The 55,334-nt window shown below is 63.2% G+C and carries 58 protein-coding genes (2 of these 58 cut by a window edge); 9 read left to right on the top strand and 49 right to left on the bottom strand.

What is annotated here, in order from left to right:
- Positions 1-1,194: the 5' portion of a DegQ family serine endoprotease gene (locus AC0L3J_RS20455; protein ID WP_027567482.1), read on the bottom strand. It extends 213 nt beyond the left edge of the window; the window shows 1,194 of its 1,407 coding nt (coding positions 1-1,194); it begins with the start codon at positions 1,192-1,194; its stop codon lies off the left edge, out of view.
- A gap of 312 nt (positions 1,195-1,506) precedes the next feature.
- Here AC0L3J_RS20455 and AC0L3J_RS20450 point away from each other — a divergent pair, with 312 nt between their 5' ends.
- Both AC0L3J_RS20450 and AC0L3J_RS20445 read left to right on the top strand, forming a co-directional pair.
- The gene (locus AC0L3J_RS20450; protein WP_473348182.1) at positions 1,507-3,120 is read left to right on the top strand and encodes an OprO/OprP family phosphate-selective porin; all 1,614 of its coding nucleotides are present in this window, start codon (positions 1,507-1,509) and stop codon (positions 3,118-3,120) included.
- Between the two features lie 80 nt (positions 3,121-3,200).
- Positions 3,201-4,214: a zinc-binding alcohol dehydrogenase family protein gene (locus AC0L3J_RS20445; protein ID WP_473348181.1), complete on the top strand. Its 1,014-nt coding sequence runs from the start codon at positions 3,201-3,203 to the stop codon at positions 4,212-4,214.
- 3 nt (positions 4,215-4,217) lie between these two features.
- Here AC0L3J_RS20445 and AC0L3J_RS20440 read toward each other — a convergent pair whose 3' ends face one another.
- The 35 genes from AC0L3J_RS20440 to rpsL all read right to left on the bottom strand — a co-directional run bounded on the left by AC0L3J_RS20440 (position 4,218) and on the right by rpsL (position 27,045).
- Positions 4,218-5,546, bottom strand: coding sequence for a chloride channel protein (locus AC0L3J_RS20440; protein WP_473348227.1), 1,329 nt, complete (start codon positions 5,544-5,546; stop codon positions 4,218-4,220).
- Positions 5,547-5,602: 56 nt separating this feature from the next.
- Positions 5,603-5,899: a DUF1330 domain-containing protein gene (locus AC0L3J_RS20435; RefSeq protein WP_473348180.1), complete on the bottom strand. Its 297-nt coding sequence runs from the start codon at positions 5,897-5,899 to the stop codon at positions 5,603-5,605.
- 9 nt (positions 5,900-5,908) lie between these two features.
- Positions 5,909-6,697, bottom strand: a complete 789-nt coding sequence (locus tag AC0L3J_RS20430; RefSeq protein ID WP_473348179.1) for an SDR family NAD(P)-dependent oxidoreductase — start codon at positions 6,695-6,697, stop codon at positions 5,909-5,911.
- An 80-nt stretch (positions 6,698-6,777) separates the two neighbouring features.
- Positions 6,778-7,617 (bottom strand): c-type cytochrome, encoded by an 840-nt coding sequence (locus AC0L3J_RS20425; protein WP_473348178.1) that lies wholly within the window; start codon positions 7,615-7,617, stop codon positions 6,778-6,780.
- Between the two features lie 119 nt (positions 7,618-7,736).
- Positions 7,737-8,153, bottom strand: a complete 417-nt coding sequence (gene rplQ / locus AC0L3J_RS20420; protein ID WP_456769435.1) for a 50S ribosomal protein L17 — start codon at positions 8,151-8,153, stop codon at positions 7,737-7,739.
- Between the two features lie 120 nt (positions 8,154-8,273).
- On the bottom strand, positions 8,274-9,305 hold the full coding sequence (locus tag AC0L3J_RS20415; RefSeq protein ID WP_007603046.1) for a DNA-directed RNA polymerase subunit alpha: 1,032 nt from the start codon (positions 9,303-9,305) through the stop codon (positions 8,274-8,276).
- A gap of 109 nt (positions 9,306-9,414) precedes the next feature.
- Positions 9,415-9,804: a 30S ribosomal protein S11 gene (rpsK, locus tag AC0L3J_RS20410; RefSeq protein WP_007603045.1), complete on the bottom strand. Its 390-nt coding sequence runs from the start codon at positions 9,802-9,804 to the stop codon at positions 9,415-9,417.
- A 121-nt stretch (positions 9,805-9,925) separates the two neighbouring features.
- Positions 9,926-10,294, bottom strand: a complete 369-nt coding sequence (gene rpsM / locus AC0L3J_RS20405; protein WP_007611599.1) for a 30S ribosomal protein S13 — start codon at positions 10,292-10,294, stop codon at positions 9,926-9,928.
- 187 nt (positions 10,295-10,481) lie between these two features.
- Positions 10,482-11,387, bottom strand: coding sequence for an adenylate kinase (locus AC0L3J_RS20400; RefSeq protein WP_473348177.1), 906 nt, complete (start codon positions 11,385-11,387; stop codon positions 10,482-10,484).
- A 274-nt stretch (positions 11,388-11,661) separates the two neighbouring features.
- Positions 11,662-12,993, bottom strand: a complete 1,332-nt coding sequence (secY, locus tag AC0L3J_RS20395) for a preprotein translocase subunit SecY (protein WP_027518585.1) — start codon at positions 12,991-12,993, stop codon at positions 11,662-11,664.
- Between the two features lie 152 nt (positions 12,994-13,145).
- The gene (gene rplO / locus AC0L3J_RS20390) at positions 13,146-13,631 is read right to left on the bottom strand and encodes a 50S ribosomal protein L15 (protein WP_007611602.1); all 486 of its coding nucleotides are present in this window, start codon (positions 13,629-13,631) and stop codon (positions 13,146-13,148) included.
- Between the two features lie 73 nt (positions 13,632-13,704).
- Positions 13,705-13,911, bottom strand: coding sequence for a 50S ribosomal protein L30 (gene rpmD, locus AC0L3J_RS20385; RefSeq protein ID WP_007603038.1), 207 nt, complete (start codon positions 13,909-13,911; stop codon positions 13,705-13,707).
- Between the two features lie 25 nt (positions 13,912-13,936).
- Positions 13,937-14,524 carry a 30S ribosomal protein S5 gene (rpsE, locus tag AC0L3J_RS20380; RefSeq protein ID WP_007603037.1) on the bottom strand — a complete coding sequence of 196 codons (588 nt, stop codon included), beginning with the start codon at positions 14,522-14,524 and terminating at the stop codon, positions 13,937-13,939.
- Between the two features lie 47 nt (positions 14,525-14,571).
- Complete coding sequence (rplR, locus tag AC0L3J_RS20375) at positions 14,572-14,934, bottom strand: 50S ribosomal protein L18 (protein WP_007603036.1); 363 nt, start codon at positions 14,932-14,934, stop codon at positions 14,572-14,574.
- 11 nt (positions 14,935-14,945) lie between these two features.
- The gene (gene rplF / locus AC0L3J_RS20370; RefSeq protein WP_007603035.1) at positions 14,946-15,479 is read right to left on the bottom strand and encodes a 50S ribosomal protein L6; all 534 of its coding nucleotides are present in this window, start codon (positions 15,477-15,479) and stop codon (positions 14,946-14,948) included.
- Between the two features lie 16 nt (positions 15,480-15,495).
- Positions 15,496-15,894 (bottom strand): 30S ribosomal protein S8, encoded by a 399-nt coding sequence (gene rpsH / locus AC0L3J_RS20365; protein ID WP_007603034.1) that lies wholly within the window; start codon positions 15,892-15,894, stop codon positions 15,496-15,498.
- A 14-nt stretch (positions 15,895-15,908) separates the two neighbouring features.
- Positions 15,909-16,214, bottom strand: a complete 306-nt coding sequence (gene rpsN, locus AC0L3J_RS20360; protein WP_456769434.1) for a 30S ribosomal protein S14 — start codon at positions 16,212-16,214, stop codon at positions 15,909-15,911.
- Positions 16,215-16,260: 46 nt separating this feature from the next.
- Positions 16,261-16,818, bottom strand: coding sequence for a 50S ribosomal protein L5 (rplE, locus tag AC0L3J_RS20355; protein WP_007611607.1), 558 nt, complete (start codon positions 16,816-16,818; stop codon positions 16,261-16,263).
- Positions 16,811-17,125 (bottom strand): 50S ribosomal protein L24, encoded by a 315-nt coding sequence (gene rplX, locus AC0L3J_RS20350; protein ID WP_007603031.1) that lies wholly within the window; start codon positions 17,123-17,125, stop codon positions 16,811-16,813. The genes rplE and rplX overlap by 8 nt, the downstream gene beginning before the upstream one ends.
- Positions 17,125-17,493 carry a 50S ribosomal protein L14 gene (gene rplN / locus AC0L3J_RS20345; RefSeq protein WP_007603030.1) on the bottom strand — a complete coding sequence of 123 codons (369 nt, stop codon included), beginning with the start codon at positions 17,491-17,493 and terminating at the stop codon, positions 17,125-17,127. The genes rplX and rplN overlap by 1 nt, the downstream gene beginning before the upstream one ends.
- An 83-nt stretch (positions 17,494-17,576) precedes the next feature.
- Positions 17,577-17,825, bottom strand: coding sequence for a 30S ribosomal protein S17 (gene rpsQ, locus AC0L3J_RS20340; RefSeq protein WP_279662106.1), 249 nt, complete (start codon positions 17,823-17,825; stop codon positions 17,577-17,579).
- Between the two features lie 13 nt (positions 17,826-17,838).
- A complete protein-coding gene (gene rpmC, locus AC0L3J_RS20335) occupies positions 17,839-18,045 on the bottom strand; it encodes a 50S ribosomal protein L29 (RefSeq protein ID WP_007603026.1) in 207 nt (68 codons plus the stop codon).
- A gap of 5 nt (positions 18,046-18,050) precedes the next feature.
- Positions 18,051-18,464, bottom strand: coding sequence for a 50S ribosomal protein L16 (gene rplP / locus AC0L3J_RS20330; RefSeq protein ID WP_007603024.1), 414 nt, complete (start codon positions 18,462-18,464; stop codon positions 18,051-18,053).
- 32 nt (positions 18,465-18,496) lie between these two features.
- Entirely contained in the window at positions 18,497-19,222 is a 726-nt protein-coding gene (rpsC, locus tag AC0L3J_RS20325; protein WP_007603023.1) for a 30S ribosomal protein S3, read from the bottom strand.
- An 18-nt stretch (positions 19,223-19,240) separates the two neighbouring features.
- Positions 19,241-19,627 (bottom strand): 50S ribosomal protein L22, encoded by a 387-nt coding sequence (rplV, locus tag AC0L3J_RS20320; protein WP_007603022.1) that lies wholly within the window; start codon positions 19,625-19,627, stop codon positions 19,241-19,243.
- Positions 19,628-19,637: 10 nt separating this feature from the next.
- The gene (gene rpsS / locus AC0L3J_RS20315; RefSeq protein ID WP_007603021.1) at positions 19,638-19,916 is read right to left on the bottom strand and encodes a 30S ribosomal protein S19; all 279 of its coding nucleotides are present in this window, start codon (positions 19,914-19,916) and stop codon (positions 19,638-19,640) included.
- Between the two features lie 12 nt (positions 19,917-19,928).
- Complete coding sequence (rplB, locus tag AC0L3J_RS20310) at positions 19,929-20,762, bottom strand: 50S ribosomal protein L2 (RefSeq protein WP_007603020.1); 834 nt, start codon at positions 20,760-20,762, stop codon at positions 19,929-19,931.
- 12 nt (positions 20,763-20,774) lie between these two features.
- Positions 20,775-21,077, bottom strand: a complete 303-nt coding sequence (locus AC0L3J_RS20305; RefSeq protein WP_007603019.1) for a 50S ribosomal protein L23 — start codon at positions 21,075-21,077, stop codon at positions 20,775-20,777.
- On the bottom strand, positions 21,074-21,694 hold the full coding sequence (rplD, locus tag AC0L3J_RS20300; protein ID WP_007603018.1) for a 50S ribosomal protein L4: 621 nt from the start codon (positions 21,692-21,694) through the stop codon (positions 21,074-21,076). Before rplD ends, AC0L3J_RS20305 begins: the two co-directional genes overlap by 4 nt.
- Before the next feature lies 1 nt (position 21,695).
- Positions 21,696-22,409: a 50S ribosomal protein L3 gene (gene rplC / locus AC0L3J_RS20295; protein ID WP_007603016.1), complete on the bottom strand. Its 714-nt coding sequence runs from the start codon at positions 22,407-22,409 to the stop codon at positions 21,696-21,698.
- Between the two features lie 53 nt (positions 22,410-22,462).
- Positions 22,463-22,771: a 30S ribosomal protein S10 gene (gene rpsJ, locus AC0L3J_RS20290; protein ID WP_002712302.1), complete on the bottom strand. Its 309-nt coding sequence runs from the start codon at positions 22,769-22,771 to the stop codon at positions 22,463-22,465.
- Between the two features lie 82 nt (positions 22,772-22,853).
- Positions 22,854-24,044, bottom strand: a complete 1,191-nt coding sequence (gene tuf / locus AC0L3J_RS20285) for an elongation factor Tu (protein ID WP_018456453.1) — start codon at positions 24,042-24,044, stop codon at positions 22,854-22,856.
- A gap of 40 nt (positions 24,045-24,084) precedes the next feature.
- The gene (gene fusA, locus AC0L3J_RS20280; protein WP_027518591.1) at positions 24,085-26,157 is read right to left on the bottom strand and encodes an elongation factor G; all 2,073 of its coding nucleotides are present in this window, start codon (positions 26,155-26,157) and stop codon (positions 24,085-24,087) included.
- 30 nt (positions 26,158-26,187) lie between these two features.
- Positions 26,188-26,658 carry a 30S ribosomal protein S7 gene (rpsG, locus tag AC0L3J_RS20275; protein ID WP_007603009.1) on the bottom strand — a complete coding sequence of 157 codons (471 nt, stop codon included), beginning with the start codon at positions 26,656-26,658 and terminating at the stop codon, positions 26,188-26,190.
- Between the two features lie 15 nt (positions 26,659-26,673).
- Positions 26,674-27,045, bottom strand: coding sequence for a 30S ribosomal protein S12 (gene rpsL / locus AC0L3J_RS20270; protein WP_007603006.1), 372 nt, complete (start codon positions 27,043-27,045; stop codon positions 26,674-26,676).
- A gap of 700 nt (positions 27,046-27,745) precedes the next feature.
- Here rpsL and AC0L3J_RS20265 point away from each other — a divergent pair.
- A complete protein-coding gene (locus AC0L3J_RS20265; protein WP_473348226.1) occupies positions 27,746-28,921 on the top strand; it encodes an FAD-dependent oxidoreductase in 1,176 nt (391 codons plus the stop codon).
- Here the strand turns inward: AC0L3J_RS20265 and AC0L3J_RS20260 are convergent.
- The 13 genes from AC0L3J_RS20260 to AC0L3J_RS20200 form a co-directional block, all read right to left on the bottom strand.
- Complete coding sequence (locus AC0L3J_RS20260; protein WP_473348176.1) at positions 28,852-30,870, bottom strand: ABC transporter ATP-binding protein; 2,019 nt, start codon at positions 30,868-30,870, stop codon at positions 28,852-28,854. The two genes, AC0L3J_RS20265 and AC0L3J_RS20260, sit on opposite strands and share 70 nt — an antisense overlap.
- Before the next feature lie 132 nt (positions 30,871-31,002).
- Entirely contained in the window at positions 31,003-33,063 is a 2,061-nt protein-coding gene (locus AC0L3J_RS20255) for an FAD-dependent oxidoreductase (protein WP_473348175.1), read from the bottom strand.
- A 191-nt stretch (positions 33,064-33,254) separates the two neighbouring features.
- Entirely contained in the window at positions 33,255-37,451 is a 4,197-nt protein-coding gene (gene rpoC / locus AC0L3J_RS20250) for a DNA-directed RNA polymerase subunit beta' (RefSeq protein ID WP_456769430.1), read from the bottom strand.
- A gap of 128 nt (positions 37,452-37,579) precedes the next feature.
- A complete protein-coding gene (gene rpoB / locus AC0L3J_RS20245) occupies positions 37,580-41,695 on the bottom strand; it encodes a DNA-directed RNA polymerase subunit beta (protein ID WP_007602996.1) in 4,116 nt (1,371 codons plus the stop codon).
- Positions 41,696-42,177: 482 nt separating this feature from the next.
- Positions 42,178-42,555, bottom strand: coding sequence for a 50S ribosomal protein L7/L12 (gene rplL, locus AC0L3J_RS20240; RefSeq protein ID WP_007602994.1), 378 nt, complete (start codon positions 42,553-42,555; stop codon positions 42,178-42,180).
- Between the two features lie 54 nt (positions 42,556-42,609).
- Complete coding sequence (gene rplJ, locus AC0L3J_RS20235) at positions 42,610-43,128, bottom strand: 50S ribosomal protein L10 (RefSeq protein WP_027518597.1); 519 nt, start codon at positions 43,126-43,128, stop codon at positions 42,610-42,612.
- Between the two features lie 577 nt (positions 43,129-43,705).
- Complete coding sequence (locus AC0L3J_RS20230; protein ID WP_473348174.1) at positions 43,706-44,653, bottom strand: 2-hydroxyacid dehydrogenase; 948 nt, start codon at positions 44,651-44,653, stop codon at positions 43,706-43,708.
- A 90-nt stretch (positions 44,654-44,743) separates the two neighbouring features.
- A complete protein-coding gene (gene rplA, locus AC0L3J_RS20225) occupies positions 44,744-45,436 on the bottom strand; it encodes a 50S ribosomal protein L1 (RefSeq protein ID WP_007602988.1) in 693 nt (230 codons plus the stop codon).
- Positions 45,437-45,442: 6 nt separating this feature from the next.
- The gene (gene rplK / locus AC0L3J_RS20220) at positions 45,443-45,871 is read right to left on the bottom strand and encodes a 50S ribosomal protein L11 (RefSeq protein ID WP_007602986.1); all 429 of its coding nucleotides are present in this window, start codon (positions 45,869-45,871) and stop codon (positions 45,443-45,445) included.
- Positions 45,872-46,001: 130 nt separating this feature from the next.
- The gene (gene nusG, locus AC0L3J_RS20215) at positions 46,002-46,556 is read right to left on the bottom strand and encodes a transcription termination/antitermination protein NusG (RefSeq protein ID WP_007602985.1); all 555 of its coding nucleotides are present in this window, start codon (positions 46,554-46,556) and stop codon (positions 46,002-46,004) included.
- A complete protein-coding gene (secE, locus tag AC0L3J_RS20210) occupies positions 46,556-46,747 on the bottom strand; it encodes a preprotein translocase subunit SecE (protein WP_007602984.1) in 192 nt (63 codons plus the stop codon). The genes nusG and secE overlap by 1 nt, the downstream gene beginning before the upstream one ends.
- 376 nt (positions 46,748-47,123) lie before the next feature.
- A complete protein-coding gene (locus tag AC0L3J_RS20205; RefSeq protein ID WP_473348173.1) occupies positions 47,124-48,392 on the bottom strand; it encodes a methyltransferase domain-containing protein in 1,269 nt (422 codons plus the stop codon).
- A gap of 75 nt (positions 48,393-48,467) precedes the next feature.
- Complete coding sequence (locus AC0L3J_RS20200) at positions 48,468-49,055, bottom strand: SIS domain-containing protein (protein ID WP_473348172.1); 588 nt, start codon at positions 49,053-49,055, stop codon at positions 48,468-48,470.
- Positions 49,056-49,216: 161 nt separating this feature from the next.
- On the opposite strand from AC0L3J_RS20200, the gene AC0L3J_RS20195 reads away from it, so the two are divergent.
- The 6 genes from AC0L3J_RS20195 to AC0L3J_RS20170 all read left to right on the top strand — a co-directional run.
- On the top strand, positions 49,217-50,245 hold the full coding sequence (locus AC0L3J_RS20195) for an SDR family oxidoreductase (protein WP_473348171.1): 1,029 nt from the start codon (positions 49,217-49,219) through the stop codon (positions 50,243-50,245).
- Between the two features lie 83 nt (positions 50,246-50,328).
- Entirely contained in the window at positions 50,329-51,900 is a 1,572-nt protein-coding gene (locus AC0L3J_RS20190) for a PfkB family carbohydrate kinase (protein WP_473348170.1), read from the top strand.
- Positions 51,901-51,927: 27 nt separating this feature from the next.
- Positions 51,928-52,929 (top strand): NAD-dependent epimerase/dehydratase family protein, encoded by a 1,002-nt coding sequence (locus AC0L3J_RS20185; protein ID WP_473348169.1) that lies wholly within the window; start codon positions 51,928-51,930, stop codon positions 52,927-52,929.
- Positions 52,926-53,546 carry an HAD family hydrolase gene (locus AC0L3J_RS20180; protein ID WP_473348168.1) on the top strand — a complete coding sequence of 207 codons (621 nt, stop codon included), beginning with the start codon at positions 52,926-52,928 and terminating at the stop codon, positions 53,544-53,546. Before AC0L3J_RS20185 ends, AC0L3J_RS20180 begins: the two co-directional genes overlap by 4 nt.
- Complete coding sequence (locus AC0L3J_RS20175; protein WP_473348167.1) at positions 53,543-54,571, top strand: aminoglycoside phosphotransferase family protein; 1,029 nt, start codon at positions 53,543-53,545, stop codon at positions 54,569-54,571. Before AC0L3J_RS20180 ends, AC0L3J_RS20175 begins: the two co-directional genes overlap by 4 nt.
- Positions 54,568-55,334: the 5' portion of a transketolase gene (locus tag AC0L3J_RS20170; RefSeq protein WP_473348166.1), read on the top strand. 82 nt of this gene lie beyond the right edge of the window; the window shows 767 of its 849 coding nt (coding positions 1-767); it begins with the start codon at positions 54,568-54,570; its stop codon lies beyond the right edge, outside the window. The genes AC0L3J_RS20175 and AC0L3J_RS20170 overlap by 4 nt, the downstream gene beginning before the upstream one ends.

Genomic DNA, 55,334 nt, shown 5'->3' with positions numbered 1-55,334 from the left:
GTCCAGATGCAGCTCATCGGCGAGCGCCGGGGTGATGGTCGAGACCTTCGCGCCCTGGAGAGGCGAGCGCGCGGTGATGACGAGCTCGTTGCGGCCGGCATCGGGCGCGGCGTCCAGCGCCACAGTCAGCTTGACCGGCTTGCCGCCGCGCTGCACGTCGATCTGCGCCGTGCCGCCGAGCGGCCGTGTGGCGAAGCGATAGTCGAAGGCGTTGGGATCATCCACGGTCTGGCCGTCGATCGAGACGATCAGGTCGGAGGATTTCAGCCCGGCCTTGGCCGCCGGTCCGTTCGGAACGACGCTTGCGACCAGCGCACCGGTCGGCGAACGCAGGCCGAGACTCTCGGCGATCTCCGGCGTCACCGCCTGCAACTTCGCGCCGAGCCAGGGCCGCTTGACCGCCTTGCCGCCACCCTTGGCGGAGGCGACGACGACGCGCACCATGTTGGCGGGGATCGCGAAGCCGATGCCCTGCGAGCCGCCGGAGCGCGAATAGATCGCGGTGTTGATGCCCGCGAGCCTGCCATTCATGTCGACCAACGCGCCGCCGGAGTTACCAGGATTGATCGCCGCGTCGGTCTGGATGAAGAACTGGTAGTCGGTGATACCGACCTGCGTGCGCGCCAAGGCCGAGATGATGCCGTGAGTCACGGTCTGGCCGACGCCGAAAGGATTGCCGATCGCCATCACGACGTCGCCTACCAGCAGTTCGTCCGAATTGGTGAATTCGAGGGCCGGAAACTTCTCCTTGGTGTCCTTCAAACGCAGCACGGCCAGATCGCTGCGAGAGTCCTTCAGCACGATCTCGGCCTCGAACTCACGTTTGTCCGACAGCGACACCTTGACCTGGTCGGCGCCTTCGATGACGTGGACGTTGGTGACAACGAGCCCGGAGGCATCGACGATCACGCCCGAACCGAGCGAGCGCTGCACCTGCTCCTGCTGCTGGCCGGGCACGCCGAAGAAGCGGCGGAATATGGGGTCGTCGAGCAGCGGGTTGCGGTTCTGCACCACCTTGGCGGCATAGACGTTGACGACCGCCGGCTGCACCCGCTGCACGATCGGCGCGTAGGACAGCCGCAGCTCGGCGGGCGAGGACGGCACACGGCGGTCCTGCGCGGCGGCCGGATTGAAGTTGGCCGAAAAGGCTATGCACAGTGCCGTGACGACGGCGGTCCAGGTCGATCGAAACATTCCTACCTCTTGGAAAAGACGCCGGAATATAGGCGCGTTCGCCCCCCAATAGAAGGGCGCCGGGCGGCCTATTCGGCCCCCTTTTTGGTGTGTCCGGTCTGCAAGCTCCGCGTGCGAAATGGCAATTTGCCGGGCCTGCCGATTGGCATGATGTGCGTCATCTTGCATGGTGGTGCAAGGCGGATTCGGTTGCGGCGAATTTACACCAGTGGGAACCGCGCAACCGGCCGCAGCGTCGCGGGGTAGTCATCGATCACACCTAGGCTCTCCGCCAGCGACTTGGGGAAGTTCGTCAAACGATGGAGTCATGACGTGAGCAGGACAAGAATTGCAGCCACCGCGATTGGTCTCGCCGCCGCACTGGCAGCCTCGCAGGCCCAGGCCCAGTCGGCGAGCAGCAGCGACCAGGAGATCGCGCTCCTGAAGCAGCAGCTGAAGATGCTGGAGCAGAAGCTCGATAAGCTCCAGAGCCAGACCGCCGCGAATACCGCGGCCACGGCGAAGGCCAGGCTTGAGGCAAAGGCGGAGGCGAAAGCCGAAGCGCGGTCCGAAGCGAAGGCCGTCGTCCCCAATGCCAACGCGGCGATCCCGCTCAAGGGACCGGCGCCCGCATCCGGCGTCGTCGTGACAATGCCGAACAACCGGCCCACCATCTGCACTGCCGATGGGGCTAACTGCGTCGGGATCACAAGCCGCGTGCATTGGGACGTCGGCGGCTATGACTATCGGCCCAACACGGCGGCAACCGTGCCGCAAAAGCTCGACAGCGGCGAGAACGTCCGGCGCGCGCGCATCGGTGTCGCCGGCAAGTTCTTCCACGACTGGAATTTCGCGCTGGTCTACGACTTCGGCGGCTCCTCCGACGGGTTTGGCGGCACAGCTCCGGGTTCGCTGCCCGGCGGCGGCGTCTCTGGCGTCGAGAACGCCTATCTCAGCTATACCGGCCTGAAACCGTTCGGCGGCAAGATGGCCATCGAAGGCGGCATCATGGACCTGCCCTACACCCTCGATGAGGCCACGAGCTCCAACGAAATCATGTTCATGGAACGCGCCTCGGCGGGGATCGTCGCCACGAGCATCGCTGCGGGCGACTTCCGTTCGGCGGTCGGCACACGCTGGTACAACGACGTGTTCTGGGCTGGCGCGTATGTCACCGGTCCCGCCACCGGTGCGATCCACTCAGCGTCGAGCGTTGCGCCGAACGGCACCACGGAACAATACGGCGCGGTCGCGCGTGTCGCCGGCCAGGTCGTCAGCGGCAAAGACTACTCAGTCCATCTCGGCGGCAATGCCGAATGGCTGATCCAGCCGACGCGCAATCTGGTGACGGGTGCACAGACGGTGACGCTGAGCGATCGTCCGGAACTGCGCATCGATCCCACGGCGCTGGCTACGACCGGCGCGATCGCCAATGCCTCCGGCGCGCAGGTCTACAGCGTCGAAGCGGCCGCCACCTATGGACCGCTGATCCTGCAAGGCGAGTATTTCTGGTACAACATCGATCGCAGCGCCAATACCGGCCTGCCGCCGCTGGGAGCGCCAAGCCTCAAATTCCAGGGCGGCTACGCCCAGGCCGGCTACGTGCTGACTGGCGAGGGTCGCAGCTATAATGCGGCGAATGCGGCCTATGGCGGCGTCAAGCCGGCGCACCCATTCTCGCTCGAGGGCGGCGGCTGGGGCGCGTGGGAGGTCGCGGGACGCTTCTCCACGATCGACCTCAACGATCAGCTCGGGACCGCCACCGGTATCGCAGGCGGCCGGCAGACCGTCTACACGGCGGCGCTGAACTGGTATGTCAACGGCAACGTCCGTTTCATGCTGGACTATCTGCATGGCACGGTGTCGAGGCAGGCCTCGCCGGTCTCGACCGCCGATGTCGGCTCGAAGTTCGATGCGGTCGCGATGCGGACGCAGTTCGCGTTCTAGCTCTCGCCTGTCGTCTCGGGGCGCGCGAAAACGCGAACCCGGGACCCGGCATCTGCAACGCTATCTGAAGGAGACAAGCCATGAAGGCCGTCGGCTACAAGAAATCGCTTCCGATCGAGGATCAGGACGCGCTGATCAATTTCGAGACCGCAAAGCCCGAGCCCGGCGGCCGCGACATCCGCGTCGCCGTGAAGGCGATCTCGGCCAATCCGGTCGATTACAAGGTGCGCAAGCGCGCCGCTCCACCCGAGGGCGAGACCAAGATTCTGGGCTATGACGCGGCCGGCGTGGTCGACGCCGTCGGTCCCGACGTCACGCTGTTCAAGCCGGGCGACGAGGTGTTTTACGCCGGCTCGATCCTGCGTCAGGGAACCAATTCCGAATTCCATCTGGTTGACGAGCGTATCGTCGGCAACAAGCCGAAGAGCCTGTCGTTCGCGCAGGCCGCCGCCCTTCCCCTCACCTCCATCACCGCCTGGGAGCTGCTGTTCGACCGGCTGGGTGCGGTGCCCGGCAAGAGCGTCGATCCGCGCACGCTCTTGATCACGGGCGGCGCCGGCGGTGTCGGCTCGATCCTGATCCAGCTCGCCCGCCGTCTCACCGGCCTCACGGTGGTCGCGACCGCGACGCGGCCGGAATCGCAAAAATGGTGCCTCGATCTCGGCGCGCATGCGGTGATCGACCACGGTAAGCCGATGAAGGAGCAGATCGAGAAGCTGAAGCTGCCGCCCGTCGCGCTGGTGGCGAGCCTCACCTTCACCGACCAACACTACAAGAGCATCGCCGATTTGATGGCGCCGCAGGGCAAGTTCGGCCTGATCGACGATCCCCCGGAATTCACTGTGAGCGCATTCAAGGGCAAGGCCATCTCGGTGCACTGGGAATCGATGTTCACGCGCTCCTCGTTCCAGACCGCCGACATGATCGCGCAGCATCATCTGCTCAACGACGTCGCCGACCTCATCGACAAGGGTGTCTTGCGTACCACGCTCGACCAGACCTTTGGCACGATCAACGCGGCTAATCTTAAACGCGCCCACGCGCTGCTCGAGAGCGGCAAGTCGCGCGGCAAGATCGTGCTGGAGGGGTGGTAGGTCTCAGCTCGAAGCGGGCGCCGCTTTCGTCTCCGGCGGACGCGTCGCCCGCTCGATAAAGCCCTTGGCGAGCGCGTGGTAGATCCCTTCCTCGCAGATCAGCCGTGAGGTGGCATGTGCAATCAGGGCGGCGGCCATTAACGGCACCACCATGGCGTGATTGTCGGTCATCTCAGTCACGATGACGAAGGCGGTGATCGGCGCCTGCACCACACCTGCAAAATACGACACCATGCCGAGCAACATGATCGCGCCGAGCGGAGCGTCGTGGAAGAAGGACGCGATATTGCTGCCGAGGCCGGCTCCAACGGCGAGTGACGGCGAAAAAATTCCGCCGGGTATGCCACTGATCGCCGCGAAGGTGGTGGCGAGAAGCTTGAGGATGCCGAAGTCCTGCGGCAGCGGTGCGCCCTGCTCCAGGGCCGTCTTTACCTGCTGGTAGCCTGTGCCATAGATCGTATCGCCGGAGACAAGGCCGCAGATCGCGACCGCCAATCCGCACGCGAGTGCGAACCACAAAGGGTGGCCCTTGACCGTGCGCCCGAGCGGGTGGGCGAAGCCGCGCGCCATAACAATGACGATGCGGCTGAAGACGCCGCCGGCCAAACCACCAACCACGCCGCACACCGGAACCGCTAGCCAGTCGGCACCAGGAGCCAGCGCCGTCGCACTGCTGCCGAAATAGGCGTAATTGCCCATCAGCGCGAGCGAGGTCAGGCCGGCCGCGATCACCGCCGCGATGATGAGACTGCTGGTACGTGTCTCGAAAGCACGGCTCATCTCCTCGATGCCGAAGACGATCCCTGCCAACGGCGTGTTGAAGGCGGCCGCGACGCCGGCGGCCGCGCCGGCCAGGATCAATCCGGGCTGACGGCGTGGCGAGACGCGTCCGAGCGCGAACATGATCGAAGCGCCGACTTGAACGCTCGGTCCTTCCCGGCCGACGGAGCCGCCGCACAGCAGGCCGAACAAGGTGAAGATCACCTTTCCGATCGCGATCCGGATCGAGACCAGGCTCTCGCGCGCCGTCTGGTCGGTCAGATGCCGCGCGGCGATCGCCTGGGGAATGCCGCTGCCCTGTGCGTTCGGGAACAGCCGGGTGGTCAGATAGGCCGAGAGCATGAAGCCGAGAGGTGTCACCGCGAGCACTGCGTAGCGCGACTGGGCCAACAGCAGCGCAAAGGCGTGCTGGGCGAGATCGGCGAGTTGCGCCAGCGCCACCGCCGCGGCGCCAACCCCGATCCCACCAAGCACGAAGATTGCCCGCCGCTGCCATCGCGCGGATGTCAGCCTGAAGAGGCGTTTATGGCGGGTCGAGAGGGGCCAGAGCATAAAGCCGAGGTTTAGCCGGTCCCGCCGCGAATTGAAGAGGCAAGCCAGCAGACCAGCTAGACTGGAACCGCGCCCTCGACGAACATCAGCCGTCGCTCCAATGCCGTCTGCCGCAGCTTTAGCGCCTCGGCGTACTCGGCCGAGGCATACCATTCCTGCGCCCGCGCCATCGATGGGAACTCCACGATGATGATGGTCTTGGGCGGCGGGCCGCCCTCCACCACCTCGGCGGCGCCGCCGCGGACGAGATAGCGGCCGCCATATTGCGCGATGGTTGCGGCAGCCAGCGTCCGATAGGCCTCCATCGCGGCTCTGTCGCGTACCTCGACCTCGGAGATCACATAGGCCGACATGCGCAGGCCTCAGGCAATCGTGTTGACGATGCCGCCTTCCGCGCGCAGCGCCGCACCGTTGGTCGCGGACGCTTCCTTCGAGGCGACATAGACGACCATGTTGGCGATCTCGTCGACGCTGGCAAAGCGCTGGAGCAGCGAGCTTGGGCGATGCTGCTTGACGAAATTGGCCGCGGCCTCATCCAGCGACTGGCCGTTCTGCTTGGCGAGATCCTTCACGAAGGTCTCGACGCCTTCCGACATGGTCGGGCCTGGCAGCACGGAATTGACGGTGACGCCGGTGCCGCGGGTGAGCTGCGCCAGGCCGCGCGCGACCGAGAGCTGGGCCGTCTTGCTCATGCCGTAGTGGATCATCTCGACGGGAATGTTGAGGCCGGACTCGGAGGAGATGAAGACAATTCGGCCCCAGTTACGCTTGAGCATGCCCTTCATATACGCGCGCGAGAGACGCACGCCGCTCATCACGTTGACCTCGAAGAAGCGGCTCCAGTCCTCGTCCGGAATGTCGAAGAAGTCTTTCGGCTCGAAGATGCCGGCATTGTTGATGAGGATGTCGACGTCTGGCAGCGCCGCCGCCAATGCCTTGCAGCCGGCGGCGGTCGAGACGTCGGCGGCGATGCCGCGGACCTTTCCGCCCGCCCCTTCCAGCTTGCGCACGGCCGCATCGACCTTGTCCTGGCCGCGTCCGTTGATCACGACGCTCGCACCCGAGCCGGCAAGACCCTTGGCGATGGCGTGGCCGATGCCGGCGGTCGAGCCGGTGACGAGGGCGGTCTTTCCGGAAAGGTCGATGTTCATGCGATGTCTCCATTGAAGCTGACGGAGATATCGTGCGCTGCGCGGGCGGGTGCAATCGCCCCTCACCGACGCGTGAGGATTTAGTTGCGAGGCGGAAGCGTCCTGAGAAACGCGACGATGGCATCGAGATCCTGAGCCGTCATGCTGGCATAAGCAGCATAGGCCATCGGCGGCTTCAGTTTATGGCCGTCGCGCGCGATGCCTTGCGTAATCGCACGTTTGATTTCGTCGTCGCTCCACCCGCCGATGCCCGCGGTTGAATCCGCGGTGATGTTGGGAGAGACGGATTCGCCCCACGGCCCCTTGAATGTCCGGCCGCCCTTGCCGCTCGCTGCGGCGAAATCGTGCACGACGGACGGGCCGTCCGGCGTGTGGCATTCCAGGCAATGGGCGATGGTCAGGAGATAGCGGCCGCGCGCAAGCCTGTCGGAAAGCTCAGCCTCGCTCGCCTGCTTGCCCGCGTAGATCGGCGTCTCCGGCTTCGGCGCGCTTCTGTATTCCGGCGGCGGCGTCTCGTGGCGTACGGCCGGCACTGAGCGCAAATAAGCTGCGAGCGCGTCGAGATCGCGGGCCGTGAGCACGGTGTAGAACGCGGTCGGCATGATCGGCGCGACCCTGGTTCCGTCCGGCCTGACGCCGCTGACGAGAAGCCGCTTCAGCTCGGCGTCGGTCCAGTTGCCGATGCCGGTGTCCTTGTCCGGTGTGATGTTGGAGCCAGAGACCTTGAAGGCGGGCTCGTCAAATACCTGGCTGCCCCCGGAGAGCGCGCGCGAGAGATCGAGCACTTGCGGCCCTCGCGGCGTGTGGCAGTTGTGGCAAACCATCACGCTGTTGACGAGATAGGCGCCGCGCTCGACCAGCGTCTCGCCAGAGGCCGGCGACATCAGCAGCGCCAGCGCAATCCCTGACACAATCCTCATCGAGAGCCCCCCGGCCGGAATCGCGTTCAACGAAACGATGCGCGGTATGAGATGCCGCCGCTCCATACAAAAAAGCGGCGCCCGAAGGCGCCGCTTTCTGAAAACTCTCCGCGGTCGGCTTACGCCGCCTCGGCTTCCTTTTCCTGCACCGGACCGGAGTCCTGGCCCTTGGCATCAACGTCGCGATCGACGAACTCGATCACGGCCATCGGCGCATTGTCGCCGTAACGGAAGCCCGCCTTGATGATGCGGGTGTAGCCACCCTGGCGATCCTTGTAGCGGGGCGCGAGCGTGTCGAACAGCTTCCTGACCTGATCCTTGTCGCGCATCTCGGAGATGGCCTGGCGACGCATGGACAGGCCGCCCTTCTTGCCGAGGGTGATCAGCTTCTCGACGATCGGACGCAATTCCTTCGCCTTCGGCAGCGTGGTGACGATCTGCTCGTGCTTGATCAGCGCGGCGCACATGTTGGCGAACATCGCGCGGCGATGCTCGGCGGTGCGGTTGAGCTTGCGATGAACCTTGCCGTGACGCATTTTATCTATTCCTTGAATTGCATTCGTCGCGACGGTTCGTCGGACAGTTGCTCAGGTGGGCTGCCTGCGTTCGCCCGCTAAGGCGCGATGAATTCGCGCCTCAGCCTGTCGTCGTTCAGATCAGTAGTGATCCTCGAAGCGCTTGGCGAGCTCGTCGATGTTCTCCGGCGGCCAGCCCGGCACTTCCATGCCGAGGTGCAGACCCATCTGGGCCAGCACTTCCTTGATCTCGTTCAGCGACTTGCGGCCGAAGTTCGGAGTGCGGAGCATTTCCGCTTCGCTCTTCTGCACGAGGTCGCCGATGTAGACGATGTTGTCGTTCTTCAAGCAGTTGGCCGAACGCACCGACAGCTCGAGCTCGTCCACCTTCTTGAGGAAGGCCGGGTTGAAGGCGAGGTCCGGGATGATCTCCTGGGCGACTTCCTTGCGCGGCTCTTCGAAGTTGACGAACACGTTGAGCTGATCCTGCAGGATGCGCGCAGCGTAGGCCACGGAATCATCAGGCGTCAGCGCGCCGTTGGTCTCGATCGTCATGGTCAGCTTGTCGTAGTCGAGGATCTGGCCCTCGCGGGTGTTCTCGACCTTGTAGGAGACCTTGCGGACCGGCGAGTACAGGCTGTCGACCGGGATCAGGCCGATCGGCGCGTCCTCGGGGCGGTTGCGCTCGGCGGGCACGTAGCCCTTGCCGGTTGCGACCGTGAACTCCATGCGGATCTCGGCGCCCTCATCGAGCGTGCAGATCTGCAGGTCGGGATTGAGCACGACGACGTCGCCCACGGTCTGGATGTCGCCAGCGGTGACGACGCCCGGGCCGGACTTCTTGACGACCATGCGCTTGGGGCCTTCGCCCTGCATCTTGATCGAGATGTCCTTGATGTTGAGCACGATGTCGGTGACGTCCTCACGGACGCCCGCGATCGAGGAGAACTCGTGCAGCACGCCGTCGATGTGCACCGACTGCACCGCCGCGCCCTGGAGCGAGGACAGCAGGATGCGGCGCAGCGCGTTGCCGAGCGTCTGGCCGAAGCCGCGCTCGAGCGGCTCGGCGACGATGGTCGCGAAACGGGTCGGATCGCTGCCGGGCTGTACCTGCAGCTTGTTCGGCCGAATCAGTTCTTGCCAATTTTTCTGGATCGTCACTGTTTCACCCATACAGGCCAGTCAGACTGCTGTTGCAGGCACTGGCGTTGGAGAAAGGCCGCAGATCATTTCCACGGCTTTGCAAAAAGTCATCGCGGGCGCCGATGCGCCCGCAATGGTATCAAACGCGCCGACGCTTGCGGGGACGGCAACCGTTGTGCGGGATCGTAGTCACGTCGCGGATCGAGGTGACGGTGAAGCCCGCAGCTTGGAGCGCCCGGAGCGCCGATTCGCGGCCCGAACCGGGACCGGCGACTTCGACTTCCAGCGTGCGCATGCCGTGTTCCTGCGCCTTCTTCGACACGTCCTCGGCGGCAACCTGTGCGGCATACGGGGTCGACTTGCGCGAGCCCTTGAAGCCCATCGTGCCGGCGGAGGACCATGCGATCGTGTTGCCCTGCGCGTCGGTGATGGTGATGGTCGTGTTGTTGAACGACGAGTTCACATGCGCGACGCCGGAGGCGATGTTCTTGCGCTCACGACGACGAACGCGGGTGGCTTCCTTGCCCATAGACTACCTTTCCTGAAGATCTCAAACGCCGCCGTAATGCCAGCGGCTACACCTGTGGAACGAAAGGCGCGTGGCGAACGGGTCATCCCTTTCGCCACACGCCGTGATTGGATGCGAAAACTTACTTCTTCTTGCCGGCGATGGCCTTGGCCGGACCCTTGCGCGTACGCGCATTGGTGTGGGTACGCTGGCCACGCACCGGCAGGCCGCGACGATGGCGTAGGCCGCGGTAGCAGCCGAGATCCATCAGACGCTTGATGTTGATGCCGACCTCACGACGCAAATCGCCTTCGACGAGATAGTCGCGGTCGATCACTTCGCGGATCTGAAGCACTTCGGCGTCGCTGAGCTGATTGACCCGACGATCGTCTGGGATCTTGACCTTCTCCATGATCTCACCGGCGATCTTCTGACCGATGCCATGGATGTACTGGAGCGCGATCAGCACGCGCTTGTTGGTCGGGATGTTCACGCCGGCAATACGGGCCACGGCCTTCTCTCCTGTCGCCGATCCCTCGTCAGGAATCGCGCTTTAAGTGCTTGGTTTCTCGGGCAGGTGTTCACAAACGCGAACACGACGCCCACCCCTGGTCTTCCTGGGGCCCGGCATCGTTTGAAACTATCCGACTTGGATGCGGGGCTTATTAGGGGATTCAGGGGGCTTTCGTCAACCGCTGCTAGCGCTTAGCTCGCCTTTTCGTGACCTTTTTTGCGGCCTTTTTGGCACCTTTCTTGACAGCCTTCCTGGCGGTCTTTTTGGCTGCCTTTTTCTTCACGGTCTTCTTGACGGTTTTCTTGACGGTTTTCTTGGCCGCCTTCTTGGGACCCTTCACGGCTTTCTCGGCCGCTTTCCTGGATTTGGCGGCCTTTTTGGTCGCCTTCGGCGGCTTTTTGGCCGATTTCTTCGCCGCCTTGGCCTTTTTGGCCGGGGCCGCCTTGGCCGCGCGCCGGGCGGGGGCCTTACCATGAGTCTTGCCGTGCGTCTTGGGCTCGACCGCCCCAAGCGCCAGGAGCAGGCGATGGATGGCGCGGGTGACCTCGTCGATGGCCATCATGCCGTCGATGGTCGAGAGCTTCCGCCGCTCGGAATAGTAGTGAATCAGCGGTTCCGTCTGGTTGCGGTAGCTGGCTAACCGCTTGGTCAGGACCTCCGGGGTGTCGTCGAGTCGGACCTCCTCCCCGCGCTCGCGCATCTGGGCGACGCGAGTCTCGACGCGATTCAGGAGCGCGCTCTCGTTGACGCGGAGCTCGATCACGGCATCGAGCTTGAGGTGCTTGTGCTTGAGCAGCTCATCCAGCGCCTCGGCCTGCGGCACGGTGCGCGGGAAACCGTCGAGGATGAAACCGTTTTTGGCATCCGGCTGATCGATTCGATCGGAGATGATTCCGACCACGACATCGTCGGGCACGAGACCGCCGCTGGCCATGATCTCCTTGGCCTTGAGACCGACCGGCGTTCCGGCCGCCACCGCCGCACGCAACATCTCGCCGGTCGAGAGTTGGACGATGCCATAGCGCTGCACCAGCAGCTGCGCCTGGGTGCCCTTGCCCGATCCCGGCGGCCCCAGAAGTATAATTCTCATCGGCGTACGCCCCCCGATTGGCGCGCGATACGTCGCGCACCTGTGTTTTGAAGTCCAGTTACAGTGCAAATCATAATCAGCGCCGCACCGCTACCCATATCATAGGGGAGCAAATGGCCGGACGCCAAGAAGCCTTTGAGATCAGTGATTGCGCTTCAGTGCGAGTGGCTCTGCCGATGCCACCGGATGGCTGGCTGGCCGCTCCCGCAGGCGCCGCGCGTTGCACGCGCGGCGAATCGGCGGCGCAATTGCGCCACCCGAGAGGACGCCGCGCTTAACGGCGCCGGCCGCGCAGCTTCGACTTCCGGATCAGACCTTCGTACTGATGCGCCAGCAGATAGCCCTGCACCTGCGCCACCGTGTCCATGGTGACGCTGACGACGATCAGCAGCGACGTGCCGCCAAAGTAGAACGGCACCGAGGCGTAGGAGATCAGGATCTCCGGAATCAAGCAGACGATCGCCAGATAGACCGCGCCGAGCACGGTAATGCGCGACAGCACGTAGTCGATATATTCCGCGGTGCGCTCGCCCGGACGGATACCCGGAATGAAGCCGCCGTGCTTCTTCAGATTGTCCGCAGTCTCGGTCGGATTGAATACGATCGCGGTGTAGAAGAAGGCGAAGAACACGATCAGTGCCAGATACATGATCAGGAACAGCGGGCGGCCGTGGCCGAGCTGGGTGTTGATCCACTGGAACCATTCCGGCCCGCTGCCCGCGTTGAAGTTCGCAACTGTGGTCGGCAGCAGCAGCAACGAGGACGCGAAGATCGGCGGGATCACGCCCGAGGTGTTGAGCTTGAGCGGCAGATGCGAGGACTGCCCCTCGAACATCTTGTTGCCGACCTGGCGCTTCGGATACTGGATCAAGAGCCGGCGCTGGGCGCGCTCTACGAACACGATGAAGGCGATCACGGCCACCGCCATGACGATGACGACGAGAATCAGGCCGGTCGACATCGCACCCTGACGGCCGAGCTCGAGCATGTTGGCGAGCGCCGCGGGCAGCTCGGCGACGATGCCGGAGAGAATGATCAGGGAAATGCCGTTGCCGATGCCGCGCGAGGTGATCTGCTCCCCTAGCCACATCAGGAACATGGTGCCGCCGGTCAGCGTGATCGCCGTCGACAGACGGAAGAACATGCCGGGGTCGCTGACGACGTTGCCGGCGCCTTCCAGGCCCACCGCGATGCCGTAGGACTGGAACGCGGCCAGGATCACCGTGAGATAGCGGGTGTACTGGTTCAGCAGCTTGCGGCCGGACTCGCCTTCCTTCTTCAGCGCTTCGAGCTGCGGCGAGACGGTGGTCAGGAGCTGGATGATGATGGAGGCCGAGATGTACGGCATGATGTTCAGCGCAAAGATCGCCATGCGGTGAATGCCGCCGCCGGCGAACATGTTGAACATGCCGAGGATGCCGCCCGCCTGGGAGCGGAATACCTGCTCCCAGATGTTGGGATCGATGCCGGGCAGCGGGATGTAGGTCCCGAGCCGATAAACGAGCAGCGCACCCAGGGTGAACCAGATGCGCTTCTTCAGTTCGTCGGCCTTGGCAAACGCACCGAAATTGAGATTGGCTGCCAGTTGTTCCGCTGCAGAGGCCATCTTGGACTTTCTCCCGCCGCCTTTTGCGCCGTTATGCCCGCGGCCGGGCTACATTATACCGGACACCGGACATTATCTGGGGCTACGGCTTCGATAAGTCCATCGTCCCGCATGCGTAAAGGCCCGCGAGCCGCGGGCCGATGACGCAGTTGTTACGCCGCCTCGCCTTCTTCCTTGGCAGGCGCGAGGATCTTCACCGAGCCGCCGGCCTTCTCGACTGCCGCGATCGCGGTCTTCGAGGCGCCGTGCACTTCGATGTTGAGCTTGGCCTTGAACTCGCCGCGGCCGAGCAGCCGCAGGCCGCCCTTGGCGCGGCGCAGCACGCCGGCCTTGACCAGCGATTCGACGTTCACGACGCTGCCGGCGTCGATCTTCTTGGCATCGACCGCGTCCTGGAGCCGGTCGAGATTGATCTCGGCGAACTCGATGCGGAAGATGTTGTTGAAGCCGCGCTTGGGCAGACGGCGATGCAAGGGCATCTGGCCGCCTTCGAAACCCTTGATGCGCACGCCCGAACGCGCGGTCTGGCCCTTGCCACCGCGGCCGGCCTGCTTGCCCTTGCCCGAACCAATGCCGCGGCCGACGCGCATACGCTTCTTGCGCGAGCCGGCATTGTCGGCGATATCGCTGAGCTTCATCGCCCTGCTCCTTGTTTCTTGCGCATGACCTTCACCGAAAACGGGTCCCCGCTTCGGGATCGTGCGCCTTTGCTTACTTCTCGTCGACGATGCGAACGAGATGGTGAACCTTCAAGATCATGCCGCGCACCGCCGGGGTGTCCGGCAGTTCGCTGGTGCGGCCGATCTTGTTGAGCTTGAGCCCGATCAGCGTCGAGCGCTGCGAGTGATGGCGGCGGATCGCGCTGCCGGTCTGCTCGATCTTGATCGTCTTCGCGGTCGTAACGGCACTCTTGGCCATGGGCGTCTACTCCGAAAAGCTTCCGTTATTCGGCAACCGCCTCGGCGTCGCCACCGATACGGCGGGACTGGAGGGTGGACACCTTGATGTTGCGGCGGGCAGCGACCGAGCGCGGCGAATCCTGATGCTTCAGCGCATCGAAGGTCGCGCGAACCATGTTGTACGGGTTCGACGAGCCGATCGACTTCGCAACCACGTCCTGGACGCCGAGCGTCTCGAACACGGCGCGCATCGGACCGCCGGCGATGATCCCGGTACCGGCCGGAGCTGCGCGCAGGTAAACACGGCCCGCGCCATGACGGCCGGCGATATCGTGATGCAGCGTGCGGCCCTCGCGCAATGACACGCGGGTCAGGTTGCGCTTGGCGGATTCGGTTGCCTTGCGGATCGCCTCGGGCACTTCGCGCGCCTTGCCGTGACCGAAGCCGGCGCGGCCCTTCTGGTCGCCGATCACGACCAGCGCTGCGAAACCGAAGCGCTTGCCGCCCTTGACGACCTTGGCGACGCGATTGATGTGGACGAGCTTGTCGACGAACTCGCTGTCGCGCTCTTCCCTGCGTTCACGTCCGCCGCCGCGTTGATCGCGTCCACCACGTTGTTCGCGTTCTGCCATGGTTTTTCCAGTCCTTCAGAGGCTTACGCCTCAATCCTCAAATTCTGTTAGAAGCTCAGCCCGCTCTCACGCGCCGCGTCGGCAAGAGCCTTGACGCGCCCGTGATAGAGATAGCTGCCGCGATCGAACACGACTTCCTTGACACCCTTCTCGGCGGCGCGCTCGGCCAGCAGCTTGCCGACCGCCTTCGCCGCATCGATGTCGGCGCCGGTCTTGCCGCCATCGCGCATCGACTTCTCGAGCGACGAGGCAGAGGCCAGCGTCTCGCCCTTCAGGTCGTCGATGACCTGGGCGTAGATGTGCTTGGACGAGCGGAACACCGACAGGCGCGGACGGCCGCCACCCGAGCGGCGCAGCTTCAGACGTACACTGCGCTTGCGCCGGGCATTCGTAACCTTGGCTTTCGACATGACCGGCTCCGTTACTTCTTCTTGCCTTCCTTGCGGAAGATGAATTCGCCAACATACTTCACGCCCTTGCCCTTGTAGGGCTCCGGCGGACGATAGGAGCGAATCTCGGCGGCGACCTGGCCGACGCGCTGAATGTCGCTGCCGGTCACCGTGATCTCGGTCGGCTTCGGCACGGTGATCGTGATCCCTTCCGGGATCGCGTAGACCACATCGTGGCTGTAGCCGAGCGCGAGCTGCAGGTTCTTGCCCTGCAGCGCGGCGCGGTAACCGACGCCGGTGATTTCGAGCTTCTTCTCGAAACCCTTGGTGACGCCTTCGACCAGATTCGCGACCTGGGCGCGAGCGGTCCCGTACAGGGCCCGCGCGCGATTGGTCTCGACCCGCGGGTTCACCTTGACCTGGCCGTTGTCGAGCTTCACCTCGACGTCGTTATGGACGACGAACTGAAGCTGGCCCTTCGGCCCCTTCATCTTGACGGTCTGCCCGTCGACGGTCGCGGTCACACCCGACGGCACCGCTACCGGCCTTTTGCCAACACGTGACATGGATCAAAAATCCTTCTCAGAACACCGTGAAGAGAACTTCGCCGCCCACGTTCGCTTCACGCGCACTGTGGTCAGCCATGATTCCCTTCGGGGTCGACAACACCGAAATGCCGAGTCCGTTATTGACCCGCGGCAGGTTCTTCACCGAGGCGTAAACGCGACGCCCGGGCTTGGAGACACGCTCGATCTCGCGGATAACGGGCTCGCCGTCGAAATACTTCAGCTCGATCTCGATCTCGCTTCGGCCCGAGGAGTGCTCGAGCGTGGCGTAACCGCGGATGTAGCCTTCGCTCTTCAGCACCTCGAGTACGTTCTCGCGCATCTTCGAGCCAGGCGTGGAGACCTTGTTCTTGGAGCGCATCTGCGCGTTGCGGATGCGGGTGATCAGATCGCTGATTGGATCGTGCGTAGACATCTAAACGACCCTCCTTACCAGCTGGACTTCACGAGGCCCGGGACCATGCCCTTGGAGCCAAGGTCCCGCATTGCGATGCGGGACAGTTTGGTCAAGCGATAGTTCGAGCGCGAACGGCCCGACAGCTCGCAACGCAGACGGATGCGGGTCGCCGACGAGTTGCGCGGCATTTCCGCCAGCTTCAGGGTCGCGGCGAACCGCTCCTCCATCGGCAACGTCTTGTCGGCGATGATCGCCTTCAACCGCTCGCGCTTCGGGGCGGCGTTCTTCGTCATCCGCTTGCGCCGGTTGTTCTTCTCGACTGAACTCTTCTTTGCCATGTTTGGCTCCTGGGTATCCGCGTTTGAGAGGCTTTAGGTCAGCGTCTCACTGCCGGAACGGGAAATTGAAAGCGGTCAACAAGGCCCTCGCCTCGTCGTCGGTCTTGGCCGTGGTGCAGACGGTGATGTCCATACCGCGGGATTCCGTGACCTTGTCGAAGTCGATCTCGGGGAAAATGATGTGTTCCTTGAGGCCGAGCGAGTAGTTGCCGCGGCCGTCGAAGCTCTTCGGGTTCAAGCCGCGGAAGTCGCGGACGCGCGGCAGCGCGACCGTCACCAGGCGATCGATGAACTCGTACATGCGGGCCTTGCGCAGCGTGACCTTGCAGCCGATCGGCTGGTTCTCACGCAACTTGAAGGTCGCGATCGCGACGCGCGAATAGGTCACGATCGCCTTCTGGCCGGCGATCTGGGTCAATTCCGCAGCGGCGTTCTCGGCCTTCTTGCGGTCGTTGACGGAATCGCCAACGCCCATGTTCAGCACGACCTTGTCCAGACGCGGAACCTGCATGACGTTCTCATAACCGAACTTCTCGGTCATTTCCGTCCGGATCTTCGCGTCGTATTCCGCGCGCAGGCGCGGCGTGTAAGCGGCCTCAGCCATCGATCTCAGCTCCCGAGCTCTTGGCGATGCGGACCTTCTTGCCGTCCGCCAGAATCTTGAATCCGACGCGGGTCGGCTTCCCGTCCTTGCCGACATACGCGATGTTGGACAGTTGGATCGGCGACTCTTTCGAGATGATGCCGCCCTCCTGGGCCTGCGTCTGCTTCTGGTGACGCTTGACCATGTTGATGCCGCGCACCAGCGCCGTACCGGCGTCGGGACGCACTTCGAACACCTCGCCAGTGCGGCCCTTGTCACGGCCGGTCAGCACGACGACCTTGTCGCCCTTGCGGATCTTCGCAGCCATCACAGCACCTCCGGCGCGAGCGAGATGATCTTCATGTGGTTCTTGGCGCGCAGCTCGCGCGGCACGGGCCCGAAGATACGGGTACCGACCGGCTCGGACTGATTGTTGATCAGAACGGCGGCGTTGCGGTCGAAGCGGATGACCGAACCGTCGGCGCGGCGGATGTCCTTGCGGACGCGCACCACGACGGCCTTCATCACGTCGCCCTTCTTCACCTTGCCACGCGGAATTGCTTCCTTGATCGAGACAACGATGATGTCGCCGATCGTGGCGTAGCGGCGCTTGGAGCCCCCGAGCACCTTGATACACATGACACGGCGTGCGCCAGAATTATCGGCCACGTCGAGGTTGGTCTGCATCTGAATCATTGATGCACCTCGTCCTCTTCTCTTTGCGCCAGCCCAGCCGGCGCTCAACATTTACCTGAAGTCAGTCGGCTAAAGCCAACAGATCAGGCGCTTTTCTTGTGTTCGCCCCGGATCACGACCCAGCGCTTCAACTTCGAAATCGGCTTCGATTCCTCGATCCACACCATGTCGCCCGGCTTGAACTCGCTGCTCTCGTCGTGCGCGTGGTAGTTTTTCGAACGGCGGATCGTCTTCTTGTAGATCGGGTGCGTGAAGCGGCGATCGACGCGCACCACGATGGTCTTGGCTTGCTTGTCGCTGACGACCACGCCCTGCAAAGTACGTTTCGGCATCTTCGTAAGCCTCTTACTTCTTCTTCGCGCGCGTCTGCGCGGCGACGGTCTTGATCCGGGCGATGTCACGGCGGGCCTCGCGCAGGCGCGAGGTGTTCTCGAGCTGCCCGGTGGCGCGCTGGAAGCGCAGGTTGAAGCGCTCCTTCTTCAGGTTCAGGATGGCGTCATCCTGCTGATCGGGGCTCAATGCGCGGATGTCTTCGATTTTCATCTGGGCCATGGCCATTACTCCGCAATGCGCTCGACGAAGCGCGTCTTGATCGGCAGCTTGGCTGCCGCCAGGGTCAGCGCTTCACGCGCCGTCTGGGTGTTGACGCCGTCGATCTCGAACAGCACCCGGCCCGGCTTGACGCGCGCGACCCACAATTCCGGCGCGCCCTTGCCGGAACCCATGCGGACTTCGGCAGGCTTCTTCGACACGGGAACGTCGGGGAATATGCGGATCCAGACGCGGCCGGCGCGCTTCATGTGGCGGGTCAGCGCGCGGCGGGCGGCTTCGATCTGGCGCGCGGTGACGCGCTCAGGCTCGGTCGCCTTCAGACCGAACTGGCCGAAGGCCAACGTCGCGCCCGAAGACGCAACGCCGTGGATACGGCCCTTATGCGCCTTCCGGAACTTCGTTTTCTTAGGTTGCATCATGGCTTCAAGCCCTCAAATTCTCTGTGCTGGCGTCAGGCTGCAGCGTTGTCCCGGCGCTGCCGGCCGCCGCGATCGCCGCCGCCACCAGTCTCACCTTCGGCCATTCTCTTGTCCTGGGCCATCGGATCGTGCTCGAGGATCTCACCCTTAAAGATCCAGACCTTGACACCGCAGGTGCCGAAGGTCGTGAACGCGGTCGCAACGCCGTAGTCGATGTCTGCGCGCAGCGTGTGCAGCGGCACGCGACCTTCGCGGTACCACTCCATGCGGGCGATTTCCGCACCGCCCAGACGTCCCGAGCAGTTGATGCGGATGCCTTCCGCGCCGAGACGCATCGCCGACTGCACGGCGCGCTTCATGGCGCGGCGGAACGCCACGCGGCGCTCCAGCTGCTGCGCGATCGACTCGGCCACCAGCGTCGCATCGAGCTCCGGCTTGCGGATTTCGACGATGTTGATGACGACGTCGGACGCGGTGATGTCCGCGACCTTCTTGCGCAGCTTGTCGATGTCGGCGCCCTTCTTGCCGATCACCACGCCCGGACGAGCCGAGTGGATGGTGACGCGGCACTTCTTGTGCGGACGCTCGATCACGATGCGGGCGACGGCCGCCTGCTTGAGCTCCTTGTGCAGGATCTCGCGGATCTTGACGTCCTCGTGCAGCAGCTTGCCGTATTCCTGCTTGCCCGCGTACCAGCGGGAATCCCAGGTCCGGTTGATGCCGAGACGCAGACCGATCGGATTGATCTTTTGACCCATCGTGTTCTCCTGCGTCCCTTAAGCCGCTGCTGCGGCTTCGACCTGACGAACGATGATCGTCAGCTGTGAAAATGGTTTGTAGACACGGCCCGAACGGCCACGGCCGCGGGCGGCAAAGCGCTTCATCACGAGGCCGTTGCCGACGAAGGCCTGCGCCACGACGAGATCGTCGACGTCGAGGTCATGGTTGTTCTCGGCGTTGGCAATAGCCGATTCCAGGCACTTCTTCACGTCAACCGCGATCCGCTTGCGCGAAAACTGCAGGTCGGCGAGCGCAGCAGCCGCCTTCCGGCCGCGAATGAGCTGGGCGACCAGGTTGAGCTTCTGCGGACTCACCCGCAGCATCCGGGCGACCGCCTTGGCCTCGTTCTCGGCGAGGCTCCGTTCGCGCTTAGGTTTGCTCATCGTTTAATCCTCAAGCCTTCTTGGCTTTCTTGTCCCCGGAGTGGCCATGGAAGGTCCGGGTCGGCGAGAACTCGCCGAACTTGTGACCGACCATTTCCTCGTTGACCGCCACCGGCACGTGCTTCTGACCGTTGTAGACGCCGAAGGTCAGGCCGACGAACTGCGGCAGGATCGTCGAGCGACGGCTCCAGATCTTGATGACGTCGTGACGGCCGGACGAGCGCGCGGCATCTGCCTTCTTGAGCAGAGAACCCTCGACGAACGGGCCTTTCCAGACTGAACGAACCATGTCCGGCGTTCCTTACTTCTTCCGCTTGTGGCGGCTTAGGAGAATGAATTTGTTGGTCGACTTGTTGGAGCGGGTCTTCTTGCCCTTGGTCGGCTTGCCCCACGGAGTAACCGGGTGGCGACCGCCCGAGGTACGACCTTCACCACCGCCGTGCGGATGGTCGATCGGGTTCATCGAAACGCCGCGGTTGTGCGGCTTGCGGCCCAGCCAACGGTTGCGGCCGGCCTTGCCGATCGACGTGTTCATGTGATCCGGGTTCGACACCGCGCCAATCGTGGCGCGGCAACGGCCGTGCACCAGGCGCTGTTCGCCCGAGTTCAGGCGGACGATCACGTAGTCCTGGTCGCGACCGACGAGCTGGGCGTAGGTGCCCGCGGAGCGGGCGAGCTGGCCGCCCTTCCCGATCTTGACCTCGATGTTGTGGATGATCGTGCCGACCGGCATGTTGCCGAGCGGCATGACATTGCCCGGCTTCACGTCGACATAGTTGCCGGCGACGACGGAATCACCGACGGCCAAACGCTGCGGCGCCAGGATATAGGCCTGGGTGCCGTCTTCGTACTTGACCAGCGCGATGAACGCGGTGCGGTTCGGATCGTACTCCAGCCGCTCGACCGTCGCGGGCGCATCGACCTTGTCACGCTTGAAATCGACGGTACGCAACGTCCGCTTGTGACCACCACCGCGGAATCGCACGGTGATGCGACCGGTGTTGTTGCGGCCGCCAGAGGAGTGCTTGCCTTCGGTAAGCGCCTTGACCGGCTTGCCCTTGTAGAGGGCCGAACGATCGACCATGACCAGCTGGCGCTGGCCCGGCGTCGTGGGATTGAATGTCTTCAGTGCCATCGTCGTACGACCTTACAGACCGGTGGTCACGTCGATCCGGTGACCCTCTTCGAGAGTCACGATCGCGCGCTTGGAGTTCGACTGCGAGCCGAGATTGCCGCGGAAGATCTTGGTCTTGCCCTTGCGGACCAGCGTGTTGACACTCTTGACCTTGACGTCGAACAGCTTCTCGATCGCTTCCTTGATCTGCGGCTTGGTCGCCTTCGCGGCCACCTTGAACAGCACCTTGTTGTGCTCCGAGGCGATCGTGGCCTTTTCGGTCACGACCGGCGACAGGATCACGTCGTAGTGGCGAGGCTCGATGTTCTTCGTCATTTGAAGCGCGCCTCCAGCGCATCGATGGCGGCCTTGGTCAGAACAAGTTTCCGACGGCGCAGGATGTCATAGACGTTGATGCCCTGGATCGGCAGCACGTCCATGTTCGGGATGTTGCGGGCTGCAGCGGCGAAGCCGTTGTTGAGCTCGGCGCCGTCGATGATCAGCGCGTTGGTCAAACCCAGACCGGAAAAATGACCGAGCAGCGCCTTGGTCTTGGCGGCTTCCAGCGCGGCCTTGTCGATCACGATGAGATCGCCGTCCTTGGCCTTGGCCGAGAGCGCATGCTTGAGCGCGAGCGCACGGACCTTCTTCGGCAGGTCGGTGGCGTGCGAACGCACCACCGGACCGAAGGCACGGCCACCGCCGCGGAACTGCGGCACGCGGGCCGAGCCGTGACGAGCACCACCAGTGCCCTTCTGCTTGTACATCTTCTTGCCGGTGCGCCAGATCTCGGCGCGACCCTTGGCCTTGTGCGTACCGGCCTGGCGCTTGTTGAGCTGCCACTGCACGCAACGTGCAATGATGTCCTGGCGCGGCTCGAGGCCGAAAATGGTGTCGGAAAGCTGGACCGAGCCGGCTTCCTTACCTTCGAGGGTGGTGACTTTCAATTCCATCTCACGCCTCCTGCGCAGCCGGAGCAGCGTCCGCTTCGCCAGCAACCTTGAACTTGCCGGGCTTCGGAGCTTCCTTAGGCAGCGGCTTCTTGACGGCGTCGCGCACGCGGATCCAGCCGCCCTTGGAACCGGGAACGGCGCCTTCGACGAGGATCAGACCGCGCTCGACATCGAGCTGGACGACCCGAAGGTTGAGCGTGGTGATGCGGTCGACACCCATGTGACCGGGCATCTTCTTGTTCTTCCAGGTCTTGCCCGGGTCCTGACGGCCACCGGTCGAACCGATCGAACGGTGCGAGACCGAGACGCCGTGGGTGGCGCGCAGACCGCCGAAGTTCCAGCGCTTCATACCGCCGGCAAAACCCTTACCGACCGAAGTACCGGTGACGTCGACGAACTGACCGACGACAAAGTGGTCGGCCAGGATCTCGGCACCGACGGGGATCATCTGATCCGCGGAGACGCGGAATTCCTCGACCTGCCGCTTCGGCTCGACCTTGGCGACCGCGAACTGGCCGCGCTCCGCCTTGGGCATGTACACGGTCTTGCGGCTGCCAGAACCAAGCTGGAGCGCGACATAACCGTTTTTCTCTTCGGTGCGGTGGCCTACGACCTGGCAATTGCCGAGCTTCAGCACGGTCACGGGGATATGTTCGCCGGCCTCTGTAAAGACCCGCGTCATCCCGACCTTTTGTGCGATCACTCCGGAGCGCATCGGCGTGCTTCCTGTTCTTTCTGTCCGCTAGTGGCGAACGTGATCCAAAAATCTTAGAGCTTGATCTCGACGTCGACACCGGCGGCCAAGTCGAGCTTCATCAAAGCATCGACGGTCTGCGGGGTCGGATCGACGATGTCGAGCAGGCGCTTGTGAGTGCGCATCTCGAACTGCTCGCGGCTCTTCTTGTCGACGTGCGGCGAACGGTTGACGGTGAACTTCTCGATGCGGGTGGGCAGCGGAATGGGTCCGCGGACCTGCGCGCCGGTGCGCTTCGCCGTGTTCACGATCTCGCGGGTCGACGTATCGAGGATACGATGGTCGAACGCCTTGAGACGGATACGAATGTTTTGGCCGTTCATTGCCGTGGTCTTTCTTCAGTGGGGTGGCGAATAGCGAATAGCGAATGTCACATTCGCTATTCGCCGATCCCTATTCTCGTAATTACTCGATGATCGAGGCGACGACGCCGGCGCCGACGGTACGGCCACCTTCGCGGATCGCGAAGCGGAGCTTCTCTTCCATCGCGATCGGCACGATCAGGTGCACTTCCATCGCGATGTTGTCGCCCGGCATCACCATCTCGGTGCCTTCCGGCAGATGCACGACACCGGTCACGTCGGTGGTGCGGAAGTAGAACTGCGGACGGTAGTTGGTGAAGAACGGGGTGTGGCGGCCGCCCTCTTCCTTGGTGAGGATGTAAGCCTCAGCCTTGAACTTGGTGTGCGGCTTGACCGAACCCGGCTTGCACAGCACCTGGCCGCGCTCGACGTCCTCGCGCTTGGTACCGCGAAGCAGCGCACCGATGTTGTCGCCGGCCTGGCCCTGATCGAGCAGCTTGCGGAACATTTCGACGCCGGTGACCGTGGTCTTCTGCGTGGCGCGCAGACCGACGATCTCGATTTCCTCGCCGACCTTGACGATACCGCGCTCGACACGGCCGGTCACGACGGTGCCGCGGCCCGAGATCGAGAACACGTCTTCGACCGGCATCAGGAACGGAAGGTCGACCGGACGCTCCGGCTGCGGAATGTAGGCGTCGACCTGCTTCATCAGCTCGAGGATGGCGTCATGGCCGAGCGTCTTGTCGGAATCCTCGAGGGCGGCGAGCGCCGAGCCCTTGATGATCGGGATGGTGTCGCCCGGGAATTCGTACTTCGAGAGCAACTCGCGGACTTCGAGCTCGACGAGCTCGAGCAGCTCCGGATCGTCGACCATGTCGCACTTGTTGAGGAACACGACGAGCGCGGGAACGCCGACCTGGCGGGCGAGCAGGATGTGCTCGCGGGTCTGCGGCATCGGACCGTCAGCGGCCGACACGACCAGGATCGCACCGTCCATCTGGGCGGCGCCGGTGATCATGTTCTTCACGTAGTCGGCGTGGCCGGGGCAGTCGACGTGCGCGTAGTGGCGGTTCTTGGTCTCGTATTCGACGTGCGCCGTCGAGATCGTGATGCCGCGCGCCTTCTCTTCCGGCGCCTTGTCGATCTGGTCGTACGCCGTGAACGTCGCGCCGCCGGCTTCGGCGAGGACCTTGGTGATCGCCGCGGTCAGCGACGTCTTGCCATGGTCGACGTGACCGATGGTGCCGATGTTGCAGTGCGGCTTGTTACGTTCAAACTTTGCTTTGGCCATTTGACTCTCCGTTCAATCGTCAGTTCGAGACCGACGACAATCAGGCAAACTTCTTCTGGACTTCTGCCGACACGTTGGCCGGCGCTTCTGCGTAGTGGTCGAACTGCATGGTAAAGGTCGCGCGACCCTGGCTCATCGAGCGCAGGTTATTCACGTAACCAAACATGTTCATGAGCGGCACCATCGCGTTGATGACGTTGGCGTTGCCGCGCATGTCCTGACCCTGGATCTGACCGCGCCGGGAATTCAGGTCGCCGATGACGGAGCCGGTGTAATCTTCCGGGGTCACCACTTCGACCTTCATGATCGGCTCGAGCAGGACGGACTTGCCCTTCTGCAAGGCTTCGCGGAATGCAGCACGCGATGCGATTTCGAAGGCGAGCGCCGACGAGTCGACGTCGTGATACTTACCGTCGACGAGCTGAACCTTGACGTCGACCACGGGGAAGCCCGCGACGACACCAGAGCCCATCACGCTGTTGAGGCCCTTTTCGACGCCGGGGATGTATTCCTTCGGAACCGCACCGCCGACGATCTTGGACTCGAACTCGTAGCCCTTGCCGGGCTCGTTCGGCTCGACCACGATCGACACTTCCGCGAACTGACCGGTACCGCCGGTCTGCTTCTTGTGAGTGTACTTGACCTCGGCCCTCTTGGTGACGCGCTCACGGAACGCCACCTGCGGCGCGCCGATGTTTGCATCGACCTTGTAGGTGCGGCGGAGAATGTCGACCTTGATGTCGAGATGGAGTTCGCCCATGCCCTTGAGGATGGTCTGGCCGGACTCCTGGTCGGTCGACACGCGGAAGGACGGATCCTCCGCAGCGAGCTTCGCCAGCGCCACGCCGAGCTTTTCCTGGTCGGCCTTGGACTTGGGTTCGATCGCGATCTCGATGACCGGCTCGGGGAATTCCATCTTTTCGAGGATCACCGCCTTGTCGGGATCGCACAGCGTGTCACCGGTGCGCGCTTCCTTCAGGCCAGCCAGCGCGACGATGTCGCCGGCATAGGCTTCCTTGATGTCTTCGCGGTTGTTCGCATGCATCAGCAACATGCGCCCGATGCGCTCCTTGCGGTCGCGCGTCGAATTGATGACGCCGGTGCCCGACAGCAGCGTGCCGGAATAGATGCGGCAGAAGGTGATGGTGCCGACGAACGGGTCGTCCATGATCTTGAAGGCCAACAGAGCCAGCGGCTCCTTGTCGTCCGGCAGGCGAACGACCTCGTTGCCGTCTTCATCGACGCCCTTGATGGCGGGCACGTCAACCGGCGACGGCAGATAATCGACGACCGCGTCGAGCAAAGGCTGCACGCCCTTGTTCTTGAACGCCGAACCGCACAATACCGGGAAGAACGCGCCAGTCAGCACGGCCTTGCGGATCAAGCGCTTCAACGTCGCCTCGTCCGGCTCCTTGCCGTCAAGGTAAGCGGCGAGAACTTCGTCGTCGAGCTCGACGGCGGCTTCCAACAGCTTCTCGCGATATTCCTTGGCCTTCTCGACCATGTCCTCGGGAATGTCGATGTCGACGAACTTGGCGTCGAGCTTCTCTTCTTCCCAGACCACGCCCTTCATACGAACGAGATCGACCAGACCCTTGAAGTTGTTCTCGGAGCCGATCGGAAGCTGGATCGCGATCGGCTTCGCGCCGAGGCGGTCGACGATATCCTGCATGCACTTGTAGAAGTCGGCGCCGGTCTTATCCATCTTATTGGCGAAGACGATGCGCGGAACTTTGTACTTGTCGCCCTGGCGCCAGACCGTCTCGGTCTGGGGCTCGACGCCCTGGTTCGAGTCGAGCACGCACACGGCGCCGTCGAGCACGCGCAGGCTGCGCTCGACCTCGATGGTGAAGTCGACGTGGCCGGGAGTGTCGATGATGTTGAGACGCTTGCCTTCCCAGAACGCGGTGGTCGCGGCCGAGGTGATCGTAATGCCGCGCTCCTGCTCCTGCTCCATCCAGTCCATCGTCGCGGCACCTTCGTGCACTTCGCCGATCTTGTGGCTCTTGCCGGTGTAATAGAGGATGCGCTCGGTGGTCGTGGTCTTGCCGGCATCGATATGCGCCATGATACCGAAGTTACGGTAGTTCTCTATGGCATGAACGCGGGGCATGGAGTGTTCCTTAGATTCCGTGTGTCGCCGTTACCAGCGATAGTGCGAGAAGGCGCGGTTGGCTTCCGCCATCCGGTGCACGTCTTCGCGCTTCTTGACGGCGTTACCCCGGTTGTTCGACGCGTCCAGGAGCTCCGCAGAGAGCCGCTCGGTCATCGTCTTCTCGTTGCGATCGCGCGCAGCCGAGATCAGCCAGCGAATGCCCAGCGCCTGACGGCGCACCGAGCGAACTTCGACCGGAACCTGATAGGTCGCGCCGCCGACGCGGCGGGAGCGCACTTCGATCGTCGGCATGACGTTCTCGAGTGCCTGCTCGAACACGCCGAGCGGGTTCTGCTTGGTCTTGCTTTCGATGAGGCCGAACGCGCCGTAGACGATGCCTTCGGCGACCGACTTCTTTCCGGCGTACATCACCGAATTCATGAACTTCGTGACGATGATGTTCCCGAACTTCGGATCGGGAAGCACTTCGCGCTTTTCGGCAGAATGGCGACGAGACATGGACCTGGTTCCCGCTTACTTCGGACGCTTGGCGCCGTACTTCGAACGGCGCTGCTTACGGTTCTTGACGCCCTGGGTATCCAGAACGCCGCGGAGGATGTGGTAGCGCACGCCGGGCAAGTCCTTGACGCGACCGCCGCGGATCATGACCACCGAGTGCTCCTGGAGGTTATGGCCCTCACCGGGGATGTAGCCGATCACCTCGAAGCCGTTGGTCAGACGCACCTTGGCAACCTTACGAAGCGCCGAGTTCGGCTTCTTCGGGGTCGTGGTGTAAACGCGCGTGCAAACACCGCGCTTCTGCGGCGACTGCTGCAGTGCCGGCACCTTCTTGCGCGACTTCTGCACTTCCCGCGGTTGAGCGATCAGCTGGTTGATCGTCGGCATCCTGGCATTACCCTTTGTGTTCTGCCGCGGCCCGTCACCGGGTCCGCAAATTCTTTCGAGCTACCCGCTCGACGAGGCCGTCTTGCGCGGAACAATCCGCACAAAGCGAAATCGCGCCAACCACCCATCAACGGGCGGAAAGCGCTTCGACGCCACAGAGGACCGCAGTAGTTGAACCGGTCAGCTTGAAGCTGCGGCCCGCGCACCGAGGTCATGCATCCGAATTCGATCTCGAGAGAACATGCTCACGAGACCTAAAATCGCACTGGCATTGCCTAGCTATGATCGACAGCGTTTGAGCGGCATTCGTCGAGGTTGGTGCCTGTCTTGGCGATCCCAAGGGATCAAACAGGTGGCCCGTTCCGACGTTGGCGATGCTCACCGCCTGTCGTTAAGTGAGGGGGTTCTATAAGTGGGTGTCGGTCAAGTCAAGGCGAAACGTCAGTCAGAAGCGCTTCCCGCGCCTGCCGAAATCGCTTCGCAGGGCCGCTCGCTGCGCCTTCGCGATATGGAAACGAGGAGCGCGTTCCGCCACCTCGAATCCTATTTATATCCGGGTTAAATATACTTTTGTAACCTTTGGCTAAGGCTTTCTTTCCGGTTGGAGCGCCAATGTGCCGCCTTGGGCAGAGATTAGCACCAGCGGTACACCGACATTGCCATTATCGGCGGGGGATTGTCCGGCTCGACCGCCGCCGCGATGCTCGGCCGTGGCGGCATTTCGACCATTCTGATCGATCCGCATGAGAGCTATTCGGCGGACTTTCGAGTCGAAAAACTCAGTGGTCACGTGCAGGTCGGGCGATTCCTGCAGACGGGAATCGCCGAATCGGTGCTGCGCCGCGCGACCTTTGTGGGCGAGAACTGGATCGCGCGCTTCGGCCGCCTTCTCGACAAGGCGCCAAGCCGGCAGTTCAACATCCTCTACGATTCCCTCGTCAACGCTGTCCGCGACGAAATTCCTGCCGGCGTCGAGCGCATCTGCGCCAAGGCCGTCTTGGTCGAGACAAGTGCGGAGCGGCAGAAGGTCACTCTCTCCAACGACGAGATGGTCTCGGCCCGGCTGGTCGTGCTCGCCAACGGCCTCAACGTCGGCCTGCGCCACCAGCTGGGAATCACGCGAAAAGTCGTCAGTGCCTGCCATTCGATTTCGATCGGGTTCGACGTGGTGCCCGCGGGACGGGACTCGTTCGACTTCCCGGCGCTGACCTATTTCTCGGAACGGCCGAGCGACCGCATCCCCTATCTCACGCTTTTTCCGATCGGGACGCGGATGCGCGCCAATCTGTTCGTCTACCGCAGCTTCGACGATCCCTGGCTGCTTGAGCTGCGCCGCGCGCCCGCGGAGACGCTGAATGCCGCGCTGCCACGGCTCAAGCGCATCACCGGACCATTCGACATTCCCGGTGAGCTGAAAATCCGCCCGGTCGATCTCTATGTGAACGATGCAAGCGGCCAACCCGGCCTCGTGCTGGTGGGCGATGCCTTCTCGACCTCCTGCCCGGCCGCCGGCACCGGGTGCGACAAGGTCTTCACCGACGTCGAGCGGCTCTGCAACCTCTACATCCCGCAGTGGCTGGCCTCCGACGGGATGGATACAAGCAAGATCGCCACCTTCTACGCAGATCCGGTCAAGCGGGCGTGCGACGATTGGTCGGCGGCGAAGGCGTTCGACTTCCGCTCGGTCTCGATTGCGACGAGCCCCTATTGGACGGCGCAGCGCTGGGCCCGCTTCATTGCCTGGTCGGTTCAGGGACTATTGCGGCCGCTTGGAGGAGCCTTCGATCTGGAGCCGAACTTCCTCGGTCACTCCTCCTCATCGTCCTCGTCGACGTCGTCTTCATCCTCGTCATCATCGCTGTCCTCGTCGACGTGAGCCGGCGCGCCATGCGGTTGGTGGATCTGGTCGTTCCACAGCTTGCGATAGGTGCCGTTCTTGGCGAGCAGTTCGGCATGAGAGCCGCGCTCGATCGCCCTGCCCCCTGAAATCACGATGATCTCGTCCATCTCGACCACCGAGGTCAGGCGGTGGGTCGACCAGATCATGGTGCGGCCCTTGGCAACCTTCAGCAGCGTGCGGTTGATCGCGGCTTCCGTGGTCTGGTCGAGCGCCGAAGTGGCTTCGTCCAGCAGCAGCACGGAGGGATTACGGATGACCGCGCGCGCGATCGCGATACGCTGGCGCTGGCCGCCCGACAAGGTATCGCCGCGCTCGCCCACCGGCGTGTCGTATCTTTGCGGCAGGCTCATGATGTAACGGTGGATCTCGGCCTTCTTGGCCGCCTCCTCCACCTCCTCGTCGGTCGCGCCCTCCTTGCCGAGCCGGATGTTCTCCCGGATCGACATGTTGAAGAGCATGTTCTCCTGGAACACCACCGCCATGCTCCGGCGCAGCGAATCCAGCGTCACCTTGCGGACGTCGACGCCGTCGATGGCGACGCGCCCCTCGTCCGGCACATAGAGCCGCAGGATCAGATTCAGCAGCGTGCTCTTGCCGGAGCCCGAGGGACCGACGATGGCAATGCGCTTGCCGACACTGAGCTTGAGACTGAGATTGTCCAGCACCGGCGTCTGGCTGCCTTCGTACTGGAAGGTCACGTGGTCGAAGGTGATGTCGTTGGTGATGCGCGGCAGATCGGGCGCGCCGGCACGATCGGCGCTGCGCGTGGGCTCGTCGAGCAGCTCCTGCATGTGACGAATCGCGGCTGCCGAGGAGATCGACACCGGGATGAAATGCATCACATGGGCGATATTGTAGGACACCTCCCAGAACGCGCTCTCGAAGGTGACGAAGGTGCCGATCGTGATCTGACCCTTGGTCGCCAGATACGCGCCGATCGCGAGCACGACGAGATGCAGGAGCAGCACCGAGATGGTGACCGTCCGCTCCACCATGGTCGACAGGAACGCCGCCGAGGCCATCTTGTTTCGCGTCTCGTCGTTGCGGAATTTGAAGAACCCGAACATCCGGCGTTGCAGGCTGAACGCCTTGATCACGGCCTGCGCCGCCACGTTCTCCTGCACCATGCCGAGCAGCGCGGACTCGTTGAGCTTCTGCTCGTAATTCGCCTGAACAGCCTTCGGTGTGAGCATGCGGGGACCGATCAGCGTGATCGGAAACACCAGCAGCGCAACCGCCGCGAGCTGCCAGTTCAGGAACACCATCAGGATGATGCCCGCGATCAACTCCAGGAACGGCAACGCCGCACTGTTGGCGAAGGTCTTGACCGAACCCTCGAAGGCCGCGAGGTCGACAGAGAAGCGCGACAGGATCTCGCCGCGCTTGGTGCGGCCGAAATAGGCCGCCGGCAGGTCCTGGACGTGCTCGAACAGTCGTTTGCGGACGTCGGAGATGATGCACGCTGCGAGTCTCGCATCCCAGCGTTCGTACCAGACCGCGACGATCGAGGTGAAGATGCCCGCGACCGCGAGCACGCCGAGGATCTTGTACAGCGCCTGGAAATCCTCCTCGCCGAGCGCGTCGTCGATCAGGTACTTCAGGCTGAGCGGCATGATGACGTTGAAGAGCGTCTCGACGAAGACGCCGAACGCCACGAAGGACAGCATCTGCTTGTAGTTGACCAGGAAGGGTTTGACGAAGCCCAGGATGGTCGCGAGCGCGCCGGCGGCTTCGCGCGCGGTAAAGACGACGAGGTCCTCGTCCTCATCATCGTCATCGAGCTCCAGCCCGCCATCCTCCTCGTCTTCATCGTCCTCGTCGTCTTCGAGGTCCGGCTTGACGGTGGGGGCAAGCTTGTCGTCGAGCTCGGCCGCCTCTTGCGCGGCGAGCTTCTGTTTGTCGGGCGGGAGGGGCTTGGACGCCATGAAACCAACCGATGCTGACGGCCGGCATGACCGTAGAGAAAGAAGGAAATAGCGGAAACCGCTATTGCATCGATTCTATGCGATCAGGATGAATTCGGCAAAACAATTGGCGAAGGCGGCCGTTTCAGGCGGCTAGTCGTTTTCCTCGTCCTCGACCTTGTCAAAAAAGGAATAGCGCAGGGAATCGGCGTCGGCGTACCACTGGCCCGGGCCCTTGTTGGCGGCGAGCGTCGTCTCCCAGAGCGCGTCCGTGCAGTCCTTGCGGTGCATCGACAGCTCGAAACCGTTGCCGAAGAACAGTTCGGACCATTCCCACCAGGTGCCGAGCTTCTTGACGCCGCGCAGAAGGTCGTAGCGGTCGATCAGTGCCGGCGCCATGTCCGAGGTGACCGAGCCGAACACGAGGCCGGTCTTGACCACACGGTTCAGCTCCCTGATCGCACGGACCACCTGCTTCGGGGAAACATGGCAGAGGCTGGTCTCGAACACGAAGTCGAACGCGCCGTCCTTGAACGGCATGTCGGTGATCGAACCGAGCTTGTTGTACTTTTTCAGCGCCTTCGGCGTTCTGGCGTGAATGGCGCGGTTGTTCTCGATGCCGAAGGCATCGATGCCGCGATCGCGCAGCGCGCCGACAAGCTCGCCGCTGGCCGAGCCCGCGATCAAGAGCTTCGTGCCTTTGGCCTTGCCCCAGACAATGCCGATCAGTTTTGTGAGATAGTCGGGATCGGTGAAGTGTTGCCACACTTCGCTGTAGGGACCCTGGCCGCGATAATTGTCAAAATAGTCGCGATCGATCTTGTCCGAGAGCGGCTTGTCGTCCTGCGAACGCTCGCGGCGCAGGCGCATCATCTCGGTCAAGATGATGTCGGTCGCCGCGTCCGAGGAATCGAGCAGGCCGTTCAGCGTCGAGTCGAACAGATAGTCGCCGACCACCACGATTCCGGGATGTTCCTTCGGCTCCGGCCGGTGATTGGTCATGACATCGCGCACGGGCAAGCCGCCCGGAATCGCGTTCACCGACGACAGCCAGCGGTGGATCTTGCCTTCCATGAAATGGGCGCGCGCATCGCCGAGCGATGCCGGCAGCGATTTCAGCGCGGCATCGATCAGCTCCTGGTCGGAGAGATTCGCAAAGGCCAGCGCGTCGGAGCCCGGAATCAGCCAGTTCAGTACGCCGTGCTTGCCCACATCATGGCGCGCGCCCTCGTTGTAGACACAGCAACCGCCAAAGGCTTCCGACATGAACCAGGCGCCGGCAATCTTGTCGCCCCAGAACGGGGTGTCGAACAGGATCGAGACACGCAAATAGTGCGCGGGGCGGTCGAAGTACGAGACGTGCTTGACCATCGACTTGCGGAGCTGTTCGCCCTCCCAGCCGACGGTCCCGAGCCAGGAATGCGGCAAGCAGACCAGCACAAGGTCGAAGTCGCGCGTCTCCGGCCCCTTACCGTTCATCATCTTGAGCTGATAGCGGCCGGTCGGCGCCTTGCCGACCGTGAGGATTCGGTGATTGAGCTGGATGTCGGCATTGACCTCGGACTGGAGGCACTCGATGAGCTGCTCGTTGCCGTTCTGGATGGAATAGAGGCCGATGTAGCCGTCGACATCCATCAGGTAGTTCTTGAGCGCGTTGAGCCCGTTGGTGTTGTGGCTCTCGGTCGCGAGGTCCGAGCGCGCCATCACCTTGAAGAATCGCTTCGCGGTTTCGTCCTCGACCTCCTCGTCGAGCACCTGTTCGGCGGTCTTGTAGGCCCAGGGATTCTCGTTGTCGTGCGCGCCGACACCCTCGTAATACTCGATCGGCGTCATCGCCTCGGCGCAGCGCTTACGGAACGCCTCGATCGCGGCTGCGGTCTTGGCACCGTATTTGCGGCGCATGCCCGCGACGTCGTTGAGGAGCTCGCCGCCGAACTGCACCTGCTCGGCATCCATCGGAATGGTCTGCAAGCCGAAATGCTGGATCAACTCGCGCAACGGATCCGGCCCGGTCATCGAGTAGTCGTAGATCTCGGCAACGCCGGCCTCGTACATCGCGGGCGCGGAATCGAATTTGCGCGTGACGATCTTGCCGCCGAGCCGGTCGGATGCCTCGTAGATGGTGACGCGGCAGAGGTCGCCGAGCTTACGCTTCAGATACCAAGCGCTCATCAGCCCGCCGGGGCCGCCGCCTACGATTGCGAGATCAAGCATGAGAATTCCGTGGTCTCCGGCCCGCCCCCTTCACGGGACCACCGGTCTAAGCTCTCCTAGCAGAAGCGCTTTTGCGCCTGAAGGAAAGATGAACAAAGGTTGATCCTGCACCGCAACAGGGAAACAAAGCAGCAAAAAGGCCGGCTTTCGCCGGCCTTTTCAGTGTCCTCGGTATTCCTACGGATGAACGATCATTCCGCAGGTGGCAGCGCCATCGGCTCCACTTCCGGCGCCGGCGGCACGACCGCCGCCTGCTTTTCGCGCTCGTCGAGGATCATCTTGTCGCGCTTCACGGCGACTTCGCGGATCTTCGCCATGGAGGCGCCGGTGCCTGCCGGAATCAGCCGGCCGACGATGACGTTCTCCTTGAGGCCTTCGAGCGGATCGACCTTGCCGTTGACCGCCGCTTCCGTGAGGACGCGGGTGGTCTCCTGGAACGAGGCCGCCGAGAAGAAGGAGCGGGTCTGAAGGCTCGCCTTGGTGATGCCGAGCAGAACCGGCGTTCCCGTGGCGATCTTCTTGCCCTCTTCCTTGGCCTTCGCGTTGATCTGGTCGAACTCGATCTTGTCGATCTGCTCGCCCGAGATCATGTCCGTGTCGCCCTGGTCGGTGACTTCCACCTTCTGGAGCATCTGACGGACGATCACCTCGATGTGCTTGTCGTTGATGAGCACGCCCTGGAGCCGGTAGACCTCCTGGATCTCGTTGACCAGATAGGCCGCGAGCTCCTCGATGCCCTTGACCGCCAGAATGTCGTGCGGCGCCGGATTGCCTTCCACGATGAAGTCGCCCTTTTCGACGACGTCGCCGTCCTGAAGGTGGATGTGCTTGCCCTTCGGGATCAGGTACTCGCGCGCCTCGTCGGTCTTGTCCATCGGCTCGATCGAGATGCGACGCTTGTTCTTGTAGTCGCGCCCAAACCGGATGGTGCCCGCGATTTCGGCGATGATCGCCGCATCCTTCGGACGCCGAGCCTCGAACAATTCCGCCACCCGCGGCAGACCGCCGGTGATGTCGCGCGTCTTGGCGCTTTCGGTCGAGACACGGGCGAGAATGTCGCCGGCCTGGACCTTGGCTCCGACATCGACCGACAGAATGCCGTCGACCGACAGCATGTAGCGAGCATCGCCGCCACGGGCGAGCTTGAGCACCTTGCCGTCCTTGCCCTTGATCACGATGGCGGGACGCAGGTCCCCGCCGCCGCGCATCGAGCGCCAGTCAATGACCACGCGCTTGGCAATACCGGTGGCCTCGTCGAGCGTTTCCGAGATCGACTGTCCCTCGACCAGATCCTCGAAGCCGATGGTGCCTTCGACCTCGGTGAGGAGCGGACGGGTGTAGGGATCCCATTCGACGATACGCTGGCCGCGCTTGACCATGTCGCCCTCGTCGACGTGCAGGCGCGAACCGTACTGAATACGGTGCGTCGCACGCTCGGTGCCGTCGGCATCGACGATCGCGATCACCATGTTGCGAACCATCGCGACCAGGTGGCCGTCGCTGTTGCGGGCGATGGCCTTGTTCCTGATCACGATCTTGCCGTCGAAGTTGGATTCGACGAAAGATTGCTCGTTCAGCTGCGCCGCACCGCCGATGTGGAAGGTGCGCATGGTGAGCTGGGTGCCAGGCTCGCCGATCGACTGCGCCGCGATGACGCCGACCGCTTCGCCGTGGTTGACCGGCGTGCCGCGAGCGAGATCGCGGCCGTAGCACTTGCCGCAGATGCCGTTGACGAGCTCGCAGGTCAGCGCCGAGCGGATCTTCACCTCCTGGACGCCGCCCTGATGGATGGCATCCAGATGGCTCTCCTCCATCAGCGTACCGCGCTTGAAGATCACCTTGCCCGTGCTGTCACGCACGTCTTCGCAGGCCGTGCGTCCGAGGATGCGCGAGCCGAGCGAAGCGACCACGGTGCCGGCATCGACGATGGCGCGCATCTTGATGCCGAGCTTGGTGCCGCAATCGTCCTGCGTGATGATGCAGTCCTGCGCGACGTCGACGAGACGACGGGTCAGGTAGCCGGAGTTCGCGGTCTTCAACGCGGTGTCCGCGAGGCCCTTGCGGGCGCCGTGGGTCGAGTTGAAGTACTCGAGCACCGAGAGGCCTTCCTTGAAGTTCGAGATGATCGGCGTCTCGATGATCTCGCCCGACGGCTTGGCCATCAGGCCGCGCATGCCGGCGAGCTGGCGCATCTGGGCCGGCGAACCGCGGGCACCGGAGTGAGCCATCATGTAAATCGAGTTGATGTCGGCATCCGCCCCGCTCGCCGTCTTCTTGGTCGAGGAGATCTCCTTCATCATCGCCTTGGCGATTTCTTCCGTGGCCTTCGACCAGGCGTCGACGACCTTGTTGTACTTCTCGCCATGGGTGATCAGACCGTCGTTGTACTGCTGCTCGAAATCCTTCGCCAGCGTACGGGTGGTCTCGACGATCTTCCACTTGGAGTGCGGCACGACCATGTCGTCCTTGCCGAACGAGATGCCGGCCTTGAACGCGTTGTAGAAGCCGAGCGCCATGATGCGGTCGCAGAAGATCACCGTCTCCTTCTGACCGCAGTGGCGGTAGACCTGGTCGATGACGCCGGAGATCTCGCGCTTGGTCATCAGCTTGTTGATGATCTCGTAGGGAACACGCGGGTTCTTCGGCAGCAGATTGCCCAGCATGACGCGGCCAGCGGTGGTCTCGATCCAGCGCTTGGAGATCTTGCCGGTATCGTCGATGCCTTCCCACCGGTACTTGATCTTGGTGTGGAGGTGGATGACCTTCGCGTGCAGCGCGTGCTCGAGCTCCGCCATCTCGCCGAAGATCTTGCCCTCGCCGGGCAGGCCTTCGCGCATGATAGAGACGTAGTAGAGACCGAGCACGATGTCCTGCGACGGCACGATGATCGGCTGGCCGTTCGCCGGATGCAGGATGTTGTTGGTCGACATCATCAGGACGCGCGCTTCCAGCTGCGCTTCTAGCGACAGCGGGACGTGCACGGCCATCTGGTCGCCGTCGAAGTCGGCGTTGAACGCGGCGCAGACCAGCGGGTGGAGCTGGATCGCCTTGCCCTCGATCAGCACGGGCTCGAACGCCTGGATGCCGAGGCGATGCAGCGTCGGTGCGCGGTTGAGCAGCACCGGATGCTCGCGGATGACCTCGTCCAGGATGTCCCAGACCTCGGGCCGCTCCTTCTCGACCAGCTTCTTGGCCTGCTTCACGGTGGTGGACAGGCCCTTGGCGTCAAGCCGCGAGTAGATGAACGGCTTGAACAGCTCGAGCGCCATCTTCTTCGGCAGGCCGCACTGATGCAGGCGCAGCTCGGGACCGACCACGATCACCGAACGGCCCGAATAGTCGACGCGCTTGCCGAGCAGGTTCTGACGGAACCGGCCCTGCTTGCCCTTGAGCATGTCGGCGAGCGACTTCAGCGGACGCTTGTTGGCACCGGTGATGACGCGGCCGCGGCGGCCGTTGTCGAACAGCGCGTCGACGGCCTCCTGAAGCATGCGCTTCTCGTTGCGGATGATGATGTCCGGCGCGCGCAGCTCCATCAGCCGCTTCAAGCGGTTGTTGCGGTTGATGACGCGGCGGTAGAGGTCGTTGAGGTCCGAGGTCGCGAAGCGGCCGCCGTCCAGCGGCACCAGCGGACGCAGGTCTGGCGGAATCACCGGGACCACGGTCATGATCATCCATTCCGGCTTGTTGCCGGAGTGGCGGAACGCTTCCACGATCTTCAGGCGCTTGGCGAGCTTCTTGTGCTTGATGTCGGAGTCGGTCTCCTGCATCTCCGCGCGCAAGGTCAGCTCGAGCTTCTCGAGATCCATGCCCTTGAGCAGCTCGCGGATCGCTTCCGCGCCGATCATGGCGGTGAAGGAATCCTGGCCGTATTCGTCCTGCGCCTTCAGATACTCGTCTTCCGACAAGAGCTGACGGTCCTTCAGCGCGGTGAGGCCCGGCTCGAGCACGACGTAATATTCGAAGTAGAGGATCCGTTCGAGATCCTTCAACGTCATGTCGAGCAGGAGGCCGATGCGCGAGGGCAGCGACTTCAGGAACCAGATGTGGGCGACGGGAGCCGCGAGCTCGATATGGCCCATGCGCTCGCGCCGGACGCGCGACAGCGTGACTTCGACCGAGCACTTCTCGCAGATGATGCCCTTGTACTTCATGCGCTTGTACTTGCCGCACAAGCACTCGTAGTCCTTGATCGGCCCGAAGATGCGGGCGCAGAACAGACCGTCGCGCTCGGGCTTGAAGGTACGGTAGTTGATGGTTTCCGGCTTCTTGATCTCGCCGTACGACCAGGACAGAATCTTCTCGGGGCTCGCGATCGATATCCGGATCTGGTCGAAGACCTGAGCCGGCGTCGTCGGATTAAAGAGATTCATAATTTCTTGGTTCATCGTCTTCTCCTCGCGTGCCGGTCGCCTCCGGCAGCAAATTCGAAAATCACTATGCGGGGCGCCCTGCCCTCGCGACTCCAGGACTGGGCGCCGATGCCCGGCCATTCAGGCCGGGCATGAGGGTCGTATTACTCGGCCGCTTCCGCCGTCCCCGGTCCGACCTTGGAATTGTGCAAGTCGACGTTGAGGCCGAGCGAGCGCATTTCCTTGACCAGCACGTTGAACGATTCCGGAATACCGGCCTCGAAGGTGTCGTCGCCACGCACGATCGCCTCGTACACCTTGGTACGGCCGGCGACGTCGTCCGACTTCACGGTCAGCATCTCCTGGAGCGTGTACGCCGCGCCGTAAGCCTCGAGCGCCCACACTTCCATTTCGCCGAAGCGCTGGCCGCCGAACTGCGCCTTGCCGCCCAGCGGTTGCTGGGTAACGAGCGAGTACGGACCGATCGAACGCGCGTGGATCTTGTCGTCGACGAGATGGTGCAGCTTGAGCATGTAGATGTAGCCCACCGTCACCTTGCGATCGAAGGCGTCGCCGGTGCGGCCGTCATAGACGGTCGACTGGCCCGAAGCGTCCAGACCGGCAAGCTTCAGCATCTCCTCGATGTCGGCTTCCTTGGCGCCGTCGAACACCGGCGTCGCGATCGGAACGCCGCGGCTCAGATTGTGGCCGAGCTCGATCAACTCGTTGTCGTTGAGCGACTTGATCGTCTCGTCCTCGCCGTAGACCTTCTTCAAGGTTTCCTTCAGCGGCCGGATGTCCTGCTTCGACAAATAGGCATCGACCGTCTGGCCGATACGCTTGCCGAGGCCGGCACAGGCCCAGCCGAGATGGGTCTCGAGGATCTGTCCGACGTTCATGCGCGAGGGCACGCCGAGCGGATTGAGCACGATGTCGGCATGCGTACCGTCTTCGAGGAACGGCATGTCCTCGATCGGCACGATCTTCGACACCACGCCCTTGTTGCCGTGGCGGCCGGCCATCTTGTCGCCGGGCTGGATCTTGCGCTTCACCGCGACGAAGACCTTGACCATCTTCATCACGCCGGGCGGCAATTCGTCACCGCGCTGAAGCTTTTCGACCTTGTCGAGGAAGCGCTGTTCCAGCCCCTTCTTCGACTCGTCGTACTGCTTCCGCATGGCCTCGATCTCGGCCATCAGCTTGTCGTTCGGCGAAGCGAACAGCCACCACTGCGACTTCGGGTACTCCTCGAGCACCGCACGGGTGATCTTGGTGTCCTTCTTGAAGCCCTTCGGACCGGCGATGCCCTGCCGTCCTTCGAGCAGCTCGGCAAGGCGGTTGTAGACGTTGCGGTCCAGGATCGCCTGCTCGTCGTCGCGGTCCTTGGCCAGACGCTCGATCTCTTCCCGCTCGATCGCCAGCGCACGCTCGTCCTTGTCGACGCCGTGCCGGTTGAACACGCGCACTTCGACGATGGTGCCCTGCACGCCCGGAGGAACGCGCAGCGAGGTGTCGCGGACGTCGGAAGCCTTCTCGCCGAAGATGGCGCGCAGGAGCTTTTCCTCCGGCGTCATCGGGCTTTCGCCCTTCGGCGTGATCTTGCCGACCAGGATGTCGCCGGCGCGCACTTCCGCGCCGATGTATACGATGCCGGCTTCGTCGAGGTTCTTCAGCGCTTCTTCCGAGACGTTCGGAATGTCGCGGGTGATTTCCTCGGGCCCGAGCTTGGTGTCGCGGGCCATCACCTCGAATTCTTCGATATGAATTGAGGTAAACACGTCTTCCTTCACGATCCGCTCGGAGAGCAGGATCGAGTCTTCGAAGTTGTAGCCGTTCCACGGCATGAACGCGACGAGCACGTTCCGGCCGAGCGCGAGCTCGCCGAGATCGGTCGACGGACCGTCGGCGATGATGTCGCCCTTCTTGACGATGTCGCCGACCTTCACCAGCGGACGCTGGTTGATGCAGGTCGACTGGTTGGAGCGCTGGTACTTCATCAGCCGGTAGATATCGACGCCCGACTTGGTCGGATCGAGATCTTCCGTGGCGCGGATCACGACGCGGGTTGCGTCGATCTGGTCGATCACGCCCGAACGGCGCGCCGCGATCGCAGCACCCGAGTCACGCGCAACCACGCCTTCCATGCCGGTGCCGACGAACGGCGCTTCGGCGCGAACCAGCGGCACCGCCTGGCGCTGCATGTTCGAGCCCATCAGCGCGCGGTTAGCGTCGTCGTTCTCGAGGAACGGGATCAGCGCCGCTGCGACCGAAACGAGCTGCTTCGGCGACACGTCCATGTAGTCGACCTTGTCCGGGGTCACCGGCAAGACTTCGCCGGCGTGACGGCAGACCACGAGATCTTCGGTGAAGCGGCCCTTCGGGTCGAGCGGCACGTTGGCCTGCGCGACCGTGTAGCGGCCCTCTTCCATCGCCGAGAGGTACACGACCTCGTCGGTGACGCGGCCGTCCTTGACCTTGCGGTAAGGCGTCTCGACGAAGCCGTACTTGTTCACGCGCGCGAAGGTCGCGAGCGAGTTGATCAGGCCGATGTTCGGGCCTTCCGGCGTCTCGATCGGGCAGATGCGGCCGTAATGCGTCGGATGCACGTCGCGCACCTCGAAGCCGGCGCGCTCGCGGGTCAGACCGCCCGGTCCAAGTGCCGACAGGCGGCGCTTGTGGGTGATCTCCGACAGCGGGTTGGTCTGGTCCATGAACTGCGAGAGCTGCGAGGAGCCGAAGAACTCGCGCACGGCGGCGGCCGCCGGCTTGGCGTTGATCAGGTCCTGCGGCATGACCGTGTCGATGTCGACCGAAGACATGCGCTCCTTGATCGCGCGCTCCATGCGGAGCAACCCGATGCGGTACTGGTTCTCCATGAGCTCGCCGACCGAACGCACACGACGGTTGCCGAGATGGTCGATGTCGTCGATCTCGCCCTTGCCGTCGCGCAAATCCACCAGCGTCTTGATGACGGAGAGGATGTCTTCCTTGCGCAGCGTGCGCTGGGTGTCGGGCGCATCGAGGTCGAGGCGCATGTTCATCTTGACGCGGCCGACCGCAGAGAGGTCGTAGCGCTCGGCGTCGAAGAACAGCGACTGGAACATCGCCTGCGCCGAATCCAGCGTCGGCGGCTCGCCCGGACGCATCACGCGGTAGATGTCGAACAGCGCGTCCTCACGCGTCATGTTCTTGTCGGCCGAGAGCGTGTTGCGGATGTAGGCGCCGACATTGACGTGGTCGATGTCGAGCAGCGGCAGTTCCTTGTAGCCCTGCTCGTTGAGAGCCTTCATCGACTTGTCGGTGATCTCCTCACCGGCTTCCGCGTGGATCTCGCCGGTCTTGGGATTGACGAGGTCCTCGGCGATGTAGTTGCCGACGAGCTCCGCATCCGACAGGCGCAGCGCCTTCAGCCCCTTCTCCTGCATCTGACGCGCACCGCGCACGGTGAGCTTCTTGCCGGCTTCGAGCACGACCTTGCCGGTATCGGCGTCGATCAGGTCGTTGATGGTCGAGTAGCCGCGGAAACGATTGGCGTCGAACGGAACACGCCAGCCCTCCTTGATCCGCTTGTACTGGATCTTCTTGTAGAAGGTGCTGAGGATCGCCTCGCCGTCGAGACCGAGCGCGAACATCAGCGACGTCACCGGAAGCTTGCGGCGACGGTCGATACGCGCATAGACGATGTCCTTGGCATCGAACTCGATGTCGAGCCAGGAGCCGCGATACGGAATCACGCGGGCGGCGAACAGCAGCTTGCCCGACGAATGGGTCTTGCCCTTGTCGTGGTCGAAGAACACGCCCGGCGAACGGTGCATCTGCGAGACGATGACGCGCTCGGTGCCGTTGACGATGAAGGTGCCGTTCATCGTCATGAGCGGGATGTCGCCCATATAGACGTCCTGCTCCTTGATGTCCTTGACCGACTTCGCGCCGGTTTCCTCGTCGATATCGAACACGATGAGACGCAGCGTCACCTTGAGGGGGGCCGCGAAGGTCATGCCACGCTGGCGGCACTCGTCGACGTCATATTTCGGCGGCTCGAACTCGTAGCGGACGAATTCCAGCATCGAGGTGCCCGAGAAGTCCGAGATCGGGAACACCGAGCGGAACACCGCCTGCAAGCCCTCGTCCGACCGCCCGCCCTGGGGCTCGTCGACCATCAGGAACTGGTCATAGGACGCCTTCTGAACCTCGATGAGGTTCGGCATCTCGGCCACTTCCTTGATGTGTCCGAAGAACTTGCGAACGCGTTTGCGACCGGTGAATGTCTGCTGCGCCATCGTGGCCTCTCATTTTCGTCGCCCGATTTGGGCGCGCCCTCCGGAACGCGGCGACCGCCGCTCCCCGGGTTGAATTTTTCGAACCCGTCTTGGGGGCCGGAGACTCAGTTTCAGGCAGGAATGTCCTGAATCTGTTCTTCAGACCTTCAAAACGCAAAACGACGCGCGGGGCGCAGGAGCGCGCCCGCCCGTCACAACCAACCTCTTCACGGACTGCAAAAGCCCGAAATAGCTTGCTCTCCCAACGGCTTACAGGGAATGCGGCATCCCTGCCCACCGCGCTTTCGTGCTGCCGACCCGATATGGGGCGACATTAGTGCAGATTCGAGGGACAAACCCTCAAATCCCCACACTTTTTCGTGTTCGGCCTGCGTCGGGTCGTTCCGTCGCACGCGTTTTGCATCTGGCCCACCCCTTCAGGGAGTGGACCGAGATCCCGGTTGCGATGATGCTGACCGGGATCTCGTGCCAGTAAGCGCTGCTTACTTGAGCTCGACCTTCGCGCCAGCCTTCTCGAGCTGGGCCTTGAGCTTCTCGGCTTCGTCCTTGTTCACGCCTTCCTTGACAGGCTTCGGCGCGCCCTCGACGAGGTCCTTTGCTTCCTTCAGGCCCAGGCCGGTGATGGCGCGGACTTCCTTGATGACCTCGATCTTCTTGTCGCCGGCGGCGGCAAGAACGACCGTGAATTCGGTCTTCTCTTCGGCCGGAGCGGCGGCAGCGCCACCACCAGCCGGGCCAGCCACGGCGACAGCCGCGGCAGCCGAAACGCCCCACTTCTCTTCGAGGAGCTTCGCGAGTTCGGCAGCTTCGAGCACGGTGAGGCTCGAGAGGTCGTCAACGATCTTCTGCAGGTCAGCCATTGTTCAGTTTCCTTGAATGTAAGTCTGGTTCGGGTTTGAGTTTTGCGAAGGGCGTCAGGCCGCTTCGCCCTTTGAGGCATAAGCCTGGATGACGCGCGCGAGCTTGCCCGCGGGCGCGTTGGCGAGCTGAGCGATCTTGGTCGCCGGGGCCACAAGCAGGCCGACGATCTTGGCGCGCAGTTCGTCAAGCGACGGCAGCGAGGCAAGTGCCTTCACGCCGTCGACATTCAGGACGGTCGTTCCCATCGAGCCGCCAATGATGACGAACTTTTCGTTCGCCTTGGCGAATTCGACGGCGACCTTTGGCGCCGCTACCGGATCGTCCGAAGTGGCGATCACGGTCGGTCCCTTCAGCATGGGGCCGATGGCAACGACGTCAGTGCCTTCAAGAGCAATTTTGGCGAGACGGTTCTTCGAGACCTTCACCGAGGCGCCAGCCTGCTTCATCTGCGAGCGCAGCTTCTGCATCTGGACAACGGTAAGGCCGGAATATTGGGCAACGACCGCGACGCTCGTGGTCTTGAAGACCCCATTGAGCTGTTCGACCGCTTCCTTTTTTGCCGCTCGTTCCACAGCAAGCTCTTTCCGGTTGGCGGTCATCGCGAAAGCGGGACCGCCGGGTTGCACCCATCGTCCCGCCCAAACCTGAACCTCAGGGCCAAACCCATCGGACACGCCGGGCAAGACGACAATTCAAAGCCTGCCCTCCGGGAGCTCGTTGGAGCCCACGGCGTGTCGAGGTCCGAACCAAACTCATTCCGCAACCGACCCTAAGGCGGCCACGACGTGAAATCCGGTCTTCACCCGTCTATGCAGGCCATGCGATTAAGCCGTTGAGAAATCGAAATTCCCCGCGGGCGCCTGCAGTCTTGGACAGGACAAGGTCAGCCGGCGAACCGCCCGACCTCTGCCCGCATCCCACACCCGACGGGTTTCCCTCCTTTTCCGGCAAATCCTCACGGACGCCCTGAAAAGGAATGATCTCCATCGCTTGTTTTCGGAATGCGTGCACGAACGCGCCAGCCGAGGCCGGCACGTCCGGAAGCGGTTCTTTAACCGCTCGGGGCCTGCTTGCCAAGAGCAAAATTCACACCAGTTCCAATCCGTTGCCACAGGCGCTTGACCCGGGCCGACAAGGGCCGATTCAGGCTCATTTGACCCCGTAAGGCAGTGGCTTGCCTTCGAAAAACGCGGTCAGGTTCGCCAGCACGCAGCTCTGCATGGCGACGTGCGATTCCAGGGTGTGGCCGCCGATATGGGGGGCGAACACGACATTTGGGAGCGCCGTCAGCGCGTCGGGGGCGTGCGGTTCCTTGTCGTAGACGTCGAGACCCGCGCCGGCGATCGTCCTCTCGGTGAGCGCCGCCACCAGAGCTTTCTCGTCGATCACCGAGCCGCCGGAGATGTTGACGACATAGCCGTCCGCCCCGAGGCGCTTGAGGATGTCGGCGCTGACGGCATGCTGGGTCTCGGCTCCTGCCCGGACCGCAATCATCAGCACGCTGCACCAGTCGGCCAGCGCCTCCAGCGTCGGGAAATATTGATAGGGCAGATCGTATTTGCTGCGGTTGAAATAGCCGATTTCGCTCTCGAAGGATGCACAGCGCGCTGCGATCTTGCGGCCGATCTCGCCCATGCCGTAGACGCCGATGCGGCGGCCCGGCATCCCGGCCTGCGGGCGCATCATCGGCGAGGGCTTTGACGCCGCCCAATCGCCGCTGCGGACGTACTGGTCGGCAACCAGGATTCGCCGCGTCGTCGCGAGCATCAGGGTCATCGCGATGTCGGCGACCGAGGCCGCGTTGGCGCCCGGGCTATGTCCGACCGCGATGTTGCGGGCAGCCGCGGCCTTCAGGTCAACGCCGTCATAGCCAGTGCCGTAGCAGACGATGGCGCCGAGCTTCGGAAACAGGTCCATCGCCTCCGCGCCCAGCGGCGTGCCGCCGGCGGTGAGCACCGCGCGGATGCCGCCGAGCTCATCGGCCGAAAACATCTCCCGCGCCGGCTTGCCGCCGGTGTCGAGCAGCTCGAACCGCTCGGCGAAGCGCGCCATCATCGTCTTGGGAAAGCGCGAGTAGATCAGGACCTTGTCAGTCATTGTTCTTGCTTCCGGTGAACGCCGTCACAAACGACGAGGGGCGGAATCGGTTGCCCAATTCCGCCCCTCGCCTCATGTCGTTTCCAAATCTTAGCCGAGAATGGTGCCCGGCTCGACCTTCACGCCGGGGCCCATCGACGAGGACACCGCAACGCGCTGGATGTAGGTGCCCTTGGAACCGGCCGGCTTGGCCTTGGAGACAGCGTCAGCGAGAGCCTTGATGTTCTCGACCAGTTTTTCCTCGGTGAACGAGGCCTTGCCGACGCCAGCCTGCAGGATGCCGGCCTTTTCGACGCGGAACTCGACCGAGCCGCCCTTGGCGCCCTTCACGGCGCCGGTGACGTCCATGGTCACGGTGCCGATCTTCGGGTTCGGCATCAGGCCGCGCGGGCCGAGCACCTTACCAAGGCGGCCGACCAGCGGCATCATGTCGGGGGTTGCGATACAGCGGTCGAAATCGATCGTACCGTTCTGCACCTTCTCGACCAGGTCCTCGGCGCCGACGACATCGGCACCCGCAGCCTTGGCTTCGTCGGCCTTGGCGCCGCGGGCGAACACGCCGACGCGGAGCGTACGGCCGGTGCCGTTCGGCAGGGTCACGACACCGCGGACCATCTGGTCGGCGTGACGCGGATCGACGCCGAGATTGATCGCGACCTCGATGGTCTCGTCGAACTTCGCTTTCGCGCGTTCCTTGACCATCTTGATGGCGTCCGCGAGCGGGTAAAGCTTTTCGCGATCAATACCTTCGCGGGCTTTGTTCAAACGCTTTCCGATTGCCATGAGCCCTTACCCCGCCACTTCCAGACCCATCGAACGGGCAGAGCCCTCGACCATCTTCATGGCCGACTCGATCGAGTCGCAATTGAGATCCTTCATCTTCTTCTCGGCGATCTCGCGCACCTGCGCTTTGGTCACCGCACCCGCCTTGTCACGGCCCGGCGCCTTGGAGCCGGACTGGATCTTGGCAGCCTGCTTGAGGAAGAAGGACATCGGCGGCGTCTTCATCTCGAACGTGAACGAACGATCGGCGTAGATCGTGATCACGACGGGAATGGGGGTATTCTTCTCTTCCTTCTGGGTCTGGGCGTTGAACGCCTTGCAGAACTCCATGATGTTGAGACCGCGCTGACCGAGCGCGGGACCGATCGGGGGCGAAGGATTCGCCGCACCGGCCGGGACCTGAAGCTTCAGGTATCCGGTCACTTTCTTTGCCATGTATCACTCCTGTTGGGCCGGCCTCGGCCGGCGGTTCAGGTTCGTGGTCTGGGTCCGGATGCGGCTGGCAACCGCCCTCTCCCTCCCACGGCCTCTTGTTGCGCGAGACCGAAGTCTCACGCCTACCCGATCAGACCTTCTCGACCTGACCGAATTCCAGTTCGACCGGCGTGGCGCGGCCAAAGATCGACACCGCGACCTTCACGCGCGAGCGCGCCTCGTCGATTTCCTCGACCACACCCGAGAACGAGGCAAACGGGCCGTCGGCCACGCGCACGTTCTCGCCGATTTCGAACGACACCGACGCCTTCGGCCGCTCCACGCCCTCTTGCACCTGGTGCAGAATGCGCATGGCCTCGGCTTCCGAGATCGGCATCGGCTTGTTTTCCGCGCCGAGGAAGCCGGTCACCTTCGGCGTGTTCTTGATCAGATGAAACGCCTCGTCGGTCAGCTTCATCTTCACCAGCACGTAGCCCGGGAAGAACTTGCGCTCGGCGTCGATCTTGCGGCCGCGGCGCACTTCCGTGACCTTCTCGGTCGGAACCAGCACCAGCTCGAACAGCTCCTCGAGCCCGCGCTGCTTGGCCTGCTCGCGGATCGATTCGGCGACCTTCTTCTCGAAGTTCGAATAGGCGTGGACGATGTACCAGCGCTTGTCAGACAATTGAGCCGTTGCTGTTGCCATCAGTGAATGCCCAGAAGGAAGGTGATGAGGACGCGGATGATCTGGTCGGCGGCGAAGAAGAAGATCGAGGCCACGGCGACCATGACGAACACCATGATGGTGGTGATCGTGGTCTCGCGGCGGGTCGGCCAGGTGACCTTGGCGGTCTCCGAGCGCACTTCCTGCAAGAACTTGAACGGGCTGACTGCCATCGTTTGATGTCCAACGTCCGTCGACAGACGCGAATGAATTTCAGGGATCCGAACAGCCGCCGTTGGCCCAGCCCTCTGTCGAAGGATGAGCCGGAAATCGGGCTCGATTGTTCGGGGATTTCAAAGCCGCGCCGGAAATCCGCGTCTAACGGGCCGGCTGCGAGTGCGCGGTATCTACTGCGGATGGGACCAAAGGTCAAGATAGAGAGGCCCGCGCGGGTAAACCGACCTCCGCGGGCGACCGATTAGAGATCAGGCCGATCAAGGGCTTATCTGCCGCCTGCAAAGCGCCGCCCCAGGGCCTCAGCCGGTTCCTCGCAGAACGAGACCACCGGGGGCCCCCCTCACCTGCAGCCCCTTTGGCGACCCCTCAAGGTCAGTCGGCCCGGTCGATCGTCGAAATGCCCGGCAACGGCACAACGAACTTTCCGCCCTCTGCGAAATAGCCGGCATGCTTGGCCCGGATCGGATCCACATAGCGCCAGGCGAAGACGACGACGAACGCCGGCTTGCGCTCGTAAAGGGCGGCGGGCGGCAGGATCGGGATGTCGTACCCCGGGCCGGCCATCACGTTCCCCTTCTTGGGGTCGTCGTCCACCAGGAAGTCGATCTTGTTCTCCAGGCCGAACTGCGGCAGCAGGGTCGTGGTACCGACCGAGACGCCGTAGCCGGCCACGAGCTGGCCGCGCGCATGGGCGGCATCGGCCATCGCGACCAGCTCGTCGCGGATGGCGGCGATCCTCTTCGCATACGGCACATAGTAGGCCGGCCGGTCGACGCCGAGCCGGTCTTCCTCTGCAATGAAGCGCGCGACTTCCGCGGACGGCTTCTTCGCGCCGCCGGCACGCTGCACCGTCACCCGGATCGAGCCGCCCTTGGTCTCGATGTGCTGGACGTCGATCACTTCCATGCCGAGGCGCGCGAAGAAGCGCGTCAGCGGCTTGATGTTAAAATACGACAGATGCTCGTGATAAACGGTGTCGAGAAGGTTCTTCTCGGTGACGTCGACGCCATACTGCGTTTCGAAAACGAACAGCCCGTCCGGCGCAAGCACGTCGCGAACCCCGATCACCAGTGGGTCGAGATTGTCGACATTGGCGATCATGTTGTTGGCGATCACGACACTGGCCGCGCCGTGGCTTTGCAGGATGCGGCGGCCGATGGCATCGGTGAAGAAATCGCCGATGGTCTCGATTCCCGCTTCCGTCGCACGCCGCGCGATGTCGACGGCGGGATCGACACCCAGCACCCGCATGCCGCGCTCCCTGAAGAAACCGAGCAGCGATCCGTCGTTGCTGCCGAGCTCGACGACCAGCGAGCCCGGCGCGATGGCGAATCGGCTGACGACGTCGTTGGCATAGCCCGCGAAGTGCTCCCGCAGGCCAAGCGAGAGCGAGGTGGTATAAACGTAGTTTCGGTATTGGATCTCTGGATTGCCGACGTGGAGAATCTGCAGATGGCCGCAGTCCGCGCACAGGTGCAGCGCCATCGGCACCGCGGCCCGAAAGACGGGATCGTCGACGCTTGCATCCGGCACCTGGAAGTTCGGCGTGCCAATGGGCATGCCTGCCATCGGGACGACGAGCTCTTGCTTGTCCGAATGACAGAGGCGGCAGGTATGACGGACGTAGAACAGGTTTTTCATCGTAGGACCGTAAGACGGAGACATGCGAACAGGTGAGGCAACTCACCCCGTGGTGATCAGATCGACGGCACCGCCTCAGGACGCCGGATATTCCGCGCGACCGATGATGAGGTCGATCGCGGCCATCATCCAGAACTGATGCGTGGTCTCGACGATGTTGTAACTGCGGCTGTCGACGTAATAATTGACATCGCCGAGATTGCGCAGCGGATTTTCCGCGTTCATGCCCGACAGCGTGATCACATCGAGCTTCATCGCCCGCGCCTGCGCGACCGCATTGAGAATGTTCTTCGAGCGTCCCGACGAGCTGATCGCGACGAGGCAATCGCCGGCGCGGGCGCTCAACCTCACAGCATGCGCAATCCAGTCCTCGAAACCGTAATCATTGGCAAGGCACGACATCATGCTCGCATCGCTGAAGCAGAGTGCGGGCACCGATGCGTTCTTCGCCAGATCGATTGCGAGATGCGAGGCGATGCCGGCCGAGCCTCCATTGCCGATGAAGATGACGCGGCCGCCCTGCTCGCGCGCGCGCAACCAGGCCGTGCGGGTGGCGGAAATCCTGGCGAAAACCCCGTCGTCAATCGCCGTCGCGCGATGGAGGCGTCCTACGTAGTCGTCAAGGAAAGCCTTGTGATCGGGATCGACGGACTCGGCAGGCATGGGCTCGCGGCTCGACGGCGACATGACGCCCTGATACCGGCTATCACCAGCGATTGCAAAGGTATATTACCTTCGCAGTCGACCAGCAGCCGATTCGGTTTCCACCTTCACTCAACATTGGCGGGCCTGTTTCGCTGGGCATTCGCATCACGGATGTTCCTATGAAATGCATCGTTACCGGTGGCGCCGGCTTCATCGGCAGTCACCTCGTCGACCGCCTCCTCGACGACGGCCACGAGGTCGTCGCGCTCGACAATTTCGTAATCGGACGCCTCGAAAATCTGGCCTCGCGCGTCGATTCTGATCGACTGAAGATCGTGCGGGCCGACGTCACCGAGCTCGAATCGATCAAGCCGCATTTCGACGGCATCGACTGGGTATTCCATCTCGCAGCGCTGGCCGACATCGTTCCCTCGATCGAGTCCCCGATCCCGTATCACCGCGCTAATGTCGACGGCACGGTCAACGTTCTCGAGGCTGCACGGCAGGCCGGCGTCAGCCGCTTCGTTTATGCCGCGTCGTCGTCCTGCTACGGAATTCCCGACGTCTACCCGACGCCGGAGAGCGCCGAGATCCGGCCGATGTATCCCTATGCCCTCACCAAGAATCTCGGCGAGCAGTGCGTCATGCACTGGTGCCAGGTCTACAAGCTGCCCGCGGTCGCACTGCGCCTGTTCAACGTGTACGGGCCGCGCCATCGTACCACGGGCACCTACGGCGCCGTGTTCGGCGTGTTCATGGCGCAGAAGCTCGCCGGCAAGCCGTTCACGGTGGTCGGCGACGGCGAGCAGACCCGCGACTTCACCTTCGTCAGCGACGTCGCAGACGCTTTCGTGACCGCCGCGCGCTCCGAGGTCTCGAACGAAAGTTTCAACGTCGGCTCCGACAATACCTACAGTGTGAACCGGCTGGTCGAGCTTCTCGGTGGCGACAAGGTCCACATTCCCAAGCGTCCCGGCGAGCCCGATTGCACCTATGCCGACATCACCAAGATCAAGCGGATCCTGAAATGGACGCCGAAGGTAAAATTTGAGGACGGGGTCGCGACGATGCTGAAGTCGATGGATCAGTACAAGGACGCTCCCCTCTGGACGGTGGACAAGATCGCGGACGCCACGAAGGACTGGTTCAAATATCTCGGGGACAACGACGACGCGGCATCCGGCGCGCCGCAGAAGGCAAGCCAGTGAACAGGTTCGCCGGGTATCGTTGCGGCGAATCGATCAATTCCGGGCCGCCCGGCTAAGGCCGGCCGGCGCTTTGGGTTATTCACATGGGCAATCTTCCGACCGACACCCCCGCGTTGAACGACCAACTGGCGGCGCACGAAAAGATCAAGACAATCGAGGAACTGGGCGAGATCGCGCGGTCCGCGCAAGCGCAAGGCCGGAAGGTTGCACTCTGCCACGGCGTCTTCGACCTCGTGCATCTCGGCCATATCAGACACATCCAGGCGGCGCGCAACGAGGGCGACGTCGTCATGGTGACGATCACCGCCGACCGTTACGTCAATAAGGGACCGGGTCGGCCGATCTTCCCCGAAAACATGCGGGCCGAGATGCTGGCCTCGCTCGCCACCGTGGATTGGGTCGGCATCAATCACACCTCCAGCGCCGAGCCGATCCTGGATACGGTGCGGCCGGACATCTATGTGAAGGGGTCCGACTACGAAAACCCCGAAGACGACGTGACCGGCAAGATCCGGAGCGAGCGCGACGTCGTCGAGCGTCACGGCGGACGCATCGTGTTCACCCGTGACGTGACATTCAGCTCCTCGTCGCTGGTGAACCGGTATTTCGACATCTACGATCCGCCGCTCCGCGACTACCTGCAAAAAGTCCGAGAAGGTGGCGGCGCCGATCGCCTGCTGAAACTGATCGACAAGGTGCAGGACATGCATGTCGTGCTGGTCGGCGACACCATCATCGACGAATACCAGTACGTCACGGCGCTCGGAAAGGCCTCGAAGGAAAACATCGTCGCCACGCTGTTCAAGAGCGGCGAGCAATTTGCCGGCGGCGTCATCGCCGCGGCGAACCATGTCGCGAGCTTCTGCAAGTCGGTGGAGGTCGTCACGACGCTGGGTGGCAACGACTACCCTGAGGAGTTCATTCGGGCGCATGTCCGCCCGAACGTCACGTTGACGCCGATCCGCCTTCAGGGCCGTCCGACGACCCGCAAATCGCGGTACGTCGAGCTGGGATATCTGCACAAGCTCTTCGAAGTCTACACCATGGACGACACGCCGCTCGACGAGGCCGATCGGAAGGAAATCGACCGTATCACGACGGAGCGTGTGCGTAGCGCGGACGTGGTGATCGCCACCGATTTCGGTCACGGCATGATCGCGTCGAGCACGATCGACACCCTGATCGCTAACTCCAGGTTCCTGGCGGTCAATGCCCAGAGCAACAGCGGCAATCACGGCTACAACTTGATCACGAGATATCCGCGGGCCGACTACATCTGCATCGACGCGCCGGAGGCGCGCCTGGCTGCAACCGACAAGTTCAGCGACATCGCGTCCGTGATCGAGGTCGGCCTGCACGGCAAGATCGACTGCGACAACATGATCATCACGCACGGCTCCTTCGGCTGTTACCCCTTCTCGTCGAAAACCGGCGTCACGCGCGTCCCCGCCTTCACCAAGACCGTCGTCGACACCGTCGGCGCGGGGGACGCCTTCCTGACGATCACCGCGCCGCTGGTCGCCGCCGGCGGCAATATCGAGGACGTCGCCTTCATCGGCAACGCGGCCGGCGCGATCAAGGTCGGGATCGTCGGCCACCGCAGCTCGGTCGAAAAGGTGCCGCTGGTCAAGTTCGTCACCGCGTTGCTGAAGTAGCGCGACGGCAGATACTGGAGAACGACAGTGATTGGTCAAAAATGGAATGTGATGGTCACCGGTGGTGCCGGCTATGTCGGTAGCGTGCTGATTCCCCAGTTGCTCGCTGCGGGCCACAAGGTCACCGTGCTCGACCTGTTCATGTATGGCGAGGACGTGTTCGATGCCGTCCGCAGCAATCCCAATTTGCGCCTGATCAAGGGCGACATCCGTGATGAAGCCGCGATCAACGAGGCCCTGCGCGGCAACAACGCCGTGATTCACCTCGCCTGCATCTCCAACGACCCGTCGTTCGAGCTGGACCCGGGGCTCGGCAAGTCGATCAATTACGACTGCTTCCGGCCGATGGTGCGCGCCGCCAAGAAGGCGGGCATCAAGCGCTTCATCTATGCCTCCTCGTCCAGCGTCTACGGCATCAAGGACGAAGCCGAGGTGACCGAGGACCTGTCCTGCGAGCCGCTCACGGACTACTCGAAGTTCAAGGCGATGTGCGAGACCGACCTTGCCGATGAGGCCGCGTCCGGTTTCGTCACCTGCACGGTTCGTCCCGCCACCGTCTGCGGCTACGCACCGCGGCAGCGGCTCGACGTCGTCGTCAACATCCTGACAAATCTCGCGGTCAACACCGGCCGCATCCGCGTGTTCGGCGGAACGCAGCGCCGGCCCAATTTGCACATCGAGGACATGTCGGCGGCCTATCTGTTCCTGCTCCAGCAGGATGGCGCAAAAATCGACGGCAAGACCTACAATATCGGTTACGAGAACCACTCGCTGATGAAGATCGCCGACATCGTCAAGTCGGTGGTCGGCAGCAATGTCGACGTCGTCGTCGAGCCGACCGACGATCTCCGCTCCTACCACGTCTCGTCGGAGAAGATCCGCCGCGAGCTCGGCTTTGCGCCGACCCACACGATCGAGCAGGCCGTGTCCGGCCTCGTCAACGCCTTCAAGGGCGGCCGCCTGCCGAACTCGCTCAACGACCCCCGGTACTTCAACATCAAGATGATGCAGAACATCAGCCTGAAGTGAGCGGCGTGCGAATCGGCATCGATTTCGACAACACGATCATCTGCTACGACAAGGTCTTTGCCGCCGTCGCACGTGAGCGTGGGCTGGTGCCGGAAGGGTGGGAGGGGCTTAAGACCGACCTACGGGATCATCTCCGGTCCCGCGCGGGCGGCGAGCTCGCCTGGCAAGGACTGCAAGGCTTCGTCTACGGCAAGGGAATTGGCGGCGCCGAAATCTATCCGGGAGTGCGGGAATTCCTGGCGGCGTGCAAGCAGGCCGGCTCGAAGGTCTGCATCGTCAGCCACAAGACCCGATTCGGTCATCAGGACCCCGGCCGCACCGATCTGCGTGACGCCGCGCGCAGCTGGCTGCGGGGGGCCAACCTGGTCGACGCTGCGGATGCGGCGCTGGCTATCGGCGATGTCTATTTCGAGGACACACTGCCCGCCAAGGTCGAGAGGCTCGTGAGCCTGAAGCTCGACGTCTTCATCGATGACCTCGTCGACGTCTTCGAACAACCGCATTTTCCGAAGGCCACGCGATCGATCCTGTTCACGCAGTCGCAGCCGCCCCACCCCGAACACTGCAAGCCGATCGCGACATGGGCCGATATCCGCCGCGAGGTGTTTGCGGCATGAGCGAGACCGACATCACCGCGCCGGATGCGATGGCGATCGGCAGCCGCCTGGCCGGTGCGCGTGTTGCGTCCGCCCAGCCGGCACGATCCGGCGGCAACAACAGGGTATTTCGGCTGGAGATGGCGGATGGACCGCCCCTCGCCCTCAAGCATTATCCGTCCGACGGACGCGATCGCCTGGGACAGGAGTATGATGCGCTCTCGTTCCTGGCGCGCCACGGCATCACGTCGACACCGCAGCCGGTCGCGAAGGACGCAGATGCATTCTGCGCGCTGTACCAATGGTTCGACGGCGAGGCCGCGGTGCTGCGTCCCCAGGGCGACGACGCCGACCAACTCGCCGATTTCCTCGTAGAGCTGCAGAAGCTGCGCGAGGCCGAAGGTGCGCAGAATCTGCGGAACGCCTCAGCCAGCATCTTCTCGCCCGAGGCGGCCATCGCCCAGTACGAGCAGCGCCTGGACGCACTGAAGCGGGCCTCGGATGATCATCCCGATCTGCGTGCGTTTATCGAAGGCAGCCTGGTTCCCAGCATTGACGTCGCGATTCGACAGCTCCGTCGGCGCTACGCGGAACTGGGCTGGGATCCAACGGCGGACCTTGCGCCCAGCCTTCGCGCGCTAAGTCCGTCCGATTTCGGACTGCACAACGCGTTGCGCGCCGAAGACGGGCGCCTGCGATTCATCGACTTCGAATATTTTGGCTGGGACGACCCGGTCAAGCTCGTGTCCGATACCGCCATTCACCCCGGCAGCGACCTGCCGGAAGCGAGCGCGAATCGCTTGATCGAACGGCTGTCGCGCGCCTTCGAGGCGAGCGATGATGCGTTTGCGATCCGACGTGACGTACTGTATCCTGTGTTCAAGGGAATCTGGTGCCTGATTGTCCTGAACGCCTATTTGCCGGACAGCCGCTCCCGGCGCGCAATGGCTGCGCAAGGTGGCGATGTTAGGATCCGCCTCGCCGGTCAGCTCGACAAAGCCCGCCGGCTTCACCAGACGATTCGCCCAACCGATTTACCGAAGTGACCCAGATCTCACCCTACGCCGAAGCCGCCCTCACCTGCACGCTGGACGAGCGTAGCCTTTATCTGCGCCGACTGGTGCTCGGTTCTGTCCGCTCCGCGGGACGCGGACATGTCGGTCCGGCATTGTCGCTGATCGAGATGGTCCGCGTACTCTACGACGACGTGCTGCGGATCGATCCGAACAACCCGTGCGATCCGGCCCGCGACCGCGCGATCCTCAGCAAGGGACACGGGTGTCTGGCGCTCTATGCGCTGCTGGCCGATCGCGGATTCTTTCCGCTGTCGGAGCTGGACGGTTTCTGCGGCCCCGACAGCATTCTGGGCGGACATCCCGAATACGGAATGGTGCCGGGGGTCGAGGCCTCGACGGGTGCGCTCGGACACGGCCTGTCGATCGGTGTCGGCCTCGCGCTCGCTGCGCGCATGCGCGAGCGCAGCTACCGCACCTTCGTCCTGCTTGGCGATGGCGAGATCAACGAGGGATCGGTTTGGGAAGCTGCCATGGGGGCGGCGAAGCACGGGCTCGACAATCTGGTCGCGCTGATCGACTACAACAAGCTGCAGAGCTACGGGCCCACCGATTACGTCCTGCCGCTGGAGCCGCTCGCGGACAAATGGCGCAGCTTCGGCTTTGCCGTCCAGGAGCTCAACGGCCACGACGTTGGCGCCCTGCGCACAGTCCTGAAGCAAGTCCCAGCCGTTCCGGGAAAACCCACCGCGATCATCTGCCATACCGTCAAGGGCAAGGGGCTGCCGGCCGCGGA

Source organism: Bradyrhizobium sp. Kon37 (assembly GCF_055807535.1).
Note: the sequence above shows the minus strand (reverse complement) of the source record. Positions and strands in the feature narration are given on the sequence as shown.

Excerpts from the sequence above, each read along its gene's own strand:
- AC0L3J_RS20445 (WP_473348181.1), top strand. The coding sequence starts at position 3,201 with ATGAAGGCCGTCGGCTACAAGAAATCGCTTCCGATCGAGGATCAGGAC.
- AC0L3J_RS20440 (WP_473348227.1), bottom strand. The coding sequence starts at position 5,546 with ATGCTCTGGCCCCTCTCGACCCGCCATAAACGCCTCTTCAGGCTGACA.
- AC0L3J_RS20435 (WP_473348180.1), bottom strand. The coding sequence starts at position 5,899 with ATGTCGGCCTATGTGATCTCCGAGGTCGAGGTACGCGACAGAGCCGCG.
- AC0L3J_RS20430 (WP_473348179.1), bottom strand. The coding sequence starts at position 6,697 with ATGAACATCGACCTTTCCGGAAAGACCGCCCTCGTCACCGGCTCGACC.
- AC0L3J_RS20425 (WP_473348178.1), bottom strand. The coding sequence starts at position 7,617 with ATGAGGATTGTGTCAGGGATTGCGCTGGCGCTGCTGATGTCGCCGGCC.
- rplQ (WP_456769435.1), bottom strand. The coding sequence starts at position 8,153 with ATGCGTCACGGCAAGGTTCATCGCAAGCTCAACCGCACCGCCGAGCAT.
- AC0L3J_RS20415 (WP_007603046.1), bottom strand. The coding sequence starts at position 9,305 with ATGGGTGAAACAGTGACGATCCAGAAAAATTGGCAAGAACTGATTCGG.
- rpsK (WP_007603045.1), bottom strand. The coding sequence starts at position 9,804 with ATGGGCAAGGAAGCCACCCGCGTTCGTCGTCGTGAGCGCAAGAACATC.
- AC0L3J_RS20400 (WP_473348177.1), bottom strand. The coding sequence starts at position 11,387 with ATGAGAATTATACTTCTGGGGCCGCCGGGATCGGGCAAGGGCACCCAG.
- secY (WP_027518585.1), bottom strand. The coding sequence starts at position 12,993 with ATGGCCTCTGCAGCGGAACAACTGGCAGCCAATCTCAATTTCGGTGCG.
- rplO (WP_007611602.1), bottom strand. The coding sequence starts at position 13,631 with ATGAAGCTCAGCGATATCGCCGACAATGCCGGCTCGCGCAAGAAGCGT.
- rpmD (WP_007603038.1), bottom strand. The coding sequence starts at position 13,911 with ATGGCCAAGAGTGCCGTTACGACCGCGAAGACGATCAAGATCGAGCAG.
- rpsE (WP_007603037.1), bottom strand. The coding sequence starts at position 14,524 with ATGGCAGAACGCGAACAACGTGGTGGACGCGATCAACGCGGCGGCGGA.
- rplR (WP_007603036.1), bottom strand. The coding sequence starts at position 14,934 with ATGTCGAAAGCCAAGGTTACGAATGCCCGGCGCAAGCGCAGTGTACGT.
- rplF (WP_007603035.1), bottom strand. The coding sequence starts at position 15,479 with ATGTCACGTGTTGGCAAAAGGCCGGTAGCGGTGCCGTCGGGTGTGACC.
- rpsH (WP_007603034.1), bottom strand. The coding sequence starts at position 15,894 with ATGTCTACGCACGATCCAATCAGCGATCTGATCACCCGCATCCGCAAC.
- rpsN (WP_456769434.1), bottom strand. The coding sequence starts at position 16,214 with ATGGCAAAGAAGAGTTCAGTCGAGAAGAACAACCGGCGCAAGCGGATG.
- rplE (WP_007611607.1), bottom strand. The coding sequence starts at position 16,818 with ATGGCTGAGGCCGCTTACACGCCGCGCCTGCGCGCGGAATACGACGCG.
- rplX (WP_007603031.1), bottom strand. The coding sequence starts at position 17,125 with ATGGCTGCGAAGATCCGCAAGGGCGACAAGGTCGTCGTGCTGACCGGC.
- rplN (WP_007603030.1), bottom strand. The coding sequence starts at position 17,493 with ATGATTCAGATGCAGACCAACCTCGACGTGGCCGATAATTCTGGCGCA.
- rpsQ (WP_279662106.1), bottom strand. The coding sequence starts at position 17,825 with ATGCCGAAACGTACTTTGCAGGGCGTGGTCGTCAGCGACAAGCAAGCC.
- rpmC (WP_007603026.1), bottom strand. The coding sequence starts at position 18,045 with ATGGCCCAGATGAAAATCGAAGACATCCGCGCATTGAGCCCCGATCAG.
- rplP (WP_007603024.1), bottom strand. The coding sequence starts at position 18,464 with ATGATGCAACCTAAGAAAACGAAGTTCCGGAAGGCGCATAAGGGCCGT.
- rpsC (WP_007603023.1), bottom strand. The coding sequence starts at position 19,222 with ATGGGTCAAAAGATCAATCCGATCGGTCTGCGTCTCGGCATCAACCGG.
- rplV (WP_007603022.1), bottom strand. The coding sequence starts at position 19,627 with ATGAGCAAACCTAAGCGCGAACGGAGCCTCGCCGAGAACGAGGCCAAG.
- rpsS (WP_007603021.1), bottom strand. The coding sequence starts at position 19,916 with ATGGTTCGTTCAGTCTGGAAAGGCCCGTTCGTCGAGGGTTCTCTGCTC.
- rplB (WP_007603020.1), bottom strand. The coding sequence starts at position 20,762 with ATGGCACTGAAGACATTCAATCCCACGACGCCGGGCCAGCGCCAGCTG.
- AC0L3J_RS20305 (WP_007603019.1), bottom strand. The coding sequence starts at position 21,077 with ATGACGAAGAACATCGAGCCTCGCCACTACGACGTGATCCTGTCGCCG.
- rplD (WP_007603018.1), bottom strand. The coding sequence starts at position 21,694 with ATGGAATTGAAAGTCACCACCCTCGAAGGTAAGGAAGCCGGCTCGGTC.
- rplC (WP_007603016.1), bottom strand. The coding sequence starts at position 22,409 with ATGCGCTCCGGAGTGATCGCACAAAAGGTCGGGATGACGCGGGTCTTT.
- rpsJ (WP_002712302.1), bottom strand. The coding sequence starts at position 22,771 with ATGAACGGCCAAAACATTCGTATCCGTCTCAAGGCGTTCGACCATCGT.
- tuf (WP_018456453.1), bottom strand. The coding sequence starts at position 24,044 with ATGGCCAAAGCAAAGTTTGAACGTAACAAGCCGCACTGCAACATCGGC.
- fusA (WP_027518591.1), bottom strand. The coding sequence starts at position 26,157 with ATGCCCCGCGTTCATGCCATAGAGAACTACCGTAACTTCGGTATCATG.
- rpsG (WP_007603009.1), bottom strand. The coding sequence starts at position 26,658 with ATGTCTCGTCGCCATTCTGCCGAAAAGCGCGAAGTGCTTCCCGATCCG.
- rpsL (WP_007603006.1), bottom strand. The coding sequence starts at position 27,045 with ATGCCGACGATCAACCAGCTGATCGCTCAACCGCGGGAAGTGCAGAAG.
- AC0L3J_RS20265 (WP_473348226.1), top strand. The coding sequence starts at position 27,746 with ATGCTCGGCCGTGGCGGCATTTCGACCATTCTGATCGATCCGCATGAG.
- AC0L3J_RS20260 (WP_473348176.1), bottom strand. The coding sequence starts at position 30,870 with ATGGCGTCCAAGCCCCTCCCGCCCGACAAACAGAAGCTCGCCGCGCAA.
- AC0L3J_RS20255 (WP_473348175.1), bottom strand. The coding sequence starts at position 33,063 with ATGCTTGATCTCGCAATCGTAGGCGGCGGCCCCGGCGGGCTGATGAGC.
- rpoC (WP_456769430.1), bottom strand. The coding sequence starts at position 37,451 with ATGAACCAAGAAATTATGAATCTCTTTAATCCGACGACGCCGGCTCAG.
- rpoB (WP_007602996.1), bottom strand. The coding sequence starts at position 41,695 with ATGGCGCAGCAGACATTCACCGGTCGCAAACGCGTTCGCAAGTTCTTC.
- rplL (WP_007602994.1), bottom strand. The coding sequence starts at position 42,555 with ATGGCTGACCTGCAGAAGATCGTTGACGACCTCTCGAGCCTCACCGTG.
- AC0L3J_RS20230 (WP_473348174.1), bottom strand. The coding sequence starts at position 44,653 with ATGACTGACAAGGTCCTGATCTACTCGCGCTTTCCCAAGACGATGATG.
- rplA (WP_007602988.1), bottom strand. The coding sequence starts at position 45,436 with ATGGCAATCGGAAAGCGTTTGAACAAAGCCCGCGAAGGTATTGATCGC.
- rplK (WP_007602986.1), bottom strand. The coding sequence starts at position 45,871 with ATGGCAAAGAAAGTGACCGGATACCTGAAGCTTCAGGTCCCGGCCGGT.
- nusG (WP_007602985.1), bottom strand. The coding sequence starts at position 46,556 with ATGGCAACAGCAACGGCTCAATTGTCTGACAAGCGCTGGTACATCGTC.
- secE (WP_007602984.1), bottom strand. The coding sequence starts at position 46,747 with ATGGCAGTCAGCCCGTTCAAGTTCTTGCAGGAAGTGCGCTCGGAGACC.
- AC0L3J_RS20205 (WP_473348173.1), bottom strand. The coding sequence starts at position 48,392 with ATGAAAAACCTGTTCTACGTCCGTCATACCTGCCGCCTCTGTCATTCG.
- AC0L3J_RS20200 (WP_473348172.1), bottom strand. The coding sequence starts at position 49,055 with ATGCCTGCCGAGTCCGTCGATCCCGATCACAAGGCTTTCCTTGACGAC.
- AC0L3J_RS20195 (WP_473348171.1), top strand. The coding sequence starts at position 49,217 with ATGAAATGCATCGTTACCGGTGGCGCCGGCTTCATCGGCAGTCACCTC.
- AC0L3J_RS20190 (WP_473348170.1), top strand. The coding sequence starts at position 50,329 with ATGGGCAATCTTCCGACCGACACCCCCGCGTTGAACGACCAACTGGCG.
- AC0L3J_RS20175 (WP_473348167.1), top strand. The coding sequence starts at position 53,543 with ATGAGCGAGACCGACATCACCGCGCCGGATGCGATGGCGATCGGCAGC.